This window comes from Gordonia sp. AC31, assembly GCF_031844505.1.
In the GTDB taxonomy this organism is placed as follows: Bacteria; Actinomycetota; Actinomycetes; order Mycobacteriales; family Mycobacteriaceae; genus Gordonia; species Gordonia hongkongensis.
In genome coordinates, this window is record NZ_JAUZVK010000028.1 from 1 (window position 1) to 43564 (window position 43564).

Annotated in this window: 27 protein-coding genes; 21 read left to right on the top strand and 6 right to left on the bottom strand. The window is 69.4% G+C overall.

Annotated features, from left to right (window positions below; all coding sequences use genetic code 11):
* The first annotated feature begins 4 nt into the window (after positions 1 to 4).
* Positions 5 to 9952: a non-ribosomal peptide synthetase gene (locus Q9R39_RS21880; RefSeq protein WP_311278256.1), complete on the top strand. Its 9948-nt coding sequence runs from the start codon at positions 5 to 7 to the stop codon at positions 9950 to 9952.
* A gap of 239 nt (positions 9953 to 10191) precedes the next feature.
* Here the strand turns inward: Q9R39_RS21880 and Q9R39_RS21885 are convergent, their stop codons facing one another.
* The 4 genes from Q9R39_RS21885 to Q9R39_RS21900 form a co-directional block, all read right to left on the bottom strand.
* Positions 10192 to 12540 (bottom strand): AAA family ATPase, encoded by a 2349-nt coding sequence (locus Q9R39_RS21885; protein WP_078113165.1) that lies wholly within the window; start codon positions 12538 to 12540, stop codon positions 10192 to 10194.
* The gene (locus Q9R39_RS21890) at positions 12537 to 13226 is read right to left on the bottom strand and encodes a hypothetical protein (RefSeq protein ID WP_176455927.1); all 690 of its coding nucleotides are present in this window, start codon (positions 13224 to 13226) and stop codon (positions 12537 to 12539) included. The genes Q9R39_RS21885 and Q9R39_RS21890 overlap by 4 nt, the downstream gene beginning before the upstream one ends.
* A 106-nt stretch (positions 13227 to 13332) precedes the next feature.
* Positions 13333 to 14427 carry a DoxX family protein gene (locus Q9R39_RS21895; RefSeq protein WP_068971017.1) on the bottom strand — a complete coding sequence of 365 codons (1095 nt, stop codon included), beginning with the start codon at positions 14425 to 14427 and terminating at the stop codon, positions 13333 to 13335.
* Between the two features lie 237 nt (positions 14428 to 14664).
* Positions 14665 to 15363 (bottom strand): MBL fold metallo-hydrolase, encoded by a 699-nt coding sequence (locus Q9R39_RS21900; protein WP_078113164.1) that lies wholly within the window; start codon positions 15361 to 15363, stop codon positions 14665 to 14667.
* 241 nt (positions 15364 to 15604) lie between these two features.
* Between Q9R39_RS21900 and uvrA the strand changes: the two genes are divergently transcribed.
* Positions 15605 to 18487, top strand: a complete 2883-nt coding sequence (uvrA, locus tag Q9R39_RS21905; protein ID WP_068971019.1) for an excinuclease ABC subunit UvrA — start codon at positions 15605 to 15607, stop codon at positions 18485 to 18487.
* A 113-nt stretch (positions 18488 to 18600) separates the two neighbouring features.
* On the opposite strand, the gene Q9R39_RS21910 is transcribed toward uvrA, so the two are convergent.
* Together Q9R39_RS21910 and Q9R39_RS21915 are read right to left on the bottom strand one after the other, a co-directional pair.
* The gene (locus tag Q9R39_RS21910; RefSeq protein ID WP_078113163.1) at positions 18601 to 18888 is read right to left on the bottom strand and encodes a PspA domain-containing protein; all 288 of its coding nucleotides are present in this window, start codon (positions 18886 to 18888) and stop codon (positions 18601 to 18603) included.
* A gap of 73 nt (positions 18889 to 18961) precedes the next feature.
* Positions 18962 to 19387 (bottom strand): DUF1844 domain-containing protein, encoded by a 426-nt coding sequence (locus Q9R39_RS21915; protein ID WP_058253854.1) that lies wholly within the window; start codon positions 19385 to 19387, stop codon positions 18962 to 18964.
* 265 nt (positions 19388 to 19652) lie between these two features.
* Here Q9R39_RS21915 and infC point away from each other — a divergent pair, with 265 nt between their 5' ends.
* The 19 genes from infC (at position 19653) to tyrS (ending at position 43118) form a co-directional block, all read left to right on the top strand.
* Complete coding sequence (gene infC / locus Q9R39_RS21920; protein WP_162540013.1) at positions 19653 to 20294, top strand: translation initiation factor IF-3; 642 nt, start codon at positions 19653 to 19655, stop codon at positions 20292 to 20294.
* A gap of 146 nt (positions 20295 to 20440) precedes the next feature.
* Positions 20441 to 20635, top strand: coding sequence for a 50S ribosomal protein L35 (gene rpmI / locus Q9R39_RS21925; protein ID WP_012834577.1), 195 nt, complete (start codon positions 20441 to 20443; stop codon positions 20633 to 20635).
* Between the two features lie 43 nt (positions 20636 to 20678).
* A complete protein-coding gene (rplT, locus tag Q9R39_RS21930; RefSeq protein WP_010844357.1) occupies positions 20679 to 21059 on the top strand; it encodes a 50S ribosomal protein L20 in 381 nt (126 codons plus the stop codon).
* Positions 21060 to 21106: 47 nt separating this feature from the next.
* Positions 21107 to 21916, top strand: a complete 810-nt coding sequence (locus Q9R39_RS21935) for an RNA methyltransferase (RefSeq protein WP_078113161.1) — start codon at positions 21107 to 21109, stop codon at positions 21914 to 21916.
* Positions 21917 to 21962: 46 nt separating this feature from the next.
* Positions 21963 to 24443: a Tex family protein gene (locus Q9R39_RS21940; RefSeq protein WP_078113160.1), complete on the top strand. Its 2481-nt coding sequence runs from the start codon at positions 21963 to 21965 to the stop codon at positions 24441 to 24443.
* Positions 24444 to 24553: 110 nt separating this feature from the next.
* Complete coding sequence (locus Q9R39_RS21945) at positions 24554 to 25948, top strand: acyltransferase family protein (RefSeq protein ID WP_078113159.1); 1395 nt, start codon at positions 24554 to 24556, stop codon at positions 25946 to 25948.
* A gap of 124 nt (positions 25949 to 26072) precedes the next feature.
* Complete coding sequence (gene pheS, locus Q9R39_RS21950) at positions 26073 to 27125, top strand: phenylalanine--tRNA ligase subunit alpha (RefSeq protein WP_078113158.1); 1053 nt, start codon at positions 26073 to 26075, stop codon at positions 27123 to 27125.
* Between the two features lie 63 nt (positions 27126 to 27188).
* Complete coding sequence (gene pheT, locus Q9R39_RS21955; RefSeq protein ID WP_078113157.1) at positions 27189 to 29666, top strand: phenylalanine--tRNA ligase subunit beta; 2478 nt, start codon at positions 27189 to 27191, stop codon at positions 29664 to 29666.
* 58 nt (positions 29667 to 29724) lie between these two features.
* Complete coding sequence (gene argC, locus Q9R39_RS21960; protein ID WP_078113156.1) at positions 29725 to 30774, top strand: N-acetyl-gamma-glutamyl-phosphate reductase; 1050 nt, start codon at positions 29725 to 29727, stop codon at positions 30772 to 30774.
* Positions 30771 to 32033 (top strand): bifunctional glutamate N-acetyltransferase/amino-acid acetyltransferase ArgJ, encoded by a 1263-nt coding sequence (argJ, locus tag Q9R39_RS21965; RefSeq protein WP_078113155.1) that lies wholly within the window; start codon positions 30771 to 30773, stop codon positions 32031 to 32033. Before argC ends, argJ begins: the two co-directional genes overlap by 4 nt.
* The gene (gene argB, locus Q9R39_RS21970) at positions 32030 to 32947 is read left to right on the top strand and encodes an acetylglutamate kinase (RefSeq protein ID WP_311278251.1); all 918 of its coding nucleotides are present in this window, start codon (positions 32030 to 32032) and stop codon (positions 32945 to 32947) included. Before argJ ends, argB begins: the two co-directional genes overlap by 4 nt.
* Entirely contained in the window at positions 32944 to 34137 is a 1194-nt protein-coding gene (locus tag Q9R39_RS21975; RefSeq protein WP_311278252.1) for an acetylornithine transaminase, read from the top strand. The genes argB and Q9R39_RS21975 overlap by 4 nt, the downstream gene beginning before the upstream one ends.
* Positions 34134 to 35057 (top strand): ornithine carbamoyltransferase, encoded by a 924-nt coding sequence (argF, locus tag Q9R39_RS21980; RefSeq protein WP_058253843.1) that lies wholly within the window; start codon positions 34134 to 34136, stop codon positions 35055 to 35057. Before Q9R39_RS21975 ends, argF begins: the two co-directional genes overlap by 4 nt.
* Positions 35058 to 35070: 13 nt before the next feature.
* Positions 35071 to 35577 (top strand): arginine repressor, encoded by a 507-nt coding sequence (locus Q9R39_RS21985; protein ID WP_311278253.1) that lies wholly within the window; start codon positions 35071 to 35073, stop codon positions 35575 to 35577.
* 159 nt (positions 35578 to 35736) lie between these two features.
* A complete protein-coding gene (locus Q9R39_RS21990; protein WP_058253842.1) occupies positions 35737 to 36936 on the top strand; it encodes an argininosuccinate synthase in 1200 nt (399 codons plus the stop codon).
* Entirely contained in the window at positions 36933 to 38405 is a 1473-nt protein-coding gene (gene argH / locus Q9R39_RS21995; protein ID WP_311278254.1) for an argininosuccinate lyase, read from the top strand. Before Q9R39_RS21990 ends, argH begins: the two co-directional genes overlap by 4 nt.
* Positions 38406 to 38500: 95 nt before the next feature.
* Positions 38501 to 41497, top strand: coding sequence for an AMP-binding protein (locus tag Q9R39_RS22000; RefSeq protein ID WP_311278255.1), 2997 nt, complete (start codon positions 38501 to 38503; stop codon positions 41495 to 41497).
* A gap of 5 nt (positions 41498 to 41502) precedes the next feature.
* Complete coding sequence (locus Q9R39_RS22005; protein ID WP_058253839.1) at positions 41503 to 41724, top strand: Trm112 family protein; 222 nt, start codon at positions 41503 to 41505, stop codon at positions 41722 to 41724.
* A 59-nt stretch (positions 41725 to 41783) separates the two neighbouring features.
* Entirely contained in the window at positions 41784 to 43118 is a 1335-nt protein-coding gene (gene tyrS / locus Q9R39_RS22010; protein WP_058253838.1) for a tyrosine--tRNA ligase, read from the top strand.
* Positions 43119 to 43564: the final 446 nt, after the last annotated feature.

The window sequence follows — 43564 nt, forward strand, 5'->3', positions numbered from 1 at the left end:
TCAGGTGAAGTTGCGGGGGCAGCGGATCGAGTTGGGGGAGATCGAAACCGTCCTCGGCACCACGCCGGGTGTCGCCCAGGTGGTGGTCTCGGTCATGGAACTCGCTGCGGGAGAACAACTCGTGGCTCACGTCACCGGAGCGGATGTCGACGTCGAGCATCTGCGCGCGACCGCTGAGCAACTACCCGCGTACATGCGCCCCACGTCCTGGGTCGTCCTGGACACGTTGCCGTTGAACACCGCGGGCAAGGTGGACCGAAAAGCCCTGCCCGCACCGGATTTTGTCGCCGCCGAACGCGTGCTCCCCGAGGCCGACGCCGAAGTCGCGATCACCGGTGTCTTCGCCGACGTGCTCGGGCTGTCTGCCGCGGACTCGGTGTCGGTGACCGACAGCTTCTTCGATCTCGGCGGCAACTCACTGGCCGCGACCCGACTCGCGGCCCGCGTCTCCCGGATGCTCGGCGTCCCGGTACGGGTGCGAGACGTCTTCGACGCCCCGACGGTCCGTGATCTCGCGCGTCGAATCCAGGCGGCAGACATCGCCGGGGCCGGAACCGCAGTCCCGGATCGGTCGGCTGCACCGGCCCGTCCGTCGGTCTTGCCTCTCTCGAGCGCCCAACGCCGCATGTGGTTCATCAACCAGTACGAGCCGACGGTGGCGTCGTACATCATCCCGTTCGCCTTCCGACTCCGCGGCACGGTCGAGGTCGAACAGCTACGCCGAGCGCTCGCCGACGTGGTCGCCCGTCATGAGGTTCTCCGGACCACCTACCCGGTGTCCCGCGACGGACGCCCCGAGCAACGAATCCACGACGTCGATCCGGAGAATACCGGATTCGACTGGGCGGTGGCGGATTCCGAGTCCGAAGCGCTGGCCGTCGCCGCCGAGCCATACGACCTGACCCGTGACCTGCCCGTGCGCGCCCGCGTATACGTCGATCCCGGTACAAGTGCACTGCTGGCCGTCAGCATCCATCACATCGCTGCCGACGGCGAGTCGGGCCGGGCGCTGTCGCGCGATCTGCTCACCGCGTACTCGGCACGACGCGACGGTCGGAGCCCGGACTGGCCGCCGCTCCCGATCCAGTACGCCGATCACGTCCTGCAGGTCGCCGGACGAGCGGACGAGCAGGACGAGCACCGGCAGTGGTGGGCCCGCCGGCTCGACGGCGCCCCGGTCCTCATGGATCTGCCCACCACCCATCCACGCCCGGCCACGCCGACCATGCGCGGCGCGACCGTCGAGTTCGTCATCCCGGGACGTGTCGCGCAGGGGATCGGCATCCTCGCCCGCGCCGGCGACGCCACCGCATTCATGGTGCTGCACGCCGCACTCGCCGCGGTGCTGGGTCGGCTGTCGGGCAGCCGCGACGTCGTCATCGGGACCGCCGCCGCGGGCCGCGACGGCGACACCGACGACTTGATCGGCATGTTCGTCAACACGGTCGCGCTGCGGACCCCGATCGTCCCCGCACAGCCGTTCACCGACCTCCTGCGGGTGGTGCGCGAGGTGGATCTCGACGCCCTCGATCACGCCGGCGTACCGTTCGACGACGTCGTCGACGAACTCGGGGTGGCCCGCACCGCGTCCCATGCGCCACTGGTCCAGGTGCTGCTCACCACGTCCGATCTCGCCGCCCCCGCCGCCCCCGGTGGGCAGTTCGCCGGCCTCGACGTCGAACCCGTTGCCGTCGAGGACAACTCGGCAAAAGTCGACCTGACCCTCGGTGTTCTGACGGACCCGGCCGAGGGGGCTCCGTGGCGCGGTTCGCTCACCTACGCAACGGACCTCTTCGGCGACTCCGACGCGCGCCGGCTCGCGGACCGATTCGTCGGCGTGCTGACGTCCGCGGTCGGCGACAGCACATTGCCGGTCGGGGACCTCGAGCTACTGACCCCTGACGAGGAGATGATCCCGCTCGTCTCGGGCGACCCCGATCCCGCCCCGGAACTCCTCTCGGACCTGCTCATCGACGCGGCGCGGATGCGTCCGACCCACCCGGCCGTCGTCGACCCCGCCGCCGCGGACCCCGAACACGTCTGGAACTATGCCGAACTCGATTCGGCGAGTTCGCATCTCGCGACGGTCCTCATCGGCCGCGGTATCGGTCCGGAGGACGTGGTCGTCAGCGCGTTCCCGCGCTCGACGACCGCGCAGCTCGCCTTGTGGGCAGTGGCCAAGACCGGTGCGGTGTACTGCCCGATCGACCCCCGCTACCCGGCGGAACGCATCGCTCGGGTCCTGGACGCCGCGAACGCCGTGCTGGTGCTCACCGACGGGAGTGTCGAGGGGCCCACCGCCGACACGGCCTCCACGTGGCCGCCGCGACTGCTGCTGGACGCGGCGCTCGTCGCCGACCTGCGCAGACGCCCGGCGCTCGACCCGCCGCGTCGCAACCGGCCGGTGACACCCGATTCCGGCGCCTACATGATCTTCACCTCCGGATCGACCGGGACGCCGAAGGGGGTGCACGTGACGCACCGCGGCCTCGCGGGTGTCAGTACGGTGCTGCGCGACCGGCACCGATCCGGGCCCGACGCGCGCTGGCTGGGGATCAGCTCGCCCGCGTTCGATGCCGCCATACTCGAGGTCCTCGGTGCCTACGGCAGTGCTGCGACGCTCGTCGTCGCGCCTCCCGAGGTGTACGGGGGCCGCGAGCTCGCCGACGTCATCACGACGCACCGCACCACCCACGCCTTCCTGGTGACGTCGGTGGCGGCGTCGTTGCCGGATCCCGGCCGCCTGCCCATGACCGACGTCCTCGTCGGCGGCGAGGCCGTCCCCGACACGGAGAAGGACCGGTGGGCCGCGCACGTGGCGTTCCACAACGGTTACGGACCCACCGAGACCACGATCATCAGCGTCACCTCGCCCCCGATCGGCGTCGACGAGCCGGTCCACCTCGGCAGCCCGGTCCCCGGCGCGAGCGCCCATGTCCTGGACGAGCGGCTGCATCCGGTGCCGCCGGGGGTCGTCGGGGAGCTGTACCTCGCCGGTCCCGAACTCGCACGCGGTTACCACGGACGGCCGGCGCTGACCGCCGAGCGCTTCGTCGCCGCCGTCGACGGGGCACCGGGCACGCGGATGTACCGGACCGGGGATCTCGTGCGCCGGGACCGCAGTGGCGGATTGGTCTACGTCGGCCGCGCCGACTTCCAGGTCAAATTGCGCGGACAACGGCTCGAACTCGGTGAGATCGAGGCCGTCCTGACCGCACACCCGCAGGTGCGGACGGCGGCGGTCATCGGGGTCGGGAACCCGGTGACCTCGCTGGCCGGTTACGTCGAACCCGTCGAGCCCGGACGGCCGGTCGAGATCTCCGCCCTCCGTGAACATCTCGCGACCCATCTGCCATCGCACATGGTCCCGGCGGCACTCACGGTGCTCGACTCCATGCCGCGCAGCCCGATCGGGAAGATCGACCGCGCCGGCCTCCCCGCCATCGAGCCGTCGAAGGCCGACGCCGAACGCGTTCCGCCGTCGACGCACACCGAGCGGTTACTCGCGGCCATCGTCGGCGAGGTTCTCGGACTCGACGACGTGTCGGTGACCGCTGACTTCTTCGTCATCGGCGGCAACTCGTTGTCGGCCACGCGTGTGAGTGCCCGCGCGGGGGACGCCTTCGGGGTCCGCGTCGGTGTCCGTGACGTCTTCGAGGCGCCGACGGTTCGCCTGCTTGCTCGTCGCGTCGACGCAGCTTACGACGACGCGTCACGACCGCCGCCGCTGCGCCGTGTCGATCCGCGGCCCGCGCACATTCCGCTGTCGTATGCGCAGCAACGGATCTGGTTCCTGAACCGGTTGGATCCTAATTCGGGGGCCTACACCATCCCGATGGCCGTCCGCCTCCGCGGCCGGCTCGACCGGGGTGCGCTACGCGCCGCCGTCGTCGACCTGCTGGACCGCCACGAGATCCTGCGGACCGTGTTCCCGGCGCCGGGTGGTGAACCGCGGCAGCACATCTTGCCGATCGACGAGGCCCGGGCCCGCCTGCGGTGGGAGGACATCGCGGCTCCGCGGGAGCCCGCCGACCCGGCCGCACTCGTCGGTGATGCCGCCTTCGACATCACCACCGAACTGCCGCTGCGTATTCGCCTGTTCGCGGTCGGCGACGGTGGGATCGACACCGACGACCACGTCCTCGTCGTCGTACTGCATCACATCGCCGCCGACGGTGAGTCGATGAGGCCGCTCGCCGCCGATCTGTGGGGGGCCTATCTGGCGCGTGCCGAGGGCCATGCGCCAGCGGCGGCCGCGCCGGCGATCCAGTTCGCCGATCACGCACTGTGGCAACGGGAGACGCTGGGGGACATCGACTCGCCGGAGTCCGTTCTCGGTCGCCAGGTCGGCTACTGGGTGAATCGACTGTCGGGGATCCCCGACCTCCTCCCGCTGCCCACGGACCGGCCGCGACCGGCGGTCGCGTCGCAACGGGGCGGTCGCGTCACCGCGGCCATCCCGACCGAACTGACACAGCGGATCACGGACACGGCCCGCGCCCACGGGGCCACCGAGTTCATGGTCGTCCACGCCGCGCTGTCGATCGTGCTGGCCAGGCTGTCCGCGACCCGCGACATCGTGATCAGCACCCCGGTTGCCGGACGGGGCCATGCGCATCTCGACGACCTCGTGGGAATGTTCGTCAACACCGTGGTCCTGCGCACCGACGTCGACCCCCGGACGCCGGTCGGGGAGTTCCTCGAACGGGTGCGCGTCGACGACATCAACGCCCTCGCACGCGCCGATGTCCCGTTCGAGTATCTGGTGGACCGACTGTCCCCGGTCCGGTCGGAGGCGTTCGCCCCGATCAGCCAGGTGATGCTGTCGGTGCTGCACGATCAGGACACCGGAACGGTCGGGACCGACCCCTCGGGATCGGCGGATCTGACCTTCGAACCGATCGAGGCGTCCACCGGCACCACCCAGCTCGACCTGACCGTGGCGGTGACGATCCGTCCCGAAGGCGCGTGGGACGTCGAGATCGTCTATGCCACCGACCTGTTCGACGATCGGACCGCGCGCACCGCGATCACCCGCCTCACCAGGGTCCTCGAGGCGGTCGTCGGTGCCGACGACAAGGCTGTCGGTGCCATCGACCTGACCGACGCGGCCGAGCGCGCGCGGATCGCCGAACTGGTCGCGGGCCCCGATCTGTCGGTGCCGTGGTCGACGGTCACCGATGCGATCGAGGCGGCCGCGCGACGCTCACCGGAGTCGACGGCCCTGGTGGCCGGTGCGCGATCCGTGACCTACCGCGAGTTCATGGACCGGATCACCCAGCTGGCCGAGACGATGTCCGCACACGGCGTGGGTCCTGAAGTGGCCGTGGGCGTGTGTATCCCGCGGTCGGTGGAGCTGGTGCTCGCGATCCACGCGGTGGTGATGGCCGGCGGCAGCTATGTCAGCATCGACCCGTCGACTCCGCCCGAACGAGTGGCCGCGATGGTCGACGCCGCGTCGATCGCGGTCATCCTGACCGCTGAGGTGACCCCGCTCGCGCTGTCCGGTCTGTCGGTACCAACCCTCGTCGTCGACGGAAACGCCCCGCCGGAGGACCGCTCGGGTCCCCGGCCGGAACTCCGTCGCCCGTGTCCGGGCAACGCCCTCTACACGTTGTTCACGTCCGGCTCGACCGGAACGCCGAAGGGGGTCACGGTCAGTCACGGCGCCGTACTCAACCGACTCGCATGGATGGCGGTGCGTTCCCCGCTGCGTCCCGACGATGCCGTTCTGCTCAAGACGCCGGTCACCTTCGACGTGTCCGTCCCCGAGTTGTTCGAACCGCTGATGGCCGGGGCCCGCCTCGTCATCGTCGAGGACGGCCGCCACATCGACCCGGCCCATGTCCTCGCCGAGATCGAGCGGCATCGGGTCACCTCGGTACACTTCGTGCCGTCGATGATGGCGGCGTTCGTCGAGTACATCGGCGACCACCCGCGGCGGCGCGCGGCACTGTCGTCGTTGCGGCGTGTCAACGCGTCGGGCGAGGCACTGCCGGCCGCCACCGCCGAGGCCATGGCGGCGCTCGTGCCGCAGGCGGACCTCGACAATCTCTACGGGCCGACGGAGGCGGCCGTCGAGGTGACGGCCTACCGCTTCGCCCCCGGCGACGTGATCGTGCCGATCGGGCGCCCGAACGCGAACACCACCACGTGGGTGCTGGACGACGGGTTGCGCCCGGCGCCGGTCGGGGTGGTCGGCGAGCTGTACGTCGGCGGCGATCAGCTGGCGCGCGGCTATGCCGCCCGGCCCGACCTCACCGCCGAACGGTTCGTGGCCGACCCCACCGGCCCGCACGGAGGCCGCCTCTACCGGACCGGTGACCTGGTGCGCTGGAACGCCTCCGGTGCGCTCGAATACCTCGGCCGGGCAGACTTCCAGGTGAAGTTGCGCGGACAGCGCATCGAGCTCGGGGAGATCGAGACCGTCCTCGCCCGCGTCGACGGCATCTCGCACGCGGCGGTCACCGTCCGGAGCGGTCCGGCGGGTGATGCACTGGTCGGATACCTCGCCGGCCGAGTCGATCTCGACGCGATCCGTGAGCATCTGCGGCAGGCATTGCCGCAGTACATGCACCCGACGCAGTGGGTGGTCCTCGATTCGGTCCCGGTGACCGCGACCGGCAAACTCGACCGCCGGGCCCTACCCGCGCCGCGGAGCGAGCCGGTCGAGATGGTGCCGCCCGCCGACGCCGTCGAACGGGCGGTGGCCGTCGTCGTCGCCGACGTGCTGGGACTCGACGAGATCTCGGTGACGACGCCGTTCTTCGATCTGGGCGGCAACTCGCTCGCCGCGATGCGGGTCGTCGCCCGGATCGGCGAGCAGCTCGGGACCGACCTCGATGTGCGCGACCTCTTCCGCACCCCGACGGTCCGCGAGCTCGCGCAACTCGTCACGCGTCATCGGGTCTCCGACCATCCGCTCGTCGCACGACCCCGGCCCGAGCGCATCCCGTTGTCGTATGCGCAACAACGACTGTGGTTCATCAACCAGTTCGACGTGACGTCCCCGACGTACAACATGCCGATGGCGTTCGACATCCGGGGATTCCTCGATGTCGACGCACTACGCGCCGCGGTCGCGGCTGTGATGACGCGACACGAACCGCTGCGGACCGTCTACCCGCTCGGCGACGGCGGGGTGCCGCTCCAGCACATCCTCGATCCTTCGGTGGCGGCGGCCCGACTGCGCTGGGAATCGGCCGGGACACCCGAGGACGCGATGACGTTGTGCGCGGAGGGATTCGACGTGACGACGCAGCTGCCGTTGCGTGTGGTGACGTCGCTGGTATCAGCGGAGGGTGCGGCGCCGCCGGTGTGTCGAGTCGTGCTGGTCCTGCATCACATAGCCGGCGATGCGGCGTCCCTGGCGATCCTGGCCGCGGAGGTCCTCGGTGGGTACCGCAACGGTCGACGCACCGAAGACGGGTCGATCGAGGTACCGGAGATCGCATACGCCGATCACGCGCTGTGGCAACGCGATCTGCTTGGGGACCTCGACGATCCGACCTCACCGATGGCGGCGCAGTACTCGTTCTGGACCGAGACGCTGGCCGACGTTTCGGCCGCACTGGAGATCCCCGGTGACCGTCCGCGTCCGCCGATCGCCGACCCCACCGGTGGTCGGCTGCCCCTCGAGATCGGCGAGGAGCGCAGCGCGGCGGTGGCGGCGACCGCACGCGTGCACGGGATGACCCCGTTCATGGTCTGTCACGCCGCCTTCGTCGCCGCACTCGCCCGTGTGGCCGATGTGCGGGACATCAGCGTCGGCGCCGCCATCTCCGGTCGCGGGCACGCGGCCACGGCGGGCCTCATCGGGATGTTCGTCAACACCGTGGTGCTCCGCACATCGGTGCACTCCGAGGACACGGTCGAGGACCTGCTCCGCCGGGTCCGCGGCGCCGATCTCGCGGCCTTCGCGCACGCCGACATCCCGTTCGAGACCCTCGTCGAGCACCTCACCCCGGTCCGGTCCACCGCCCACGCGCCGCTCGTGCAGGTCATGATCAACTATCTCGGCGAGTCGTCCGGGACACCGGCGGTGCCTGGTATCGGCGCGGACGCCGAGCCGCTCATCGTGGACGGTCTCGAGGTCGTGGCCGTCGAACCGGGGCCGCCGCCGGCGAAGGTCGACCTCACCCTCGGTCTCGCGGAGCGGTCCGTCGGTACGGCTGTCGAGTTGGTCGGCGAGATCGACTACGCCGCAGCGCTGTTCGACATCGAGACGGTTGAATCGATACGCGACGTCTTCCTAGGCATGCTCGACGCCGTGACCGGTGACATCGACATGGTGCTGGACGAGGTCGATGTGACCGGTGCCGTTGACGGTGCGTCGCTGATCCTCGACAGCGCGGGCCGGGCGGTACCGGCGCGGGTGCCGGGTGAGTTGCACGAGCGCACGGCAGACGGTTCGCTGCTCGCGACGGGTATGCGGGCGCGGTGGGTCGACGCCTCGATAACACGACCGGAGATCCTCGGGCCGGTCGAGCGTCACCCCCGGATCGGCGGGCGGCGAGTGGATCTCGATGCGGTGGAGGCGGCACTCAACGCGGTGGCGGGCGTCGTCACTGCAGCGGTCGTGGCGTCGGCGTCCGACGGTCAGCCGACGGATGACGGAGTCGAGGTGGGGGCCTGGGTCGTGGTCGACCGCGACGGCCCCGGCGCCTCCGACCTCCGACGCGAGCTGTCGAGAGTATTGCCCGCACACTGTATTCCGACGGTGATCAGCGTCGTCGACGCCATCCCGGTCGGCGCGGACGGGCGACCCGGACGCCGCGAGGTCGCGTCGCTCATGAACTCAGCCGGTGGGGGACGCGAGGACGCCGAGCCCGCGGCCCCGACCGGCCGCTGGGAAGTGACGGTCGCCGAAGCGATGTCGGAGATCACCGGGACCGCGGTGACCGACGCGGACCAGGGTTTCTTCGACCTCGGCGGGACCTCGCTGTCGGCGGTTCGGCTGGTGTCGCTGCTGCGGCGACGGACCGGACTGCCCGTCGAGGTCGCATGGATCTTCGCCGGACCCACACCGCGCGATCTCGGCGCCCGGCTCGCTGCTCAGGCGACGCACGAGGAATCCACCGACACCGCCGAACCGCGGGGCCAGGTGGTCGTGCCGCTACGGGCGGACGGCAGCCGCGAACCGGTCTTCTGCGTCCACCCCGCCGATGGGTTGGCGTGGCTGTTCGCCGGTCTCACACCGTATCTCGAAGACCGGCCGGTCTTCGGTCTGCAGGACCCCTTCGTGGTGGCCGGCGACACGGCCGCCACGTCGATCCGCGAACTCGCCGCGCGGTATGTGGCCGAGATCCGGGCGATCGTCCCGCAGGGGCCCTACCACCTCGTCGGATGGTCCCTCGGCGGGCTCATCGCCCAGGAGATGGCGGCCGAATTGCGTTCGCAGGGTGCCGAAGTCGGGTTCCTCGGCCTCCTCGACAGCTATCCCGCGACCGGCGGTGAACTCGAGACCGACGGGGCGGCGGCGCGTGCCGAGGTGTCCGCGGAGGATGCGCGAGCCACGGTCGCGGACCTGCTCGGCGGGTGGCGAGCGGTCATCGACATCGACGCGGTGACCGCCTCCGACGATCCGGCCGCGATGGCGGCGGCGGTCCGCGAGCGGGTCGTCGGACTCGGACTCCTCGACGGACCCGCGTTCGACCGCATGCTCCAACGGATGGCGACGTCGGCCCGACGCACCGTCGACCATCGGCCCCGAACCTACGACGGCGACGCGATGCTCGTCGTCGCGGCGGCGGGGGAGGCCGACCCGGACAGCACCGCCGGACGCTGGACATCGTTCCTCGGCGGGCGGGTCACCCGTGTCGACGTCGATGCCGATCACCTCGGGATCGTCGGTACCGACGCGCTCGAGGTGATCGGACCGCGGATCGACGCGGCGATCCGCGAGGCCGAGTCGCGGCGCGCAAGCGACGGCCCCCACCCGCTCCCTGAGTAGGCCGGAGCTTGCGGAGGGCGCGGCCGACCCCCGCTCCCTGAGGAGCGCCCGGAGCTTGCGGAGGGCGCGTCACGAAGGGTCTTCGCAACCCGTCTCGCCAAGACCCTTCGTGACGGCCTCCGCAAGCTCCGGCCTCCTCAGGGAGCAGTAATTGGGCCGCTCCGATCACAACGAGTGCTTTCGCAGTAACCGGGTCGGCAGGTCGCATCAACCGGGAGCGGAGCGGGGATCGCGCGCCCTCAGCCGGCCGGCAGATCCGCGAGGGCGTCGGGGAGGTCGTCCCGATGGACGACGACGAGTCGCTGGGTCGCCCGGGTGAGGGCGACGTACAGGTCGCTGAGCCCGCGTGGTGACTGGTCGATGATCGCAGCGGGCTCGACGACGATGGTCGTGTCGAACTCCAGGCCCTTACAGCTCCGCACCGTGTACACCCGGGGTGGCTCCCGGTCGGGGAGCGTGAAGCAATCCGGCGCCAGCGCCGCGTCGATCGCGTCGTGCAGGTGATCGGGGACCACGACGGCGGTGAGGCCGTCGGGTTCGGCGAGCCCGACGGCTCGGAGGACGGCGTCGGCGATGCTCCGCGGGGAGTCGTTGTCCGCCCGCAGCGCCACCGGCTCGATCCCGTTGCTGCGCAACGAGGTCGGGGCCTTCTCGCCGTTGCCGATCTCGTCGAGGACGCGCGCGGCGTACTCCATGATCTCGCTCGGGGTCCGGTAGTTGACCGACAGCTCTTTGAACTGCCAGCGCTTCGCGACATACGGCTCCAGGACCTCGGCCCACGAGCGCGTGCCCGCCTCGTCGGATGTCTGAGCGGTGTCGCCGATGATCGTCATCCACCGATTCGGGATGCGTCGCATCACCATCCGCCAGGACATGGGGGAGAGCTCTTGGGCCTCGTCGACGATGACGTGGCCGAACGTCCAGGTGCGGTCGCCGTAGGCACGTTCGGCCGTCGTGGCGCGTCGTGTCTCGGTCTGGCGGGACGCGAGCTGTTCTGCGTCGATCAGGTCGTAGGCCATCAGGATCTCGGGATCGAGTTCGTCCTCGAGGTCCTGCGGCGCCGAGCCGGTCAGGATGTCCAGTGCGTCCTGCGCCTCGGCCAACTGGCGACGCCAGCGTGCGCGTTCGGCCCGCTCCGCGTCCTCGGTGCCGTAACCGATCAGCTCGGCGAGTTCGTCCAGCAATGGGACGTCGGCAGGCGAGAAGTCCGCGCCCGACGTCGTGGCAGGGCGCGACGGACGGTGCAGCGCCGCACGATCGGCGTCCGTCCAACCCGGGGTGGCCTTGCGGATCGCGCGTTCGTCGCCGAGCAGGTCGCGAAGCAGGGCCTGCGGGGTCAGCGTCGGCCAGTACCGCAGCAACGCGGCACGGATGTCGGGATCGCGGCTCATGTCGTCGCGGATGTCGGCGATGTCGGCGGGGCTGAGCAACTGCGAACCGTCGAGCAGGCTCGATCCGATGGCCGCCGCGTGCCGCGCCGCGAGTTCGGCGAGTCCCGCCTTCAGGAAGGCGTTCTGCGAGAGATTGTGGGCGCGTCGAGTCGCGCGGGCCTTGGCGCGCGCGGCCTTGACCAGGGCCGAGTCGATCTCGACGGTGTAGCTGTCGAAATCGACTGCCTCGGGCCGGGACGGCAGCGACTGTTGGGCACGCACCGCCCGCTTGAGGACGTCGACCATGCGCAGTCCGCCCTTGACCGCGGCGGTCGTCCGCGGGTCGGCGGTGCCCGCGCGGACGCCGGGGAACAGGTCCCCGATGGTCGAGAGGAGCACGCCGGACTCGCCCAGCGAGGGCAGCACCTGGCCGATGTAGTTCAGGAAGTCGTCGTTGGGTCCGATGATGAGAATGCCGCTGCGCGAGAGGTTCTCGCGATGTGTGTAGAGCAGGTAGGCGGCTCGGTGCAGCGCCACGGCGGTCTTGCCGGTTCCGGGGCCGCCCTGGATGACGGTGACCCCGCGATGCGTCGACCGGATGATCAGGTCCTGCTCGCGCTGGATCGTCTCGACGATGTCGGTCATCTCGCCGGTGCGGGCGGCGTTGAGGGCCGCGACAAGAGCCGACTCGTTGACGACGTCGCCGTGTCCGAAGTCGTCGAGCAGCGCATCGCCTGCGGTCAGGGACTCATCGCTCACCCCGCGGACCTTGCGGCTGCGGGTCCGGATATGGCGACGGCGCGCGACGTCCTCGGGCGCGGCGGGCGTCGCCAGATAGAACGGCCGGGCCAGCGGCGCGCGCCAGTCCAGCAGCAGGGTGGCGTCGGTGGCGGTGGCGTCGAGTTCGCCGTCGTCGGCGAAACCGTCGTCGAGGACACCGATGCGTCCGATGCGCCGGATCTCGCCGTCCTCGAGGTCGAGACGACCGAAATACAGATTGTGTTCGGCGGCATCGAATTTGGCGAGATCCTCGTTGTACATCCGCTCGTAGGACTCGCGTTCGGACAGCGCCTGCGGTGTGCCGCCGCGTTCGGAGAGCGTCGACGACAACCGACGCTGGGTGGTCCGACGCATCCGGTCCAGCCTGCCGTACACGCGGTCGAGGTGCCGTTGTTCCTCGTCCACGCGGGGGTCGGCGTCCGGCGAGAGGGCGGTCATCGGCCGTCCCCGATCGACAGCGGTGCGCGGGACCCGTGGGACCGGGCCAGTCCGGCGGCCCGGATGCGGGCGGTCATCGCGCGGGGGTCGGCGGACAAGCGGCGGCAGACCTGTGACGCCGGGTCGGCGAGTGTCTCGTCGTCGAGTCGGCGGGACAGCCACTCGAGAACGTCGGTCTGTGCGCCGAAGGGGACGGGGTCACCGGTGACCGGGTCGGCGAGGACGCCGTGCCGGGACACGTACAGGTCGAAGGTCGCAGGCGGGGTCCACTCGTCCGGAAGGAGGGGAGAGGGACGGCCGAGAACGGGGTGGTCGCGCGTAGTCACTGTCTGTCGATCATAGTTGGGTTCGGTGGCGTCGAGAGCATCGATGTGGGTGGGACCCAGCCAGGCCGCGGTCGTCGTGATCGCGCCCTCACCTGCGAGGATCGGTGCGGCCGGAATGTATCCCCGGGCCGCTACATGGGCGGAATGGCCGACTGTGATGTTCGTGACGCGGACCGTGCGGAGGCAGATCCGGTCCGTCGACGGAACGTGGGCGAGCTTGCGACGGAGAACGTCGGGGGCGGCATTCGACCCGACCGCTACCACGAGCCGCGAGCCCACCGACGGGACCGTCCCGAACGGCGGACCCGCGAGCGTCATCTCGTGCAGCGAGGCCTCTCTCAGCCCCGCGGACGCGGGCACCCAGGGATAATCCTCTGGCGGGTGCACCGCGTCCGTGGTCGTGAGATCGGTTGTGCTCAGGGTCGTGCTCGTATCTGTTGCTCGTGCGCGTGGAGACCCCGAGGGATCAGCGACGTGCCTTGCGCAGACGCTTGCGACTCTGCTCGGCGGAGTCCTCGGCAGCTGCGGCGAGCTGGCGTGCGGTCTCGGCGAGCTCGGCCGACCGTGCGCGGGCGACGTCGGCGAGTTCGGCGGACCGATCGCGTGCCACGTCGGCGAACTCCGGTGCGCGCTTGCGGGCGGTGTCGGCGAGATCGGACGCGCGGTCGCGGGCCGAATCGGCGATCTTCGGAGCCTTCTTCTTCGCCTGCTTCTGCGCCTTCGCGGCCTGCTTCTGAGCCTTCTCGGCTCGCTTCTGCGCTTCCTTCACGAGCTTCGGGCCCCGCTTGCGCGCGGTCTCGGCGAGATCAGACGAACGCGCGAGCGCCGTGTCGGCGAGCTCCGACGACCGGTGGAGAGCCGCGTCGGCGACGACCGGAGCGCGGTCCTTGATGCGATCCGCGACATCGGAGGCGGTCTCGGCGGCCTTGCCGGCCAGCTCGAGGGAGCGCTTCTGCGCGGCCTCGGCAATCTCGGGTGCGTGCTCGCGGAACTTCGCCGCGGCGTCGGCGGACCGCTCGGAGACGATCTCGGCGCCGTCGTGGGTGCGCTCGACGAGGTGCTCCCAGGTCGACGACCCGGCGGCGGCACCGATCGGCAGCGCCGCGGCCACAGCGGATGCCTTCTGACGGCCGCGCCACGCGAGCGACGGCTTGCCCTCGGTGTCGACCGCCGCCAACAGGACTCCGCCGAGCAGGCCGACGTTCTTGATGAACGCGTTGCGCTGGGCTTCCTTCTTGACCGGGTCGGCCTCGTTCCAGAAGTCGGTGCCCGCTGCCGTCGTCGGGATCAGGGTGCCGGCCAGGACGACGGACGCCACGCGCGGGAACTTGCCGGTGGCGAGCAGGATTCCGCCGCCGATCTGGGCGGCGGCGTTGATCTGCACCAGGGTCTCGGTGTTCTCCGGGATCCGGCCGGCCACCTCGGGCGGGAGCGACGACCGGGCCTTGTCCACGACCGGCTCGGCGGACTGCGCGATCGGTTTGGGGCTCCGGATGGCGTCCACGCCGCTGGCGACGAACGCCGAGGCGAGGAGCGGACGGGCTATACGGCGGAGAATCATCGGTCACAACCTTCTTCAGTCGGGTTTGGCTATCGAGATCCGTCGGGTGAAGCGCGTTTCTGGCCCGTTCAACGCTACCCTGTCGCAACGAATCTGCAGGTCACTCGGCGTGCCGTGACCGGTTTGCGTACCTACGGGCATCGCGGGTCACGACTCGCCGAACGATCCGAGGAACAGGTAACCGCCCGCGACGGCGACCAAACACTCGGGAGTCGACCGGCGTCGCCAGCTTCCGGATCACCAGCGGCGCTCACGCCATTCGGGTAGTGACCCGCGCTCGGCGCCCAGAGTGGTGTCCTTGCCGTGGCCGGGGTAAACGATGGTCGAGTCGTCGAAGCGGTCGAACAGCTTCGTCGAGACGTCCGTGAGGAGGGTGTCGAAGTCCTCCGGCTTCCAGGTCTTGCCGATCCCGCCGGGGAAGAGGCAGTCACCGGTGAAGAGGTGCACGGTTCGCTCGCCGCTGTCGTCGACGTCGGTGAGCGCGAGAGCGATCGATCCCGGGGTGTGCCCGACGAGGTGGATGGCCTCGAAACTGAGGTCGCCGACCTCGAGGACGTCACCGTCGTCGACGAGGCGGTCGGGGGTGACGGGCAGTTCATCGGCGTCGAGGCGCCCCGCCGCGGTCGGCACCCCGGTGGACTCGGTGACGGCGGCCAGGGCCTGCCAGTGATCGAAATGCTGGTGCGTCGTGAAGATGAGCTTCGGCGTTCCCTCGACGGCCGACAAGACCTCGGTGATCGTCTCCGCGTCGTTGGCCGCGTCGATGATCAGCTGATCGCCCGTCGCACGCGAGGTCACCAGGTAGACGTTGTTGTCCATCGGGCCGACGGACAGCTTGACGATGGTGGCCGACGACAGCGTGCGGCGCTGTGGGGTCTTCGACTCGGAGAGGTCGCCGGTGTAGTCGTCGCTGATCGGTGTCGCTGGGGAGGTCATGCCGACAGGCTATGACAGCGGGCAGCCGGAATGTGACGGTCGCGACCATGAAACCCGGCGTGGCGCGCGTATCCTGGACCATCGGTTCGGCGATGACACGCGGGCGGCGAGACCGATCGCCCGGTCGTCGGACTCCGAATCTCCCCGGGGCGAGTGCATGGCGACGTTTTTGTCGGTGGCCGTCGGTACTGTGCCCGTGCGCCGTCTGTGCGCCCTGTGACTCGAGAATGTAAGGACTGCAGTGGTTGATCGTCTGATCGTCCGAGGTGCCCGCGAACACAATCTGCGCGGCATCGATGTCGACCTGCCCCGGGACAGCCTCATCGTCTTCACGGGGTTGTCGGGATCGGGCAAGTCATCCCTCGCCTTCGACACGATCTTCGCGGAGGGGCAGCGGCGCTACGTGGAGTCACTGTCCGCCTATGCGAGGCAGTTCCTCGGGCAGATGGACAAGCCGGATGTGGACTTCATCGAGGGCCTCTCGCCCGCGGTGTCCATCGATCAGAAGTCGACCAACCGCAATCCCCGGTCGACCGTCGGCACCATCACCGAGGTCTACGACTACCTCCGTCTCCTCTACGCCCGCGCCGGCAAGGCGCACTGCCCGATCTGCGGCGAGCCCATCGCCAAGCAGACACCCCAGCAGATCGTGGATCAGGTGCTCGCGATGGACGAGGGCACGCGCTTCCAGGTGCTCGCGCCGGTCGTGCGTACCCGCAAGGGAGAGTTCGTCGACCTCTTCGCCGAGCTCCAGACCCAGGGCTTCTCCCGCGCCCGCATCGACGGCGTCGTCCATCAGCTGACCGATCCGCCGAAGCTGAAGAAACAGGAGAAGCACGACATCGAGGTGGTCGTCGACCGCCTGGTCGTCAAGGCCAGCGCCAAGCAGCGCCTGACGGATTCGGTCGAGACCGGTCTGCGTCTGGCCGACGGCATCATCGTGCTCGACTTCGTCGACCTCGAGGAGGACGACCCGGAACGCGAGCGCCGCTTCTCGGAGCGGATGGCCTGCCCGAATGCGCATCCGATCGCGATCGACGACCTCGAACCGCGGTCGTTCTCGTTCAACTCGCCGTACGGCGCATGCCCGGAATGCGACGGGCTCGGCATCCGCAAGGAGGTCGACGAGGAGCTCGTCGTGCCCGACCCGGAGATGTCGCTCGCCGAGGGTGCCATCGCGCCGTGGTCGACCGGGCACAACGCCGATTACTTCCTCCGGTTGATGTCCGGTCTGGCCGATCAGATGAAGTTCGACATCAACACGCCCTGGAAGAAGCTGCCGATCAAGGCGCGCAGGGCCCTGCTCAACGGCAGCGACCACCAGGTCCACGTCAAGTTCCGCAACCGGTACGGCCGCACCCGCTCGTACTACACCGAGTTCGAGGGCGTGCTCTCGTTCCTCGCGCGCCGCATGGACCAGACCGAGTCCGAGCAGATGAAGGAGCGGTACGAGGGCTACATGCGGGACGTGCCGTGTCCTGCCTGTCAGGGTGCGCGCCTGCGCCCGGAGATCCTCGCCGTCACGCTCGACCACCCGGAGTTCGGGCCGAAGTCGATCGCCGAGGTGTGCGCCCTGTCGGTCGCCGATTGCGCCGACTTCCTCGACCAACTGCGGCTCGACTCCCGGCAGGCCGCGATCGCGGGACGGGTCCTCAAGGAGGTCCAGGCCCGCATCCGCTTCCTGCTCGACGTCGGACTCGAGTACCTGTCGCTCGAGCGCGCCGCGGGTTCGTTGTCGGGCGGTGAGGCGCAGCGCATCCGCCTGGCCACCCAGATCGGTTCGGGTCTCGCGGGCGTCCTCTATGTTCTCGACGAGCCGTCGATCGGTCTGCACCAGCGCGACAACCGCCGACTCATCGACACGTTGACGCGGCTTCGGGATCTGGGCAACACACTGATCGTCGTCGAACACGACGAGGACACCATCCGCGCCGCCGATTGGATCGTCGACATCGGGCCCCGTGCCGGGGAGCACGGCGGGCACGTGGTGCACAGCGGCAGTTACAAGGACCTGCTGAAGAACCGGAAGTCGCTGACCGGTGCTTACCTCGCCGGTCGCGACACCCTGCCGGTGCCGGACATCCGGCGGCCGATCGATCGCAAGCGCCAGCTGACGGTCGTCGGCGCACGGGAACACAATCTCCGTGGCATTGACGTGTCGTTCCCGCTCGGCGTGATGACCGCGGTCACCGGTGTCTCGGGGTCGGGCAAGTCGACGCTCGTCAACGACATCCTGGCCACCGTGCTCGCCAACAAGCTCAACGGCGCGCGTCAGGTGCCCGGGCGTCACACCCGCATCAAGGGCCTGGACAACCTGGACAAGCTCGTGCAGGTCGACCAGTCGCCGATCGGGCGCACCCCGCGGTCGAACCCGGCCACCTACACCGGTGTCTTCGACAAGATCCGCACGTTGTTCGCGGCGACGACCGAGGCGAAGGTCCGCGGCTATCAACCGGGGCGGTTCTCGTTCAACGTCAAGGGCGGCCGCTGCGAGGCGTGCACCGGTGAGGGCACGATCAAGATCGAGATGAACTTCCTGCCGGACGTGTACGTCCCGTGCGAGGTCTGTCACGGCGCGCGGTACAACCGCGAGACCCTCGAGGTGCACTACAAGGGCAAGACCATCTCCGAGGTGCTCGACATGCCGATCGAGGAGGCCGCCGACTTCTTCGAGCCCGTCACCTCGATCCATCGCTACCTGAAGACACTTGTCGACGTCGGTCTGGGCTATGTCCGGCTCGGGCAGCCGGCGCCGACGCTGTCCGGCGGTGAGGCACAGCGCGTGAAGCTGGCGGCTGAATTGCAGAAGCGGTCGATGGGCCGGACGGTCTACATCCTCGACGAGCCGACCACCGGTCTGCACTTCGAGGACATCAAGAAGCTGCTCGCCGTGATCAACGGCCTGGTCGACAAGGGCAACACGGTCATCGTGATCGAGCACAACCTCGATGTCATCAAGACCGCCGACTGGGTCATCGACATGGGACCCGAGGGTGGCGCGGGTGGTGGAACCGTGGTCGGCGAAGGTACTCCGGAGGACATCGCCGCGACTCCGGGCAGTCACACCGGCAAATTCCTGGCCGAGATCGTCGACATCGACCACGCGGTGGCGTCGGTGGGCTGAGCCACCGAACGCGAATCGCCACTTCCGTTGCAGGAGCGCCGGTTACCGCGGCAGACGTCAACGGGAGTGGCGATTTGCGTGTTCTGAGGGGGAATGCGCGGCGGGGGAGTGCGCTACGAACCCATCGACTTGCGGATCTCCTCGAGTCGCTTCTTCGCGGCCTCGTCGCGTTTGCGCATCATCTCGTCGACGGACTGGCCTTCGGCGCTCGCCTCCGCCAGCTCCTGCGACCCGATCGCGGTGGTGATGCGGTTCTCGATCTTGTCGCGCACGAAGTCGAAGGTCGGGACGCCGCTGTCGGAGTAATCCGGATCGGGAACCGCTCCGGGCACCGGGCCGGTCGGCACGATCTCCGCATCGATGATCTCGTCGGACCGTCCGGGCTCCTCGGCATTCGTCATGGGTCCAGCGTAGGCCCTCCGCTGGTCGAGCAGCGCCGGCCGAGCGGAGCGAGGCCGCCGCGTGTCGAGGCCACTACCGCCGAGGCGCGCGAACCGGGCCGGTGTACTTCTCGCCCGGGCCCTCGCCGGGCTCGTCCGGGTATGCACTGGCCTCCCGGAACGCCAGCTGCAGCCCTTTGAGGCCGTCGCGGATGGGCGCGGCGTGGATGCCGAGATCGGCTTTCGACGCGTCGACGATGCCGGCCAGGGCGGTGATCAGGGTGCGGGCCTCGGGCAGGTCGATCCGGTCGGCCGGGGTCCCCTCGGCCAGGCCGAGCTTCTCGGCCGCCGCGCTCATCAGCATGACGATGGATCGGGTGATGACCTCGATGGCCGGAATATCGCCCAGGTCACGGACGTTGTCGGGATCGGTGTGCGCCGCATCTCCCAGGTCGGCGCCATCGCCCGTCGCACCCTCCGGGGGTAACGGTGCAGGTGACGAATAGGAGTTCTCGGCCATGGCTGTTAGACTCCCATAGCACGACCGCCCTGGTATGCGCCGGGGTCGTAAGTGGAGTTCCGCTCCCACCGTTCGACGCGAGGTTCTCGCAGTTGCACGGTCCGGTTCACGCCGATCGTCGCAGATCGCATCTCTCGATGCTGAGCTGCATGTCGTCGGCAGCGTGTGTCAGCACTGGCACGCGTGGACGAACCGGTCGGTATCGGAGCCCCGCGGACATCAGTCCCGGGGCTTCCTTGCTGAGGTGTCCCGCAGGTTCTCTTGCATACGTCCCTCGCCACGACGCGACGGTTACCACTGCAGGATTGAACAAGGAGGCCCCATCAGCACTGAGACCCGCATCAACGAGCGCATCCGCGTCCCTGAGGTCCGACTCGTCGGACCCAACTCGGAGCAGGTGGGCATCGTGCGTGTTGAAGATGCGCTTCGCTTGGCCTACGAGGCCGATCTCGACCTGGTCGAGGTGGCCCCGGACGCCCGTCCGCCGGTCTGCAAGATCATGGACTACGGCAAGTTCAAGTACGAAGCGGCCCAGAAGCAGCGCGAATCGCGTCGCAACCAGCAGATGACCGTCATCAAGGAGCAGAAGCTCCGTCCCAAGATCGACGACCACGATTACGAGACCAAGAAGGGTCACGTCATCCGGTTCCTCGAAGCGGGATCCAAGGTGAAGGTCACCATCATGTTCCGCGGCCGCGAGCAGTCCCGCCCCGAGCTCGGCTACCGACTGTTGCAGCGCCTGGGCAACGATGTCGCCGACTACGGCTTCGTCGAGACCTCGGCCAAGCAGGACGGCCGCAACATGACGATGGTCCTCGCGCCGCACAAGGGTGCGAAGACCCGCCAGAAGGCGCAAGAGAGCCGTGAGCGTTCCGGTGGCCCGAAGGCCGCCCCAGACGCGAGCTGATCCGCGAGAACTGAGCGGACGAGAACTGAGTCGATCGGCCGGACGAGAGTCCGAACCGCTCCGGCCGAGATCACGACACGCGAACACGGGTACACACCGGACCTCGCCGGGTCCGGTGCCCGAGTTCGCCCGAGAGAAGGAAGAACATGCCGAAGAGCAAGACCCACAAGGGCACCGCGAAGCGCTTCAAGGTGACCGGCAGCGGAAAGATCGTCCGCCAGAAGGCCAACCGCCGCCACCTGCTCGAGCACAAGTCGTCTCGGCGCACCCGTCGTCTCGACGGCACCACCGTCGTCAGCGAGAACGACGCCCCGCGCATCAAGCGACTGCTCAACCGCTGACGCCAGCGACCCCAGACATCTGACAAGCAAAAGGATCTAACACATGGCACGCGTGAAAAGGGCCGTCAACGCCCAGAAGAAGCGTCGGTCCACCCTCGAGGCCTCGAAGGGCTACCGCGGACAGCGGTCGCGCCTCTACCGCAAGGCGAAGGAGCAGCAGCTCCACTCGCTGAACTACGCCTACCGCGACCGTCGCGCGCGCAAGGGTGAGTTCCGCAAGCTGTGGATCTCGCGTATCAACGCCGCGGCCCGCGCCAACGACATCACCTACAACCGACTCATCCAGGGCCTCAAGGCCGCGGGTGTCGAGGTCGACCGCAAGGTGCTCGCCGACATCGCCGTGACCGATCCCGAGGCCTTCACCGGTCTGGTCGAGGTCGCCCGCAAGGCACTGCCGGCCGACGTCAACGCGCCGGCTGCCTGATTGCGCACCAGCACCCACGACCCGCGAGTCGCGCGGAAGAACCTCCGATGACGGAGGTCCTGTCCGAGCGATCCTCGCGGGTCGTGTCGTATGCGAAGCTTCATCGCGCGGCCGAGCGGCGCGACCAGGGTCGCTTCGTCGCCGAAGGTGCCAATGCCGTCGCCTCGGCGCTGGCCGTCGGACGGGCCGAGGCGGTCCTGGTCGCTGACGACGAGCAGTTCCGTCATCGCGATCTCGCCGAGACCGCCGCGGCGGCTGGCGTCCCGGTGTCGGTGATCACCGGCCGCGCCGCGTCGAAGCTGGCCGAGACGTCCACGCCCGCGGGCATCTTCGCGATCTGCCCGTTGCTCGACGTGCCGCTCGACGCCGTCCTCACCGCCGGGCCGCGACTCCTCGCGATCGCGGTCGAGCCGCGGGAGCCCGGGAACGCGGGCACGCTCATCCGCTGCGCCGACGCGATGGGCGCCGACGCGGTGATCCTGCTCGGTGATGCCGTCGACCCCCACAACGGCAAGTGCGTCCGTGCGAGCGCGGGAAGCGTGTTCACGGTGCCCGTGGTGCGTGAGCGCGCCGTCGACGACGCCCTCGACGCCATCCGGGGGTCCGGCATCAGCCTGTTGGCGACCGCGGCCGATGGCGAGGTCGCCCTGGACGCGGCGGGCGACATCCTCTCCGGCCGCGTCGCATGGCTCTTCGGCAACGAGGCGCACGGCCTGTCGGTCGAGGTGCAGCGGTCCGCCGACCACCGCGTGTCCATCCCCATCCGTGGCCGCGCCGAGAGCCTGAATGTCGCTGCCGCGGCGGCCATCTGTCTGTACGAGAGCGCCCGTGTCCACGGCGCGGCGGGTCGCGTCTGACCGCTGTCCGAGCCGGCCGGTAGGGTCGGCGATCGTGTCAGAAACTGTGTCACCCGACTCCGCGCCCGAACCCGCACCCGCGACCCCCGGCTCGCCGGCCGCGGCACCCCAGACGGTGCCCGCGCCCGATCCCGCGGTCGTGAACTCCCGCATCGCGTCGGCGATCGCGACCGAACTCGGGGTGGGCGCCGGTCAGGTGCGATCGGCGATCGAGTTGCTCGACGGCGGATCGACGGTTCCGTTCGTCGCCCGATACCGCAAGGAGGCCACCGACGGCCTCGACGACGCGCAGCTGCGTACCCTCGACGAGCGTCTCGGTTACCTGCGCGACCTCGAGGCCCGACGCCAGGCCGTCCGCGAATCCATCGCCGCGCAGGGCAAACTCGACGCCGCACTCGATGCGCGCATCCTCGAGGCCGACACCAAGGCGCGCCTGGAGGACATCTACCTGCCCTACAAGCCGAAGCGCCGCACCAAGGCCCAGATCGCACGCGAGGCCGGACACGAGCCGGTGGCCGATGCACTGCTCTCGGACCCGACGACGGACCCGGCGACCTTCACCGCCGAGCAGCTCGACGGCGCCCGCGCGATCGCCGTCGAGCGGTTCGCCGAAGACGCCGACCTCGTCGGCGAACTCCGTGAGCTGATGTGGCAGACCGGAGTGTTGCGCACAACGGTTCGGGACGGCAAGGAGTCGGCCGGCGCCAAGTTCGCCGACTATTTCGAGTTCTCCGAGCCGTTCACCTCGCTGCCGTCGCACCGGGTGCTGGCCGTGCTGCGCGGCGAGCGCGAGGAGATCCTGTCGGTCACCCTCGACGCCGATCCGGCAGCGGCCGACCGGCCCGCCGGCCCCGGACCGTACGAGCAGCGGATCGCCGCCCGGTTCGGCATCGCCGATCAAGGGCGTCCGGCCGACCGCTGGCTCACCGACACGGTGCGCTGGGCATGGCGTACCAAGCTGTTCGTCGGGCTGTCCCTCGACGTCCGGATGCGGCTGCGTCAGGCCGCCGAGGCCGACGCGGTGGCGGTGTTCGCGACGAACCTCAAGGACCTCCTGCTGGCCGCGCCCGCCGGGTCCCGTACGACGATGGGGCTCGACCCCGGTCTGCGCACCGGCGTGAAGGTCGCAGTGGTGAACGCGACCGGCAGGGTCGTCGACCACGCGACGATCTATCCGCACGAGCCCCGGCGCGACAAGTCCGGTTCGCTCGCCGTGCTCGGCGCACTCGTCGAGAAGCACGGCGTCGAACTCATTGCCATCGGCAACGGCACCGCCTCACGCGAGACCGATGCGCTCGCCGGCGAACTCCTGTCGGCGATCAAGGAGGCCGGCAAGAAGCCGCCGACGAGCGTCGTCGTGTCCGAGGCGGGTGCCTCGGTCTACTCGGCGTCGGCGTACGCGTCGAAGGAATTGCCGGACCTCGACGTCTCCATCCGCGGCGCGGTCTCGATCGCCCGCCGGTTGCAGGATCCGCTCGCCGAGCTCGTGAAGATCGATCCGAAGTCGATCGGCGTGGGGCAGTACCAGCACGACATCTCCGAGACCCTGCTCGCGCGCTCACTCGGGGCGGTCGTCGAAGACGCGGTGAACGCGGTCGGCGTCGACGTGAACACCGCGTCGGTGCCGCTGCTGTCCCGCGTGTCCGGCATCACCGCGGGCCTCGCGGAATCGATTGTCGCGCACCGTGACACCAATGGCGCGTTCCGGGATCGCAAGCAGATCACCGCGGTGCCCAGGCTCGGCCCCAAGGCATTCGAGCAGTGCGCCGGCTTCCTGCGCATCGCCGAGGGCGACAATCCGCTCGACGCGTCGAGCGTGCACCCGGAGGCGTACCCGGTCGTCACGCGCATCCTCGACAAGGTGGGCACCGATGTCCGGTCGCTGATCGGCGACACCGCGACCCTCACCAAGTTGCGACCCGAGGAGTTCGTCGACGAGACGTTCGGTCGTCCGACCGTGGTCGACATCATCGCCGAACTCGACAAGCCCGGGCGCGACCCGCGGCCGGAGTTCAAGACCGCGACGTTTGCCACGGGCATCGAGAAGGTCTCCGACCTGACCCCGGGGATGGTCCTCGAAGGTCAGGTCACCAATGTGGCCGCCTTCGGCGCGTTCGTCGACGTCGGCGTGCACCAGGACGGCCTCGTCCATGTCTCGGCGATGGCACACCGCTTCGTCTCCGATCCCCACGAGGTCGTCAAGTCCGGCGACATCGTGAAGGTCAAGGTCATGGACGTCGACATCGACCGCAAACGCATCGGGTTGTCGCTGCGGCTCGACGACGAACCGGGCAGTGACGGCAAACCCTCCCGCGCGCCGCGCGGGCAGGGGCGGGAGGACAGTGCTCGTGGCGGCGGCAATCAGCCGCGGAGGAACGATCAGCGTGGCGGCGGACGGGGCAACCCGGGCGGCCAGGGCCGGGGCGCTCAGGGACAGGGCAACCGAGGCGGGAACCGGAACGATCGACGCCCGGCACCCAGCGGGGCGATGGCCGACGCGCTCAAGCGAGCCGGCTTCGGCAAGTAGGGTCGCGGCCCGGGCGGGCCGGTTGTGTGTTCGCGGGTGCGGGGATTGCCGACCCCGAGCGAGTAGTTTTCCTCAGGCCGTGCCGGTCGCCGCGGCCGAGACTCGACGCCATGCCCAGCATCGTCTCGCGACGGTCGGCGTCGACCGGCCTGCCCACGCCCCGTGAACTCTCCGCCCTCACCGGGGACCGCGACCGCGTCATCGACCTGATCCGCATCATGTCGCTGGCGGTCGTGGTCGCCGGCCACTCGATCATGCTCACCGTCGAGGCGACCGACGATTCGATTCATCTCGGCAACACACTCGGCGACGTGCCCGCTCTGCAGCCGGCAACCTGGCTGCTGCAGGTGCTGCCGCTGTTCTTCTTCGCCGGTGCCGCCGCGGCGACCCGCGGCTGGACCTCGCGCGGCGACGGTGCCACACCGACCGCCGGGCAGTGGCTCGTCGCCCGGACACAACGGTTGATGCGCCCGGTGTTCTGGTACCTCGGGGCCGTCGCGGCCGTGTATGCCGTCCTGTCCGGTACCGGTGCCACGGTGGCGGCCGACGTGGTCGCGCGTCTCGGGGTGCAGTTGCTGTGGTTCCTCGGCGCCTACCTGCTCGTGCTGGCGGTGGTCCCGTTCCTGCAGCGCCTCCGGTCCGTCGGTGGTGTGCTGGCCGCCCTGGCGGTGTGTTGGGGGAGCACGGCGATCGTCGACGCCGTCCGACTGACGGACGGCCCCGCAGCGCTCGGCTACCTGAACTTCCTCGCCGTGTGGACGATCCCCGCGGTCCTCGGGGTCGCGTACGCCAAGAAGATCCTGCGGCCCGGGCTCGCCGTCCTCGCGGCCGCCGGTGCGCTGGCAGCCGACCTCGTCCTCGTCACGTGGGGACCCTACGAGGTCTCCCTCGTGACGGTTCCGGGCCAGCACCTGTCCAACATAAGTCCGCCGAGCCTGCTGCTCGCCGGCCACGCGATCGTGTTGTGCGCGGGCGCGATCGCGGTGCGCCGATTCCTCGCGGTCGTGGCCGACCGTCCGCGCGTCTGGTGGTGGGTGGTGCTGGGCAACCGGGGCGCGATGACGCTGTATCTCTGGCATCTGCCGGTGCTCGCGGCGATCATCGGTCTGTGCGCCGCGGCCGGCATCGACCGCGGCGACGTCGGCGCGGCGTCCTTCCCGATGATCGTCGGGGCGCAGACCGTGTTGCTCCTCGCGGGCATGGTCCCGGTGGTCGCGATCCTGTCCCCACTCGAGAACCGGTCCCTGCCGTGGTGGGACGAACCGGTCGCCCGGCGCAGCGGACCGGTGCGGAACGCGGCCCTGCTGACGGCGCTGGCCGGGCTCGGCGTGGCAGTGCTGATGCTCGCGCGCGGCGGTCTGACCGGCGACGGTGTGTGGTGGCTGATCATGGGCCTTGCCTGTGCCACCTGCTCGCGTTGCCTCGCGGTTCCCGCCGGTCGTCCGACGGCAGCGCCAGGGCTTCCCGGTGACGACGCCTCCCTGCAGGTCAGCGCCCCGCGGTAGTCGACTACCCTCGACGGGAGTCATCGTCGGCGCCGGAGGTGTCCGCCGGCCCGTTGGGTCGGCGTGCACAGCGCGACGACGATGCCGACCATCCATCGATCGACGCACGAGGAGCACGCCCACCGTGGCCACTTCCGCCGACGCAACGGCATTCCCGGGACCCGACGACCTCGAGGCGGCCGCGACGTCGGCCATCGAGGACTTCGAGGCGGCGGCCGACCTCGATCAGCTCGCCGCGGCCAAGTCGGCGCACCTCGGTGATCGCTCGCCGATCGCACTCGCCCGGCGCGCGCTTGGTTCCCTCCCCAAAGAGGAGCGTTCCGAAGCCGGCAAGCTGGTCAACCAGGTGCGCGGCCGGGTGTCGGCGGCCCTGGAGGCGCGCACCGCCGTCCTCGACGCCGAACGGGACGCGGCGGTCCTCGTCGCCGAATCGATCGACGTGACCCTGCCGAGCGGCCGGCGTCCGGTGGGTGCGCGACATCCCATCACCGTCATCGCCGAGCAGGTGGCCGACGTGTTCGTCGGTATGGGCTGGGAGATCGCGGAGGGCCCGGAGGTCGAAACCGAGCACTACAATTTCGACGCGCTCAACTTCTTGCCCGACCACCCCGCCCGGTCGATGCAGGACACCTTCTACATCGCGCCCGAGGGATCGCGGCAGGTCCTGCGGACGCACACCTCGCCGGTGCAGGTGCGCTCGATGCTGAGCCGCGACCTGCCCATCTACGTGGCGTGCCCGGGCCGGACGTTCCGGACCGACGAGCTCGATGCCACCCACACCCCGGTCTTCCATCAGATCGAGGGACTCGCCGTCGACAAGGGACTCACACTGGCGAACCTGCGGGGCACCCTGGAGACCTTCGCGCGGGCACTCTTCGGCCCGGAGACGACGACCCGCATGCGGGCGAGCTACTTCCCGTTCACCGAACCCTCCGCCGAGGTCGACGTGTGGTTCCCCGCCAAGAAGGGCGGACCCGGCTGGGTCGAGTGGGGCGGCTGCGGCATGGTCAACCCGAATGTGTTGCGCGCCAGCGGTATCGACCCGGATGTGTACTCCGGATTCGCGTTCGGGATGGGCCTGGAACGCACCCTGCAGTTCCGCAACGACATCTCCGACATGCGGGACATGGTCGAGGGGGACATCCGGTTCACCCTCCCGTTCGGTCCGGCCGCCTGACCGGCACCGCGCAGATCCCGCCCCGACGACTCCTCACGACGCGACGAAAGTAGTTGATACACAGTGCGTGCACCACAGTCCTGGTACACCGAGGTCCTCCGCGCCGGCGACCCGCAGTGGTCGGCGACCACCGATGAGATCGACGCCGGTTTCGTCCGTGTCGGGTTCGAGATCGAGGACATCGAGGCGTTCCCGGAGATCACCGGACCGCTGGTGATCGGTCGCGTGGAGACGATCGAGGAGCTCACCGAGTTCAAGAAGCCGATCCGGTTCTGCACGGTCGCCGTCGGTGAGGACGAGCCCCGCGGAATCGTCTGTGGTGCACGCAACTTCACCGAGGGTGACCTGATAGTCGCCGCGCTGCCGGGGGTCGTGCTCCCCGGTCCCTTCGAGATCGCCTCGCGCAAGACCTACGGCCGGGTGTCCGACGGCATGATCTGCTCGGTCTCCGAGCTGGGTATCGGCACCGATCACAGCGGCATCCTCGTGCTCGCGCCCGGGACCGCCGAACCGGGCGCGGACGCCCGCGAGGTGCTGGGACTCGCCGACGCGGCGATCGACGTCAACGTCACCCCCGACCGCGGCTACGCGTTCTCGGTTCGCGGCCTGGGCCGCGAGCTCGCGGGCAGCTTCGGGGTCCCGTTCGTCGATCCCGGACTCCGGGCCGCGGACCTGGCGGACGACGGGTCGGCCCCGGCGTGGCCGGTCGCCATCGACGAGAACTCCGGCGCGACGCGTTACACCGCTCGGGTCATCACCGGTGTGGACCCGACCGCGATCTCCCCGTGGTGGATGCAGAAGCGGCTCATGGTCGCCGGTATCCGCCCCATCTCCGCGATCGTCGACATCACCAACTACGTCATGATCGAACTCGGTCAGCCGCTGCACGCCTTCGACGCCGACCGTGTCACTGGAGCCGTCACGGTCCGGTCGGCCCAGCCGGGGGAGAAGCTCACCACCCTCGACGACACCGTTCGCGTCCTCGACCCCGAGGATGTGCTGATCGCCGACGAGACCGGACCGATCGCCCTCGCCGGTGTCATGGGCGGCGCGAGCACCGAGGTGGGTCCCGAGACGACGACGGTGCTGCTGGAGTCGGCGACCTTCGATCCGGTTCGGGTCTTCCGCACCGCGAAGCGCCACAAGCTGACCTCCGAGGCCAGCAAGCGGTTCGAGCGGATCGTCGACCCCGAGATCACCGCGGTGGCCTCCGACCGCGCCGCCCGGCTGATCGTCGAGATCGCCGGCGGACGCATCGCCTCACCGCTGTCCGAGACCCATGTCCAGACCCCGATCCGGTCGACCATCGCCATCGCTGCCGACGAACCGGACCGGGTCGCGGGCGTCAGCTATCCGCCGGGAACCACCCTGACGCGGCTGACCGAGGTCGGTTGCGTGGTGACCGGGACCGACGAGCTGGACGTGTTCCCGCCCTCGTGGCGACCCGATCTGCGGCAACGCGCCGACCTGGTCGAGGAGGTCCTGCGTCTGGAGGGCTTGGAGGACATCCCCGCCGTGGTTCCGCGCGCGCCCGGCGGCACCGGACTCACCCCGGTTCAGCGACGCAGGCGCAGCGTGGGACGCACCCTCGCGCTCGACGGCTACGTCGAGGTCCTGCCGTATCCGTTCATGCCGGCCGGCGTGTTCGACCTCTGGGACCTGCCCGCCGACGATGAGCGCCGGCGCACCGTGAAGGTCCTCAACCCACTCGAATCCGATCGCCCCGAGCTCAACACGACGTTGCTCCCGGGTCTCCTCGAGATGGCGGCCCGCAACATCGCACGCGGTCAGCGGGATCTGTCGCTGTTCACCATCGGTCAGGTCGTCATCGCCGGCGATCACGTCGCCGCGGTGGACGCGCTCGACGTCACGCGCCGCCCGACCGACGAGGAGATCGCGGCGCTCGACGCCTCGCTGCCCCATCAGCCGCTGCACGTCGGCGTCGTCCTCACCGGACTGCGCGATCCCGCGGGCCCCTGGGGTCCGGGACGCGCCGCCGACCACCTCGATGCCTTCGAGGCGGCGCGCACGATCGGTCGCGCGGCGGGGGTGACCGTCGAGCTCACCGCCGACGATCAGCGCCCATGGCATCCCGGCCGCTGCGCGCGGCTGACGGTCGACGGCCGCACGGTCGGTTACGCCGGCGAACTCCACCCCGCGGTGCTCGAGCGGGCCCATCTGCCGAAGCGGACCTGCGCGGTGGAGATCGACATCGACGCACTGCCCTTGGACGCGCGACTCCCGGCGCCGTCGGTGTCGGTGTTCCCCGCGGTCCTGCAGGACGTCAACGTCGTCGTCGGAGGGGAGGTCCCGGCTGCGGACGTCCAGAAGGCGCTTCGTGAGGGGGCCGGCGACCTGCTCGAGGACATCGCACTGTTCGACGTCTTCACCGGTGAACAGGTCGGCGCGGGCAACAAATCGTTGACGTTCTCGCTGCGGTTCCGCGCCCCGGACCGTACCCTCACCGAGGACGAGGCCAACGAGGCCAAGCTGGCCGCCGTCGACGCAGCCGCAGCGCGGGTGGGGGCCCGTCTCCGCTGACCCCAACGGCGTGTCACCCCGCCGTGAATTGATTTGCATCCTGCTGCATAATGATCACATGGCTTCGACAAGCAAGGTGAGGGTGGCGGTGGCCGGCGCGAGCGGCTACGCGGGTGGCGAGATACTCCGGTTGCTGTGCGGGCACCCCCGTCTGCGATCCGGCGAACTCGAGATCGGCGCACTCACCGCGGGTGGCAACGCCGGGACACTCCTGGGTGCACATCATCCCCATCTGCTCCCGCTGGCCGACCGGGTCCTGCAGGACACGACACCGGAGATCCTCGCCGGACACGACGTCGTCTTCCTGGGCCTGCCGCATGGCGCATCCGCGGTGATCGCCGATGCCCTGCCGCCGACGACGCTGATCATCGACTGCGGGGCCGACTTCCGATTGCGCGACGCCGGTGAATGGACGTCGTACTACGGCGGAGACCACGCCGGGACCTGGCCGTATGGTCTGCCCGAGTTGCCCGGCAACCGGGAAACGCTCCGGGACGCGAGCCGGATCGCGGTGCCCGGTTGCTATCCGACGGTCTCGATCCTGTCGTTGCTCCCGGCCATCGCCGCGGGCATCGCCGATCCGCACGTGACCGTCGTCGCGGTGAGCGGGGCATCGGGTGCCGGTCGGTCGCCCAAGGTCGACCTGCTGGCGTCCGAGGTCATCGGGTCCGCGCGGGCCTACGGCGTCGGCGGGGTCCACCGGCACACGCCGGAGATCTCCCAGGCGCTCTCGGTTGCCGCGGAACAGCCGGTGACCGTCTCCTTCACGCCCATCCTCGCCCCGATGGCCCGCGGCATCCTCGCGACGTGCACCGCGCGCACCGGGGCCACCGCGGAGGAGGCCCGCGCGGTCTACGAGAAGGCCTATGCCGACGAGGAATTCGTGCACGTGCTGCCGGAGGGGCGACTGCCTGCCACCGGTTCGGTGATCGGCTCCAACGCCGTCCAGCTCGGCGTGACCGTCGACGAACGCGCACAGACCCTCGTGGTCGTCGGCGCAGTCGACAACCTGACCAAGGGGACCGGCGGCGCCGCGGTCCAATCGATGAACCTGGCGCTGGGCTGGACCGAGAACGAGGGACTGAGCACCGTGGGAGTGGCACCGTGACCGGATCACAGGGCAGCGCGGAAACAGAGCAGGACCGGATCGAGGGCGGCGCCCCCGGCGATCACCCGCGGCTCGTGCGGAACCAGGGCGTCACCGCGCCCCTGGGTTTCCGGGCCGCCGGAATCGCGGCGGGCATCAAGGCATCCGGTGCGCTCGACCTCGCACTCGTCTTCAACGAGGGCCCTGACCATTCCGCCGCCGGCGTCTTCACCCGCAACCAGGTGAAGGCAGCACCGGTGCTGTGGTCACAGCAGGTCCTCACCACCGGCCGGCTGCGCACCGTGATCCTCAACTCCGGCGGCGCGAACGCCTGTACCGGACCGGGTGGCTTCCAGGACACCCACAAGACCGCGGAGGCGGTGGCCGACGCGCTGAGCAACTGGGGGACCAGCACGGGCGCCGTGGAGGTCGCGGTGTGCTCCACCGGACTGATCGGCGACCGGCTGCCGATGGACAAGGTCCTCGCCGGGGTCACCGAGATCGTCCAGGACATGGGCGGCGGCCTGTCCGGCGGCACCGACGCGGCCCACGCGATCATGACCACCGACACCGTCCCCAAACAGGCTGCGCTGCACCACCCGCAGGGGTGGAACGTCGGCGGCATGGGCAAGGGCGCCGGAATGCTGGCGCCGTCGCTGGCGACGATGCTGGTCGTGCTCACGACCGACGCGGTGGCCACCGCCGAGCAGCTCGACACCGCCTTGCGCAGGGCGACGGCACGCACCTTCGACCGGCTCGACATCGACGGCTCGTGCTCGACGAACGACACGGTTCTGCTGCTGAGTTCGGGCGCCAGCCAGATCCCGGTCGAGCAGACCGATCTCGATGACGCGGTGTTCGCTGCCTGCGACGATCTCGCCGCCCAGATGATGGCCGACGCCGAGGGGGTCACGAAGCGGGTCGTGATCACGGTCACCGGCGCGCACACCGAGGACGACGCGCTGACCGTCGCCCGTGCCGTCGCGCGAGATTCGCTGGTGAAGACCGCCCTGTTCGGGTCGGATCCGAACTGGGGGCGGGTACTCGCCGCGGTCGGCGCGTCGCCGGTGACCGTCGATCCCGACCGGATCGCGGTGTCGTTCAACGGCAACCCGGTGTGCGAGAACGGTTTCGGGGTCGAGGGCGCGCGAGATGTGGACCTGTCCGGCCCCGACATCGCCGTCGTCGTCGACCTGAAGCTGGGAGAGTCGGCGGCCAGTGTCCGAACCACCGACCTCTCCCATGCGTACGTCGAAGAGAACTCGGCGTATTCGTCATGAGCGAGACGACATCGGGCGTCCACCCGATCGACCCCGCGGCCGGCCTGGCCAAGGCGAAGGTCCTCGCCGAGGCCCTGCCCGCGCTCCAGCGACTCGCCGGCGCGACCGTCGTCGTCAAATACGGCGGCAACGCCATGATCGACGACGAGTTGAAGAAGGCGTTCGCGGCGGACATGGTCTTCCTGCGCGCCTGCGGCATGCATCCCGTGGTGGTGCACGGTGGTGGCCCGCAGATCTCGGCGATGCTGAAGCGACTGGGACTCTCGGGTGAGTTCAAGGGCGGATTCCGGGTGACGACCCCCGAGGTCATGGACGTCGCCCGCATGGTTCTCTTCGGTCAGGTCGGGAGGGAGCTCGTGGGCCTGATCAACTCGCACGGACCGTATGCCGTCGGCATCACCGGCGAGGATGCCCACCTGTTCACCGCGACGCGGCGCACGGTGCTCGTCGAGGGTGTTCCCACCGACATCGGCCTCGTCGGCGACATCGCGTCGGTCAACACCTCGGCGGTGCTGGATCTGGTTGCCGCCGGCCGCATCCCGGTCGTCTCGACGATCGCGCCGGACCGCGACGGGGTGGTGCACAACATCAACGCCGACACCGCGGCCGGTGCTCTCGCCGAGGCGTTGGGGGCGTCCCGGCTGGTGATGCTGACCGATGTCGAAGGCCTGTACACGGACTGGCCCGACCGCGGATCCCTGGTCTCCCAGATCGACACCGACACACTCACCGCGCTGTTGCCGTCGCTGGATTCCGGCATGGTCCCCAAGATGGAGGCCTGCCTGCGCGCCGTCACCGGCGGCGTCGACCGCGCACACGTGATCGACGGGCGTGTCGCCCATTCCGTACTGGCCGAACTGTTGACCGAGAGCTCGACCGGCACCACCGTCGTCGTGCCTGAGGAGGACGCATGACCGCGCCACTGCAGCAGCGCTGGGCACAGTCGCTGATGAACAACTACGGCACACCCCCGATCGCCCTCGTGGAGGGCTCGGGAGCGTATGTCACCGACGCCGAGGGCAAGCGCTACCTCGACCTGCTCGGCGGGATCGCGGTGAACGCCCTCGGCCACGCCCACCCGGCGATTGTCGACGCGGTCACCCACCAGCTCCAGACGCTCGGGCACGTGTCGAACCTGTACATCGCCCCGCCCGTCGTCGAACTCGCCGAGGCATTGCTCGGCCGGTTCGGCCATCCGGGTCGCGTGTTCTTCTGCAACTCCGGCACCGAGGCGAACGAGGCCGCGTTCAAACTGGCCCGACGGAGCGGACGGCCCGAGATCGTCGCGGCGGAGCAGGCCTTCCACGGACGCACCATGGGTGCGCTCGCGATGACCGGTCAGCCCGCCAAACGCACTCCGTTCGAACCGATGCCGCCGGGCGTCCGGTTCGTTCCCTACGGTGACGTCGACGCGCTCGACGCCATAATCACCGACCAGACCGCCGCGGTGATCCTCGAACCGATCCTCGGCGAGGCAGGCGTCGTCGTGCCCCCGGCCGACTACCTGGCGGCCGCTCGCCGGATCACCGAGGACCGCGGCGCGCTGCTGATCCTCGACGAGGTGCAGACCGGCGTCGCGCGCACCGGTACGTTCTTCGCCCATCAGCAGGTGGGCGTGGTCCCCGATGTGATGACGCTTGCGAAGGGATTAGGCGGTGGCCTGCCCATCGGCGCGTGTATCGCCACCGGTCCGGCGGCCGACCTGTTCGGGCCGGGCCAGCACGGCACCACTTTCGGTGGCAATCCGGTCAGTGCGGCTGCCGCGCTGGCCGTCCTGGGGGTCATCGAAGCCGACGGTCTCCTCGATTCCGTTGCCGCGGTGGGGAAGTCGATCGCAACCGGCATCGAGGACCTGCAGCATCCGCTGGTCTCGCATGTGCGTGGATCCGGCCTGTTGCTCGGTGTCGTGCTGACGCAGCCGCTCTCGCAGCGCGTCGAGGCCGCCGCCCGGGACGCGGGGTTCCTGATCAACGCACCCGCGCCCGACGTCCTGCGCCTGGCCCCGCCGCTGATCCTCACCGAGCAGCAGGGACAGGATTTCGTGCGCGCGCTACCGACACTGCTCGACACCGCCGCCACATCGAACGAGGGGGACAAGCCATGACCAGACATTTCCTGCGCGACGACGACCTGACCCCGGCCGAGCAGGCCGAGGTGCTCGCACTCGCGGCCGAGGTCAAGGCGAAGCCGTTCGACTTCCGGCCGCTGGAGGGCCCCCGCGGGGTCGGGGTGATCTTCGACAAGAACTCCACCCGCACCCGGTTCTCGTTCGAGGTCGGCATCGCCCAGCTCGGCGGTCATGCGGTCGTCGTCGACGGCCGGACGACCCAGCTCGGCCGCGAGGAGACCCTGGAGGACACCGGCCTGGTCCTGTCCCGCTTCGTCGACGCCATCGTGTGGCGGACGTTCGGGCAGGACCGGCTCGAGGCGCTGTCCTCGACCGCCACCGTCCCGGTCGTCAACGCGCTGTCCGACGAGTTCCACCCCTGCCAGGTGCTCGCCGACCTGCAGACGATCGCCGAGCACAAGGGCCAGCCGGCGGGCCTGACGATGACGTACCTGGGTGACGGCGCGAACAACATGGCGCATTCGCTGGCGCTCGGCGGCGTCACGGCCGGCATGCACGTCGTCCTCAGCTCGCCGGACGGCTTCCAGCCGGACCCGGCGGTGATCGCCGACGCCGAGAAGCGTGCCGCGCAGACCGGCGGCTCGGTGACGCTCGAGACCGACCCCGTCGCCGCCGCGACGGGGGCCGACGTCCTGGTGACCGACACCTGGGTGTCGATGGGGCAAGAGGACGACGGAAAGGACCGCACGGCGCCGTTCCGGCCGTACCAGATCAACGATGACCTGCTCATGCATGCCGCCGATGATGCGATCGTGCTGCACTGCCTGCCGGCCCATCGTGGCGACGAGATCACCGCCTCGGTGATCGACGGACCCCGCAGCGTCGTGTTCGACGAGGCGGAGAACCGCCTGCACGCGCAGAAGGCCCTGCTGATCTGGCTGTTGGACCACCAGTGAGCGGACACCCACGATGACCGCCGGAGCCGAACCCTCGGAGAGCCGCCTCGCCGCCACCCGGGCGGGTCGTCATGCGCGCATCATCGAGATCTTGTCCACGCATCAGGTACGCAGCCAGTCGGAGCTGCAGCGGTTGCTCGCCGAGGAGGGCGTCGACGCCACCCAGGCCACCCTGTCGCGCGACCTCGACGAACTCGGGGCCGTGAAGCTGCGGGCAGCGGACGGCGGCGCCGGGGTCTATGTGGTGCCCGAAGACGGTTCGCCCGTCCGCGGTGTGTCCGGCGGCACCGACCGGCTCGGCCGGCTCGTGTCGGACCTTCTGGTCTCGACCGACAGCAGTGGCAACCTCGCGGTGTTGCGAACGCCCCCGGGCGCCGCGCACTACTTGGCGGCTGCGCTCGACCGGGCGCGCCTGCCCGACGTCGTGGGGACGATCGCCGGGGACGACACGATCTTCGTCGTCGCGCGCGAGCCGCTCGACGGAGCGGTACTCGCCCGCCGGATCGAGGGCCTCGTGTAACCCTCGCCGCATCGACATTCTCGGTTCCGCCTCCGCGGAACCGGCAGACCACACCAAACGAACAGCCGAGACACCGCCAACCGGATACCCGGGCGGTGTCGTCGGAACACCGGGGCCGATGATGGACTCGGTCATCGCGCAGAACAGGAGCTTCACCTCATGGCAGAACGTGTCGTACTCGCATACTCAGGCGGCCTGGACACCTCGGTCGCGATCAGCTGGATCCAGAAGGAGACCGGCAAAGAGGTCGTCGCCGTGGCACTCGACCTCGGTCAGGGCGGCGAGGACATGGAGGTCATCCGCCAGCGCGCACTCGACTGCGGCGCGGTCGAGGCCGTCGTGGTCGATGCCCGCGACGAGTTCGCCGACGAGTACTGCCTCGGCGCGATCACCTCGAATGCGCTCTACATGGATCGTTATCCGCTCGTCTCGGCGCTGTCGCGCCCGCTGATCGCCAAGCACCTGGTCACCGCCGCCCGTGATCACGGCGGCACCGTCGTCGCCCATGGATGCACCGGCAAGGGCAACGACCAGGTCCGCTTCGAAGTCGGTTTCGCCACCCTGGCGCCCGATCTGCAGGTGCTCGCGCCGGTCCGCGACTACGCCTGGACCCGAGAGAAGGCGATCGCCTTCGCCGGGGAGAACGACATCCCGATCAACGTGACCAAGAAGTCGCCGTTCTCGATCGACCAGAACGTGTGGGGACGCGCCGTCGAGACCGGCTTCCTCGAGGACCTGTGGAACGCGCCGACGAAGGACGTCTACGACTACACCGAAGACCCCACCGTCAACTGGAACTCGCCCGACGAGGTCATCATCGGCTTCGACAAGGGCCGCCCGGTCAGCATCGACGGCCGCCCGGTGAGCGTCCTCGAGGCGATCCAGGAACTCAACCGTCGGGCCGGCGCCCAGGGCGTCGGACGCCTCGACGTGGTGGAGGACCGCCTGGTGGGCATCAAGAGCCGCGAGGTCTACGAGGCGCCCGGCGCCATGGTTCTCATCCGCGCACACGAGGAACTCGAGCACGTGACCATCGAGCGCGAGCTCGGCCGCTACAAGCGCGGCACCGACCAGAAGTGGGCCGAGCTGGTGTACGACGGTCTCTGGTTCTCGCCGCTGAAGCGGTCGCTGGACGCGTTCGTCGCCTCCACGCAGGAGCACGTGACCGGCGAGATCCGGCTGACCCTGCACGGCGGCACGATCGCCGCGACCGGCCGCCGCAGCTCGGAGTCGCTCTACGACTTCAACCTCGCGACCTACGACGAGGGCGACACCTTCGATCAGTCCGCGGCCCGCGGCTTCGTCGAGCTGCACGGCCTGTCGTCGAAGATCGCCGCGAAGCGGGACCTGAATCTGTGAGTGCGGGCACCGGCGGCGGCAGCGGCCCGGAGACCGGCGGGACGACCAACCAGGGTTCGCTCTGGGGCGGTCGCTTCGCCGGTGGACCGGCGGAGGCGATGGCCGCGCTGAGCAAGTCGACCCATTTCGACTGGGCCCTGGCCCCGTTCGACATCGAGGCGTCCAAAGCGCATGCACGGGTGCTGAACAAGGCCGGGCTGCTCACCGCCGAGGACCTCACCGGCATGCTCGACGGGCTCGATCGCCTGGCCGCCGATGTCGCCGACGGCAGCTTCGGGCCGGCCGAGTCCGACGAGGACGTCCACGGCGCCCTCGAGCGTGGCCTGATCGAGCGCGTCGGTCCCGAACTCGGGGGCCGGTTACGCGCGGGGCGCTCACGCAACGACCAGGTCGCGACCCTGTTCCGGATGTGGCTGCGCGCCGCCATGCGGCGGGTCGCATTGGGCCTGCTCGACGTCGTCGACGCGCTCACCGCACAGGCGGCGGCCCATCCCGACGCGATCATGCCGGGCAAGACGCACCTGCAGGCCGCACAGCCGGTCCTGCTGGGGCACCATCTGCTGGCGCACGCGCAACCACTCCTGCGCGACATCGACCGGCTCGCCGACGCGGATCGTCGAACCGCGGTGTCGCCCTACGGTTCCGGCGCCCTGGCCGGCTCCTCCCTCGGCCTCGATCCGACGGCGATCGCCGCCGACCTGGGCTTCGACGCACCCGCGGAGAACTCGATCGACGCCACCTCATCGCGCGATTTCGCCGCGGAGGCCGCGTTCGTCTTCGCGATGATCGCAGTCGACCTCTCCCGGTTGTCCGAAGAAGTGATCATCTGGAGCACACCGGAATTCGGCTACGTGACGCTGGCCGACGCGTGGTCCACCGGCAGCTCGATCATGCCGCAGAAGAAGAACCCGGACGTTGCCGAACTCATGCGCGGCAAGGCCGGTCGTCTCATCGGCGACCTCACCGGATTGCTCGCCACACTGAAGGCGCAGCCGCTGGCGTACAACCGGGACCTGCAGGAGGACAAGGAACCGGTCTTCGACGCGGTGGCCCAACTGGAGCTGCTGCTGCCCGCGGTGACCGGCCTGGTCGCCACGCTGGAGTTTCACACCGATCGCATGGCGGAACTCGCGCCGGCGGGCTTCACCCTGGCCACCGACATCGCCGAATGGATGGTCCGACAGGGCGTGCCGTTCCGGGTGGCGCACGAGGCCGCGGGTGCGTGTGTCCGCGAGGCCGAGTCCCGGGGCGTCGGCCTGGACGAACTCGACGACGCGACGCTGGCCGGTGTCCATCCGGCGTTGACGCCGGCGGTGCGTGACGTCCTGACCGTCCGCGGTTCGGTCGAGTCGCGCAACGCGCACGGCGGCACCGCACCCGGACAGGTCCGGCGGCAGATCGACGTCGTCACGGCCCAGACCGCCGATCTCCGGACACGCTGGACCGCTGGGCACGGCGGGCGCCACTGATCCCGGACGACTGGGTACAGTGACCTGTGTCACCGACGCCGCGTCGATCAACGCGCTGGTGAGGCCGGTACACCGACGACGGGAGGATCGACACGATGGCGGTGTGGGACGGGGGCCCCGATCTCGTGGGGGTGGTCGGCAGGGTGTTGGCCACCGCGCAGAACGGCCTCGAGGTGCTGCGGTTCGGTGGACTGGAGACCGGCACCGAACCGGCGCCCTTCGCGGTCGTCGAGACACACAAGATGTTCCGGCTGCGTCGGTATTTCCCGAACGATCCGTCGACCGGCCCGAACATCGTCCTGGTGCCGCCGATGATGGTGTCGGCCAACGTCTATGACGTCACCGAGCACAACGGTGCGGTGTCGATTCTGCACCGCAACGGCGTCACGCCGTGGGTCGTCGACTTCGGTTCACCCGACTCCGAAGAAGGGGGGATGGAACGCAATCTCGCCGACCATGTGGTCGCGATCAGCCACGCGATCGACCTGATCGTCGAGGCGACCGGCCGTGACATCCACCTCGCCGGGTATTCGCAGGGCGGGATGTTCGCCTACCAGACCGCGGCCTACCGCCGGTCCAAGGGGATCGCGAGTCTGATCACGTTCGGCAGCCCCGTCGACGTCCTCGCCGCACTGCCCCTGGGGCTGCCCGCGGGACTGGTGGCCCCGGCGGCCGAGTTCCTGGCCGACAAGGCGTTCTCACGCAATCTCTGGGTGCGGGATTGGATGGCGCGCACCGGCTTCCAGCTCCTGGATCCGGTGAAGACGGTGCGCAGCCGCATCGACTTCCTGCGCCGTCTGCACGATCGTGAGGCGCTGCTGCCACGGGAGGACCAGCGCCGCTTCCTGGAGGCCGACGGCTGGGTCGCATGGTCCGGCCCGGCGATCGCGGAGCTGCTCCGGCAGTTCGTGGCGCACAACCGCATGGTCTCCGGCGGCTTCGTGATCAACGGCGATCTGGTGTCCCTCGCCGAGATCACCTGCCCGGTGCTCGCGTTCGTGGGCGATGCCGACGACATCGGGCAACCGGCGGCGGTACGGGGCATCGTCCGCGCCGCGCCCGACGCGGAGGTGTACGAATCCACCCTGCCGGCCGGACATTTCGGACTCGTGGTCGGTAGCGCGGCCGGTGAACACACCTGGCCGACGACCTCCGACTGGGTGAACTGGCTCTCCGACAACGGTCCGCGGCCCGAACTCGTCTCCGAGATGTCGCTCGTCGAGCCGGGTCACGGCGGCGGGGTCAGCCTGTCGTCGCGACTCACGCACGGGGTGGGGTCGGTGGCCGACGCCGGCACCGCCGCCTCGCGCGAATTGCTCGGCCTGGCCAACTCCCTGCAGCGCACCTCGCGAGCCGTCGCCTCGGAGTCGGTGCGGACCGTCCCCCGATTGTTCCGGCTGGGACAGATCCAGAGCGGGACGCGCATTTCCCTGTCGAAGCTGATGGCCGAGAACACCAAGCGCGGCGGCGACAAGGAACTGTTCCTCTTCGAGAACCGTGTGCTCACCCACGCCCAGGTGAACACGCGTATCGACAACGTGGTCGCCGGGCTGGTCGACTGCTGCATCCGCCCCGGCCAGCACATCGGTGTCCTGATGGACACCCGGCCGAGCGCCCTGGTCGTCATCGCGGCGCTCTCGCGCCTGGGCGCGGTGGCGGTGCTGCTCGCCGCGGACGCCGACGTCCGCGAGATGATGCGGCTCGCCGACAGCTCGGTCATCGTCACCGACCCCACCAATCTCGATCTCGCCAGTGCCGCCTCCGACCGCGTCCTGGTACTCGGCGGCGGCAGTGGCGACTCCCGGGCGATCGACGGTGCGGACGGCACGTCGATCGTCGACATGGAACGCATCGATCCCGACGAAGTCGTGATGCCGACCTGGTACCGGCCCGACCCCGGTCTCGCGGGCGACCTCGCGTTCATCCTGTTCAGCCGGGCTTACGGCAAGCTCGTCCCGTGGCCGGTGACCAACCACCGGTTCGCGATGTCGGCCTTCGGCGCCGCGGCCGCGGCGGCGCTCACCGACCGCGACACCGTGTACTGCCTGCCGCCGCTGCACCACGCGTCGGGGCTGCTCACGACCCTGGGGGCGACGGTGGTCGGGCGGTCGAGGATCGCGCTGTCGAACGGCATCGATCCCAAGAACTTCGCCGTCGAGGTGCAGCGCTACGGCATCACCGTCGTGTCCTACACCTGGTCGATGCTCAGCGGCATCGTTCGCGACCCCGACTTCCACATCAACCAGCACAACCCGATCCGGTTGTTCATGGGCTCGGGTATGTCGGCGGGACTCTGGGAGGACGTGTGCTCGAGTTTCCCCCGCGCGCGCATCCTCGAGTTCTTCGCGACCGCCGACGGCTCGGCGATCCTCGCGAACGTCTCCGGGGACAAGTTGTCCTCCGTCGGCCGGCCGCTGCCGGAGACGAACCCGGTCGAGGTCGCGGCCTACGACATCGTCGGCGACCGGTTGCTCATCGACGACTCGGGCTTCGTCCGCCGGGCGGAGACGGGGGAGCCCGGTCTGCTCCTCGCCAAGGCCAAGCACAAGTTCGACACCAACGGGACGGTGCTCCGCGACGTCTTCACGACGCGTGATCGGTGGGAGGTGTCGGGTCACTTGTTCGTGCGCGACGCCGACGGCGACCTGTACTTCCTCGGAGCGACCGACCGCGTGCTCCGGACCGCGGACGGCCCGGTGTTCATCCCCCCGATCGCCCACGCCCTGTCCCGACTGAAGAGCGTCGACCAGGTCGTCGTCTACGGGGTCGGCGAACCCGGCCACCAAGTCGTCGTCGCGGCGATGACCCTCCGGCCCGGGGTCACGCCGGACTCGCTCACGGTCACACAACTGCGGATCGCGCTGGGGGAGTACCGGGCCGAGGAGCGCCCTCATCTCGTTTACGTCGTCGACGAGATCCCGCAGTCGGCGTCGTTCCGCCCGCTCAGCACCGGTCTGGTCGAGGAGGGACTTCCGAAACCGGGTGCGCGCGTCTGGTATCGCGACGACGAAGGGCGCTATCGCAGGTACACGAGGACCGTGGCGGAGAAGCTGGACTGGAGCGGGACCTCGACGCGCAATGCCCTAGGCTGATCCGGGTGACGACACGCGCTGAGGCCATCGACCCGATCGTGCGCGAACGCCTGGCCTGCCCGCAGGACCACGGTCCGCTGGTCGACGCCGGCGACGAGCTCTACAACCCGCGGCTGCATGTCGCCTACCGCATCGACTCCGACGGCATCCCGGTGATGCTCGTCGACGAGGCGCGCACGGTCGACGACGCCGAGCACGAGCGCATCGTCGGTTCTCAGCCGGAGTAGCCCGCCAACGGGAGTCACCTCGACCGCACCTCGATCTCGTCGGATGACAAGATCGAGGGGTGAGTGCTGACAACGTCGAACCCCCCCGACCGGCCGCGTCCTCCCGGCCGACTGCCGTCCCCGCCACCGTCGACATCCTCGACGAACTGCAATGGCGCGGGCTGATCGCCCAGTCCACCGATCTCGGTGCACTGGGGGAGGCGCTCGCGAACGGACCGGTCACGTTGTACGCGGGCTTCGACCCGACGGCGGCGAGTCTGCACGCCGGCCACCTCGTCCCGTTGCTGACCCTCAAGCGTTTCCAGTTGGCGGGTCATCGTCCGATCGTCCTCGCAGGTGGTGCCACCGGTCTGATCGGTGATCCCCGCGAGGTGGGGGAGCGGACGATGAACTCGGCCGACACCGTGGCCGAGTGGGCCGCGCGTATCGATGCGCAGCTTCGGCGGTTCGTCGACATCGACGACACCCCTACGGGCGCCGTGGTGGTGAACAACCTGGACTGGACCGGCAAGCTGTCGGCGATCGAGTTCCTCCGCGACCTGGGTAAGCACTTCTCGGTGAACGTGATGCTCGCGCGCGACACGGTGAAGCGACGCCTCGAAGCCGACGGCATGAGCTACGCGGAGTTCAGCTACCTGCTCCTGCAGTCGAACGACTTCGTGGAACTGAACCGCCGGTACGGATGTGTGCTGCAGATCGGTGGTTCCGACCAGTGGGGCAACATCGTCGGCGGCGTGGATCTGGCCCGTCGACTCGACGGCTCGGCGCTGCACGGGATGACGGTTCCGCTCGTGACCTCGTCGGACGGCAAGAAGTTCGGCAAGTCCACGGGTGGGGGCAGTCTGTGGCTCGACCCGGAACTGACGAGCCCCTACTCCTGGTACCAGTACTTCGTGAACACGGCGGACGCCGATGTCATCCGTTACCTGCGCTGGTTCACCTTCCTGGGGCGCGAGGAGATCGACGAACTCGAACGTGCCACCGCCGAGACCCCGCACCTGCGGCGCGCACAGCGCACACTCGCCGCCGAGATGACGACCCTCATCCACGGTCAGGCCAACACCGATGCGGTCCAACTGGCCAGCCAGGCACTGTTCGGTCGGGCCGAGCTCGATGAACTCGACGAGGCGACCCTCGCGGCCGCGGTCGGGGAGACCTCGATCGCCGAGTACAGCGAGACCCGTCCGACGATCATCGAGTTGCTGGTCGACACGAAGCTGTCGGAGTCCAACAAAGCTGCTCGCCGTGCAGTGTCCGAGGGCGGCGCCTACGTGAACAACACCAAGATCACCGACCCGGAGTGGCAGCCGGCCGACGCCGATCTGCTCCACGGGCGGTGGTTGGTGGTGCGTCGCGGCAAGAAGAGTTTCGCCGGCGCCAAACTGGGCCTCTGACCTGGCGATTTGACGCGTTGTTCGCGCCTGTGTAACTTAATCGACGCACCGCAGAGAGCAACTCCCCCGGAGCCGCAAGCCCCGGGGAAGTAACAGCGCCCGAGCCACTCGCTCGGGCCGCCTGTGCGGGCCACTCCCGAGAACAAGAGCGTGAGTATTTCTCGCGCTCTGGGAAAGCTCATCGGAGCCGGCTTCACATCGAAGGCGTCTGGTGGGTGTGTGTTCTTTGAGAACTCGATAGTGTGTTGGTGGATTGTTTGATGCCATATTGTGGTGTCAGATGGTTTGCTTGGATGATGTGTCCGCGGCTTTGATGTCGCGTGACGCTGATGAGTTTATTTTTTGATGCCAGTTTTTTTGAGGATTATTTTGGTCAGGTTTTGCTTTCCTGGTTGAAGATTTTGTGTTGAAACGTCGGCCCTTTTGGGGCTGGTTTGGTTTCTACA

What these genes read in the sequence shown, in the direction of transcription:
- Q9R39_RS21885 (WP_078113165.1), bottom strand. Translation starts at nt 12,540, where the DNA reads ATGACCGCCCTCTCGCCGGACGCCGACCCCCGCGTGGACGAGGAACAA.
- Q9R39_RS21895 (WP_068971017.1), bottom strand. Translation starts at nt 14,427, where the DNA reads ATGATTCTCCGCCGTATAGCCCGTCCGCTCCTCGCCTCGGCGTTCGTC.
- Q9R39_RS21900 (WP_078113164.1), bottom strand. Translation starts at nt 15,363, where the DNA reads ATGACCTCCCCAGCGACACCGATCAGCGACGACTACACCGGCGACCTC.
- Q9R39_RS21910 (WP_078113163.1), bottom strand. Translation starts at nt 18,888, where the DNA reads ATGACGAATGCCGAGGAGCCCGGACGGTCCGACGAGATCATCGATGCG.
- Q9R39_RS21915 (WP_058253854.1), bottom strand. Translation starts at nt 19,387, where the DNA reads ATGGCCGAGAACTCCTATTCGTCACCTGCACCGTTACCCCCGGAGGGT.
- rpmI (WP_012834577.1), top strand. Translation starts at nt 20,441, where the DNA reads ATGCCGAAGAGCAAGACCCACAAGGGCACCGCGAAGCGCTTCAAGGTG.
- rplT (WP_010844357.1), top strand. Translation starts at nt 20,679, where the DNA reads ATGGCACGCGTGAAAAGGGCCGTCAACGCCCAGAAGAAGCGTCGGTCC.
- Q9R39_RS21935 (WP_078113161.1), top strand. Translation starts at nt 21,107, where the DNA reads ATGACGGAGGTCCTGTCCGAGCGATCCTCGCGGGTCGTGTCGTATGCG.
- Q9R39_RS21945 (WP_078113159.1), top strand. Translation starts at nt 24,554, where the DNA reads ATGCCCAGCATCGTCTCGCGACGGTCGGCGTCGACCGGCCTGCCCACG.
- argC (WP_078113156.1), top strand. Translation starts at nt 29,725, where the DNA reads ATGGCTTCGACAAGCAAGGTGAGGGTGGCGGTGGCCGGCGCGAGCGGC.
- argB (WP_311278251.1), top strand. Translation starts at nt 32,030, where the DNA reads ATGAGCGAGACGACATCGGGCGTCCACCCGATCGACCCCGCGGCCGGC.
- Q9R39_RS21975 (WP_311278252.1), top strand. Translation starts at nt 32,944, where the DNA reads ATGACCGCGCCACTGCAGCAGCGCTGGGCACAGTCGCTGATGAACAAC.
- argF (WP_058253843.1), top strand. Translation starts at nt 34,134, where the DNA reads ATGACCAGACATTTCCTGCGCGACGACGACCTGACCCCGGCCGAGCAG.
- Q9R39_RS21985 (WP_311278253.1), top strand. Translation starts at nt 35,071, where the DNA reads ATGACCGCCGGAGCCGAACCCTCGGAGAGCCGCCTCGCCGCCACCCGG.
- Q9R39_RS21990 (WP_058253842.1), top strand. Translation starts at nt 35,737, where the DNA reads ATGGCAGAACGTGTCGTACTCGCATACTCAGGCGGCCTGGACACCTCG.
- Q9R39_RS22000 (WP_311278255.1), top strand. Translation starts at nt 38,501, where the DNA reads ATGGCGGTGTGGGACGGGGGCCCCGATCTCGTGGGGGTGGTCGGCAGG.